54 protein-coding genes (2 of these 54 running past the window's edge) are annotated in these 56,683 nt (G+C 74.6%); 34 read left to right on the top strand and 20 right to left on the bottom strand.

Annotated features, from left to right (window positions below; translation table 11 throughout):
• A protein-coding gene (locus tag QWY28_RS13670) for a hypothetical protein (RefSeq protein ID WP_300953106.1) crosses the window boundary here: on the bottom strand, positions 1–79 show its start. The gene continues 500 nt to the left of window position 1, outside the view; 79 of the gene's 579 nt are visible here — the first part of the coding sequence; the start codon lies at positions 77–79; its stop codon lies off the left edge, out of view.
• Positions 80–272: 193 nt separating this feature from the next.
• Here QWY28_RS13670 and QWY28_RS13675 point away from each other — a divergent pair, with 193 nt between their 5' ends.
• From QWY28_RS13675 to QWY28_RS13685, 3 genes are read left to right on the top strand one after another with little or no spacing between them, the layout of a single operon-like run.
• Positions 273–1,133 (top strand): ABC transporter permease, encoded by an 861-nt coding sequence (locus QWY28_RS13675; RefSeq protein WP_300953107.1) that lies wholly within the window; start codon positions 273–275, stop codon positions 1,131–1,133.
• A gap of 32 nt (positions 1,134–1,165) precedes the next feature.
• Complete coding sequence (locus tag QWY28_RS13680; RefSeq protein ID WP_300953108.1) at positions 1,166–2,248, top strand: taurine ABC transporter substrate-binding protein; 1,083 nt, start codon at positions 1,166–1,168, stop codon at positions 2,246–2,248.
• Positions 2,241–3,029, top strand: coding sequence for an ABC transporter ATP-binding protein (locus QWY28_RS13685; protein ID WP_300953109.1), 789 nt, complete (start codon positions 2,241–2,243; stop codon positions 3,027–3,029). The genes QWY28_RS13680 and QWY28_RS13685 overlap by 8 nt, the downstream gene beginning before the upstream one ends.
• Positions 3,030–3,059: 30 nt before the next feature.
• Here QWY28_RS13685 and QWY28_RS13690 read toward each other — a convergent pair whose 3' ends face one another.
• The 3 genes from QWY28_RS13690 to QWY28_RS13700 form a co-directional block, all read right to left on the bottom strand.
• Positions 3,060–4,217, bottom strand: coding sequence for a PQQ-dependent sugar dehydrogenase (locus QWY28_RS13690; RefSeq protein ID WP_300953110.1), 1,158 nt, complete (start codon positions 4,215–4,217; stop codon positions 3,060–3,062).
• A 49-nt stretch (positions 4,218–4,266) separates the two neighbouring features.
• Complete coding sequence (gene panB, locus QWY28_RS13695; RefSeq protein WP_300953111.1) at positions 4,267–5,121, bottom strand: 3-methyl-2-oxobutanoate hydroxymethyltransferase; 855 nt, start codon at positions 5,119–5,121, stop codon at positions 4,267–4,269.
• Positions 5,122–5,245: 124 nt separating this feature from the next.
• Positions 5,246–5,746, bottom strand: coding sequence for a VOC family protein (locus tag QWY28_RS13700; RefSeq protein ID WP_300953112.1), 501 nt, complete (start codon positions 5,744–5,746; stop codon positions 5,246–5,248).
• A 95-nt stretch (positions 5,747–5,841) separates the two neighbouring features.
• Here QWY28_RS13700 and QWY28_RS13705 point away from each other — a divergent pair, with 95 nt between their 5' ends.
• The 13 genes from QWY28_RS13705 (at position 5,842) to QWY28_RS13765 (ending at position 20,232) form a co-directional block, all read left to right on the top strand.
• Positions 5,842–7,911 (top strand): NAD(+) synthase, encoded by a 2,070-nt coding sequence (locus tag QWY28_RS13705; protein ID WP_300953113.1) that lies wholly within the window; start codon positions 5,842–5,844, stop codon positions 7,909–7,911.
• Positions 7,912–8,153: 242 nt separating this feature from the next.
• Positions 8,154–8,822 carry a TasA family protein gene (locus tag QWY28_RS13710; RefSeq protein WP_300952132.1) on the top strand — a complete coding sequence of 223 codons (669 nt, stop codon included), beginning with the start codon at positions 8,154–8,156 and terminating at the stop codon, positions 8,820–8,822.
• Positions 8,823–9,006: 184 nt separating this feature from the next.
• Complete coding sequence (locus QWY28_RS13715; RefSeq protein ID WP_300953114.1) at positions 9,007–9,648, top strand: hypothetical protein; 642 nt, start codon at positions 9,007–9,009, stop codon at positions 9,646–9,648.
• A gap of 69 nt (positions 9,649–9,717) precedes the next feature.
• Complete coding sequence (gene glnA, locus QWY28_RS13720) at positions 9,718–11,055, top strand: type I glutamate--ammonia ligase (protein WP_300953115.1); 1,338 nt, start codon at positions 9,718–9,720, stop codon at positions 11,053–11,055.
• 4 nt (positions 11,056–11,059) lie between these two features.
• Entirely contained in the window at positions 11,060–11,461 is a 402-nt protein-coding gene (locus tag QWY28_RS13725; protein WP_300953116.1) for a hypothetical protein, read from the top strand.
• Positions 11,458–12,192 (top strand): type 1 glutamine amidotransferase, encoded by a 735-nt coding sequence (locus QWY28_RS13730; RefSeq protein WP_300953117.1) that lies wholly within the window; start codon positions 11,458–11,460, stop codon positions 12,190–12,192. Before QWY28_RS13725 ends, QWY28_RS13730 begins: the two co-directional genes overlap by 4 nt.
• Entirely contained in the window at positions 12,189–15,164 is a 2,976-nt protein-coding gene (locus QWY28_RS13735; protein WP_300953118.1) for a bifunctional [glutamine synthetase] adenylyltransferase/[glutamine synthetase]-adenylyl-L-tyrosine phosphorylase, read from the top strand. Before QWY28_RS13730 ends, QWY28_RS13735 begins: the two co-directional genes overlap by 4 nt.
• A gap of 8 nt (positions 15,165–15,172) precedes the next feature.
• A complete protein-coding gene (locus tag QWY28_RS13740; protein ID WP_300953119.1) occupies positions 15,173–15,958 on the top strand; it encodes an isocitrate lyase/PEP mutase family protein in 786 nt (261 codons plus the stop codon).
• Between the two features lie 31 nt (positions 15,959–15,989).
• Entirely contained in the window at positions 15,990–16,685 is a 696-nt protein-coding gene (locus QWY28_RS13745; RefSeq protein ID WP_300953120.1) for a hypothetical protein, read from the top strand.
• Positions 16,686–16,783: 98 nt separating this feature from the next.
• A complete protein-coding gene (locus QWY28_RS13750; protein WP_300953121.1) occupies positions 16,784–18,283 on the top strand; it encodes a PepSY-associated TM helix domain-containing protein in 1,500 nt (499 codons plus the stop codon).
• Between the two features lie 138 nt (positions 18,284–18,421).
• A complete protein-coding gene (locus QWY28_RS13755; RefSeq protein WP_300953122.1) occupies positions 18,422–19,045 on the top strand; it encodes a TasA family protein in 624 nt (207 codons plus the stop codon).
• Between the two features lie 90 nt (positions 19,046–19,135).
• The gene (locus QWY28_RS13760) at positions 19,136–19,861 is read left to right on the top strand and encodes a signal peptidase I (protein ID WP_300953123.1); all 726 of its coding nucleotides are present in this window, start codon (positions 19,136–19,138) and stop codon (positions 19,859–19,861) included.
• On the top strand, positions 19,858–20,232 hold the full coding sequence (locus QWY28_RS13765; RefSeq protein WP_300953124.1) for an Hpt domain-containing protein: 375 nt from the start codon (positions 19,858–19,860) through the stop codon (positions 20,230–20,232). The genes QWY28_RS13760 and QWY28_RS13765 overlap by 4 nt, the downstream gene beginning before the upstream one ends.
• 3 nt (positions 20,233–20,235) lie before the next feature.
• Here QWY28_RS13765 and QWY28_RS13770 read toward each other — a convergent pair whose 3' ends face one another.
• Positions 20,236–20,970, bottom strand: coding sequence for a response regulator (locus tag QWY28_RS13770; RefSeq protein ID WP_300953125.1), 735 nt, complete (start codon positions 20,968–20,970; stop codon positions 20,236–20,238).
• Between the two features lie 136 nt (positions 20,971–21,106).
• On the opposite strand from QWY28_RS13770, the gene QWY28_RS13775 reads away from it, so the two are divergent.
• Both QWY28_RS13775 and QWY28_RS13780 read left to right on the top strand, forming a co-directional pair.
• Positions 21,107–21,571 (top strand): hypothetical protein, encoded by a 465-nt coding sequence (locus QWY28_RS13775; RefSeq protein WP_300953126.1) that lies wholly within the window; start codon positions 21,107–21,109, stop codon positions 21,569–21,571.
• Positions 21,572–21,943: 372 nt separating this feature from the next.
• On the top strand, positions 21,944–22,246 hold the full coding sequence (locus tag QWY28_RS13780) for an STAS domain-containing protein (protein WP_300953127.1): 303 nt from the start codon (positions 21,944–21,946) through the stop codon (positions 22,244–22,246).
• A gap of 133 nt (positions 22,247–22,379) precedes the next feature.
• Here QWY28_RS13780 and QWY28_RS13785 read toward each other — a convergent pair whose 3' ends face one another.
• Positions 22,380–23,189 (bottom strand): sigma-70 family RNA polymerase sigma factor, encoded by an 810-nt coding sequence (locus tag QWY28_RS13785; RefSeq protein ID WP_300953128.1) that lies wholly within the window; start codon positions 23,187–23,189, stop codon positions 22,380–22,382.
• A gap of 264 nt (positions 23,190–23,453) precedes the next feature.
• Between QWY28_RS13785 and QWY28_RS13790 the strand changes: the two genes are divergently transcribed.
• From QWY28_RS13790 to QWY28_RS13800, 3 genes are read left to right on the top strand one after another with little or no spacing between them, the layout of a single operon-like run.
• Complete coding sequence (locus QWY28_RS13790) at positions 23,454–24,230, top strand: SDR family oxidoreductase (protein WP_300953129.1); 777 nt, start codon at positions 23,454–23,456, stop codon at positions 24,228–24,230.
• 11 nt (positions 24,231–24,241) lie between these two features.
• Complete coding sequence (locus QWY28_RS13795) at positions 24,242–24,754, top strand: MarR family winged helix-turn-helix transcriptional regulator (RefSeq protein WP_300953130.1); 513 nt, start codon at positions 24,242–24,244, stop codon at positions 24,752–24,754.
• A gap of 16 nt (positions 24,755–24,770) precedes the next feature.
• On the top strand, positions 24,771–25,448 hold the full coding sequence (locus tag QWY28_RS13800; protein ID WP_300953131.1) for an alpha/beta fold hydrolase: 678 nt from the start codon (positions 24,771–24,773) through the stop codon (positions 25,446–25,448).
• Here the strand turns inward: QWY28_RS13800 and QWY28_RS13805 are convergent.
• From QWY28_RS13805 to QWY28_RS13820, 4 genes are read right to left on the bottom strand one after another with little or no spacing between them, the layout of a single operon-like run.
• Positions 25,435–26,211: an enoyl-CoA hydratase gene (locus QWY28_RS13805; protein ID WP_300953132.1), complete on the bottom strand. Its 777-nt coding sequence runs from the start codon at positions 26,209–26,211 to the stop codon at positions 25,435–25,437. The two genes, QWY28_RS13800 and QWY28_RS13805, sit on opposite strands and share 14 nt — an antisense overlap.
• Before the next feature lie 26 nt (positions 26,212–26,237).
• Positions 26,238–27,152 carry a 3-hydroxyisobutyrate dehydrogenase gene (gene mmsB / locus QWY28_RS13810; RefSeq protein ID WP_300953133.1) on the bottom strand — a complete coding sequence of 305 codons (915 nt, stop codon included), beginning with the start codon at positions 27,150–27,152 and terminating at the stop codon, positions 26,238–26,240.
• On the bottom strand, positions 27,149–28,219 hold the full coding sequence (locus tag QWY28_RS13815) for an enoyl-CoA hydratase/isomerase family protein (RefSeq protein ID WP_300953134.1): 1,071 nt from the start codon (positions 28,217–28,219) through the stop codon (positions 27,149–27,151). The genes mmsB and QWY28_RS13815 overlap by 4 nt, the downstream gene beginning before the upstream one ends.
• Positions 28,216–29,379, bottom strand: coding sequence for an acyl-CoA dehydrogenase family protein (locus QWY28_RS13820; protein WP_300953135.1), 1,164 nt, complete (start codon positions 29,377–29,379; stop codon positions 28,216–28,218). Before QWY28_RS13820 ends, QWY28_RS13815 begins: the two co-directional genes overlap by 4 nt.
• A 77-nt stretch (positions 29,380–29,456) precedes the next feature.
• On the opposite strand from QWY28_RS13820, the gene QWY28_RS13825 reads away from it, so the two are divergent.
• On the top strand, positions 29,457–30,008 hold the full coding sequence (locus QWY28_RS13825) for a bifunctional adenosylcobinamide kinase/adenosylcobinamide-phosphate guanylyltransferase (protein ID WP_300953136.1): 552 nt from the start codon (positions 29,457–29,459) through the stop codon (positions 30,006–30,008).
• A gap of 198 nt (positions 30,009–30,206) precedes the next feature.
• On the opposite strand, the gene cobS is transcribed toward QWY28_RS13825, so the two are convergent.
• Both cobS and cobT read right to left on the bottom strand, forming a co-directional pair.
• Positions 30,207–30,959 carry an adenosylcobinamide-GDP ribazoletransferase gene (gene cobS, locus QWY28_RS13830; protein WP_300953137.1) on the bottom strand — a complete coding sequence of 251 codons (753 nt, stop codon included), beginning with the start codon at positions 30,957–30,959 and terminating at the stop codon, positions 30,207–30,209.
• A gap of 2 nt (positions 30,960–30,961) precedes the next feature.
• Positions 30,962–31,990, bottom strand: coding sequence for a nicotinate-nucleotide--dimethylbenzimidazole phosphoribosyltransferase (gene cobT, locus QWY28_RS13835; protein WP_300953138.1), 1,029 nt, complete (start codon positions 31,988–31,990; stop codon positions 30,962–30,964).
• A 72-nt stretch (positions 31,991–32,062) separates the two neighbouring features.
• Here cobT and QWY28_RS13840 point away from each other — a divergent pair, with 72 nt between their 5' ends.
• A complete protein-coding gene (locus tag QWY28_RS13840; protein WP_300953139.1) occupies positions 32,063–32,761 on the top strand; it encodes a SprT-like domain-containing protein in 699 nt (232 codons plus the stop codon).
• A 129-nt stretch (positions 32,762–32,890) separates the two neighbouring features.
• Here the strand turns inward: QWY28_RS13840 and QWY28_RS13845 are convergent, their stop codons facing one another.
• From QWY28_RS13845 to QWY28_RS13870, 6 genes are all read right to left on the bottom strand, one after another.
• Positions 32,891–34,318 carry an LVIVD repeat-containing protein gene (locus QWY28_RS13845; RefSeq protein ID WP_300953140.1) on the bottom strand — a complete coding sequence of 476 codons (1,428 nt, stop codon included), beginning with the start codon at positions 34,316–34,318 and terminating at the stop codon, positions 32,891–32,893.
• Positions 34,315–36,318: a CocE/NonD family hydrolase gene (locus tag QWY28_RS13850; protein WP_300953141.1), complete on the bottom strand. Its 2,004-nt coding sequence runs from the start codon at positions 36,316–36,318 to the stop codon at positions 34,315–34,317. Before QWY28_RS13850 ends, QWY28_RS13845 begins: the two co-directional genes overlap by 4 nt.
• 96 nt (positions 36,319–36,414) lie before the next feature.
• On the bottom strand, positions 36,415–37,545 hold the full coding sequence (locus QWY28_RS13855) for a GNAT family N-acetyltransferase (RefSeq protein WP_300953142.1): 1,131 nt from the start codon (positions 37,543–37,545) through the stop codon (positions 36,415–36,417).
• Positions 37,546–37,635: 90 nt separating this feature from the next.
• Entirely contained in the window at positions 37,636–38,982 is a 1,347-nt protein-coding gene (locus QWY28_RS13860) for a hypothetical protein (RefSeq protein WP_300953143.1), read from the bottom strand.
• Entirely contained in the window at positions 38,976–39,509 is a 534-nt protein-coding gene (locus tag QWY28_RS13865; protein ID WP_300953144.1) for a SigE family RNA polymerase sigma factor, read from the bottom strand. Before QWY28_RS13865 ends, QWY28_RS13860 begins: the two co-directional genes overlap by 7 nt.
• Positions 39,510–39,573: 64 nt before the next feature.
• The gene (locus QWY28_RS13870; protein WP_300953145.1) at positions 39,574–40,329 is read right to left on the bottom strand and encodes a DinB family protein; all 756 of its coding nucleotides are present in this window, start codon (positions 40,327–40,329) and stop codon (positions 39,574–39,576) included.
• 32 nt (positions 40,330–40,361) lie between these two features.
• Between QWY28_RS13870 and QWY28_RS13875 the strand changes: the two genes are divergently transcribed.
• From QWY28_RS13875 to QWY28_RS13895, 5 genes are all read left to right on the top strand, one after another.
• Positions 40,362–42,038, top strand: a complete 1,677-nt coding sequence (locus tag QWY28_RS13875) for an ABC-F family ATP-binding cassette domain-containing protein (protein WP_300953146.1) — start codon at positions 40,362–40,364, stop codon at positions 42,036–42,038.
• A gap of 7 nt (positions 42,039–42,045) precedes the next feature.
• Positions 42,046–43,014, top strand: a complete 969-nt coding sequence (locus QWY28_RS13880; RefSeq protein WP_300953147.1) for an MsnO8 family LLM class oxidoreductase — start codon at positions 42,046–42,048, stop codon at positions 43,012–43,014.
• Between the two features lie 81 nt (positions 43,015–43,095).
• Positions 43,096–44,598: a DUF3375 domain-containing protein gene (locus tag QWY28_RS13885; RefSeq protein ID WP_300953149.1), complete on the top strand. Its 1,503-nt coding sequence runs from the start codon at positions 43,096–43,098 to the stop codon at positions 44,596–44,598.
• Complete coding sequence (locus QWY28_RS13890; RefSeq protein ID WP_300953150.1) at positions 44,595–45,326, top strand: DUF4194 domain-containing protein; 732 nt, start codon at positions 44,595–44,597, stop codon at positions 45,324–45,326. Before QWY28_RS13885 ends, QWY28_RS13890 begins: the two co-directional genes overlap by 4 nt.
• Positions 45,327–45,328: 2 nt before the next feature.
• Positions 45,329–48,832 carry an ATP-binding protein gene (locus QWY28_RS13895; protein ID WP_300953151.1) on the top strand — a complete coding sequence of 1,168 codons (3,504 nt, stop codon included), beginning with the start codon at positions 45,329–45,331 and terminating at the stop codon, positions 48,830–48,832.
• A 216-nt stretch (positions 48,833–49,048) separates the two neighbouring features.
• Here QWY28_RS13895 and QWY28_RS13900 read toward each other — a convergent pair whose 3' ends face one another.
• Together QWY28_RS13900 and QWY28_RS13905 are read right to left on the bottom strand one after the other, a co-directional pair.
• Entirely contained in the window at positions 49,049–49,876 is an 828-nt protein-coding gene (locus QWY28_RS13900; protein WP_300953152.1) for a 2-keto-4-pentenoate hydratase, read from the bottom strand.
• A gap of 66 nt (positions 49,877–49,942) precedes the next feature.
• Positions 49,943–50,908 (bottom strand): helix-turn-helix transcriptional regulator, encoded by a 966-nt coding sequence (locus QWY28_RS13905; protein WP_300953153.1) that lies wholly within the window; start codon positions 50,906–50,908, stop codon positions 49,943–49,945.
• A 107-nt stretch (positions 50,909–51,015) separates the two neighbouring features.
• Here QWY28_RS13905 and QWY28_RS13910 point away from each other — a divergent pair, with 107 nt between their 5' ends.
• From QWY28_RS13910 to QWY28_RS13935, 6 genes are all read left to right on the top strand, one after another.
• Positions 51,016–51,429 carry a VOC family protein gene (locus QWY28_RS13910; protein WP_300953154.1) on the top strand — a complete coding sequence of 138 codons (414 nt, stop codon included), beginning with the start codon at positions 51,016–51,018 and terminating at the stop codon, positions 51,427–51,429.
• 91 nt (positions 51,430–51,520) lie between these two features.
• The gene (locus QWY28_RS13915; protein WP_300953155.1) at positions 51,521–52,600 is read left to right on the top strand and encodes a hypothetical protein; all 1,080 of its coding nucleotides are present in this window, start codon (positions 51,521–51,523) and stop codon (positions 52,598–52,600) included.
• 34 nt (positions 52,601–52,634) lie between these two features.
• Complete coding sequence (locus tag QWY28_RS13920) at positions 52,635–53,552, top strand: AEC family transporter (protein WP_300953156.1); 918 nt, start codon at positions 52,635–52,637, stop codon at positions 53,550–53,552.
• Positions 53,553–53,692: 140 nt separating this feature from the next.
• Positions 53,693–54,547, top strand: a complete 855-nt coding sequence (locus tag QWY28_RS13925) for an alpha/beta fold hydrolase (RefSeq protein WP_300953157.1) — start codon at positions 53,693–53,695, stop codon at positions 54,545–54,547.
• 14 nt (positions 54,548–54,561) lie between these two features.
• On the top strand, positions 54,562–55,728 hold the full coding sequence (locus QWY28_RS13930) for an acyl-CoA dehydrogenase family protein (protein WP_300953158.1): 1,167 nt from the start codon (positions 54,562–54,564) through the stop codon (positions 55,726–55,728).
• A gap of 47 nt (positions 55,729–55,775) precedes the next feature.
• On the top strand, positions 55,776–56,683 hold the 5' portion of the coding sequence (locus QWY28_RS13935) for an MFS transporter (protein ID WP_300953159.1). The gene runs 565 nt beyond the window's last position; 908 of the gene's 1,473 nt are visible here — the first part of the coding sequence; its start codon is at positions 55,776–55,778; its stop codon lies beyond the right edge, outside the window.

A 56,683-nucleotide genomic window follows, 5' to 3' on the forward strand; every position in this document is an offset into this window, starting at 1 on the left:
ACGGCGTCCGCGCGGCCAGCTGGCGGCCGACGCTCATCTTCCCCACGGCCTGCGGCCCGAACAGCATCACCAGGTGCACGCGCCCAGCCGACCACGAGCGACCGGTTCGCGCGAGCGGATTCGTCTCTGCGACACCCGTGTCCCACGCAGGCGTAATTGCGTAAGTAGACCGAAAAAGTGTGGTTAGATCCTCCCGCGCCGCTCGGGGCGTCGTCCACGTCCGTCCAGCAGCAGGAGAGCCGCGCATTATGGTCCAGCTCGAGGGTCGCCCCGTGCCCCCGACCACCGCGACTCCCGAATCGCGGCGCACCGAGCGCGCCACCCGGCGGCGTACCCGCCTCCAGCGCCTGGCGGTGCACGGCGCGTCGCTCGCGGCGCTCCTGCTCGGGTGGTGGCTGGTCACGCGCACCGGCCTGGTCCGGCCGCTGTACCTGCCGCCGCCCGCCGACGTGTGGGACGCGTTCGTCCGCGCGAACACCGACCACCCGATCAGCCCGGGCTCGGACCGCATCGTCCGCGGGGAGCAGAACTACTACCTGTGGGAGCACCTGCTCGCCAGCCTGCAGCGGATCGCGATCGGCGTCGGCGGGGGAGTGCTGCTGGGCATCCCGCTCGGGCTGCTCATGGGCACCACCTGGCTCGGCGTCGTCCTGGAGCCGTACCTCAACTTCCTCCGCTCGCTGCCGCCGCTGGCCTACATCGGCCTGCTGATCGTGTGGTTCGGCATCGGCGACACCTCGAAGATCTGGCTGCTGTTCCTCGCCGTCTTCCCGCCGGTCGCGATGGCGACGATCAGCGGTGTGCGGGGCGTCCGAGAGGACCAGCTCAACGCGGTGCGGTCGCTCGGCGCCTCGCGGCGGCAGGCCCTGACCTCGGTGGTGCTGCCGGCGACGTTGCCGGAGGTGCTGACCGGCATCCGGGTGGCGACCGGCTTCGCCTGGACCACCGTGGTGGCGGCGGAGATCGCCAACGGCATCCCCGGCATCGGCGGGTTGGCCTACCTGGCGGGCGAGCAGCTGCGGACGCCGCTCGTCATCGCCTCCATCCTCGTGATCGGCCTCGCGGCGATCGCTCTCGACCTCGGTCTGAAGCACCTGGAGAAGTCCCTCGTCCCCTGGCGGGGCAAGGCGTGAACCGGCCGCAACGGCCGCATGGAGGAGCACCTGTGAAGACACGACTGAAGCAGTCCGCCGCCGCCCTGGCGGTGACCACCCTGACGCTGGCCCTGACCGGCTGCGTGGAGTCCGGACGCAGCAGCGCCACGAACGAGACGGACGCCGCGCAGGCGTCGGACTGCCCGTGGGAGGCGGACGACTCGATCACCACCACCGCCCGGATCGCGTGGCAGGCGATCCCCAACGCCGACGTGGTCGTCAAGGACCTCGGCCTGCTCGAGGCGTGCATGCCCAACGCGGAGATCTCCTGGGTCCAGGCCGCGTCCGGCGGGGACGTGGTGAAGTACTACGGCTCCGGCGACGTCGACCTCGGCCTGATGGGCTCTTCTCCGGCCACCATCGCCTCCTCCGAGCCGGTCGTCCGCGACGTCGACCTGGCCGTCGTCTGGATCCACGACGTCATCGGCGAGGCCGAGTCGCTCGTGGTGCGCGACCCCGAGGTGATCGACCTCGCCGGGCTGGAGGGCGGGAGGATCGGCGTGCCGTTCAGCAGCACCGCCCACTACTCCCTGCTCCAGGCGCTCGCCGAGGAGGGCCTGGACCCGGCGACGGACGTCGAGGTCATCAACCTCGACCCCGAGAAGATGCCCGGCGCCTGGCAGGGCGACCAGATCGACGCCGCCTGGGTCTGGGACCCGGTGCAGAGCCAGCTGCTCGAGGACGGCGGCACCCGCATCCTCTCCAGCGCGGACACGGCCGAGGCGGGTCGCCCGACCTTCGACGTCGGCACCGCGGACCGCACCTTCGTCGCCGAGAACCCCGAGTTCATGGCCCAGTGGGCCAAGGCCCAGGACCACGCCGTCGGGCTCATCCAGGACGACCCGGCTACGGCCGCCGAGTCGGTCGCGGTCGTGCTCGGGATCGACCCGGCGGACGCCGAGAAGCAGTTCGCCGGGCTGTCCTACCTCCGCGCCCAGGAGCAGGTCGACTACCTCTCCAGGTCCTTCCCGAAGGACCTGCTGACCACGGCCGGCTTCCTGCTCGACCAGGGCGGCATCGAGGCCGTCGGCACGCCGGAGCAGTACGCCGAGCACGTCGACGCGGGCCCCGCCCGGAGCGCCGTCGGTGGCTGAGCAGGCACCGTCGGCCTCCCGGTCGATCGCGTTCGAGGGCGTGCGGCACCACTTCTCCGTGGGTGGTGCCGCCGTCCCGGCGCTCGGACCGGTCGACTTCGAGATCGAGCCCGGCGAGCTCGTGACGATCGCGGGCCCGTCCGGCTGCGGCAAGACCACGCTCCTCCGGCTGCTCGCGGGCTTCCTCGCCCCGAGCGAGGGCACGGTCTCCGTCGCCGGCCGGCGGGTGCAGGGCCCCGCCGCCGAGCGGGGCGTGGTCTTCCAGCAGCCCACGCTGTTCCCGTGGCTGTCGGTGCGGCGCAACGTCGAGCTCGGCCCACGCCTGCGCGGCGTCGGGTCGGCGGCCCGCCACGAGGTGGCCGATCAGTACCTCGAGCTCGTCGGGCTGGCCGACGTCGCCGACCACCGGCCCTACGAGCTCTCGGGTGGCATGCAGCAGCGCTGCCAGATCGCCCGGGTGCTCGCCAACGAGCCCGAGATCGTGCTGATGGACGAGCCGTTCGGGGCGCTCGACGCGCTCACCCGCGAGCGGCTGCAGGACGAGCTCCTCGCCATCTGGCGGGCGACCGGACGCACGATCCTGTTCATCACCCACAGCGTCGACGAGGCGGTCTTCCTCGGCTCGCGGGTGCTCGTGATGAGCCCGCGCCCCGGCCGGATCGTGCTCGACGAGCGCGCCGTGTTCGCCGACCGCGGCGAGCGGGTGCCCGACGAGGAGGTCCGGGCGCTGCCGGCGTACGTCGAGCTGCGCGAGGAGGTCCGCCGGGCCATCGCCGCCTAGGGCCGGCCCGCCGGGGTCAGCGGAGCCGGGTCAGCGGGGGCTCACGCGCAGCAGCCGGTCGGCGCCGGAGCCGTTGTCGGTGGTGACGAGCAGGTCGCCGTCGGGCGCGTTCACGACCGAGCGGATCCGGCCGTACTGGCGCAGCGCCGCGGGCGTCCGCGAACCCTTCAGCCGCCCCTTCGCGTCGAAGCGGAGGAACAGCACGCGCTCGCCCTTCTGCACGCCGACGGCGAGCATGCCGGCGTACGCACCCCAGCGCTTGCCCTGCACCCAACTGGCGCCGGAGGTGGCGATGGTGGGGTTGCCCGAGCGCCAGCGGGCGCCCTGCTGCTTGCCCGGCAGCGACTGGTCGGTCATGGGGACGTCCTCGTTGTAGCCCGGGACCGGGTTCCAGCCGTAGTCGCCGCCCGCGACGAGCCGGTTGACCTCGTCGTCGCGGTAGCTGCCGTGCTCGACCGACCACAGCGAGCCGTCGGGGCGCTGGGCGAGGCCCTGGACGTTGCGGTGGCCGTAGGTGAAGACGTAGCGCTTGTTCCGGTTGCCGGCCTTCGCGAACGGGTTGCCCAGCCACGGCTTGCCGGTGCGGCGGTCCAGCCGCAGCACCTTGCCGCCGAGCGACCTCAGGTTCCGCGGGTTCGTCCCCACCGCCGCGTCGCCGGTGCCGACGAGCAGCGCGCCGTTGCGGGCGATCAGCAGCCGGCAGCCGCCGTGGCGGCCGCTGGTGGTGGGGAAGCCACTGATGAGCGTGCGGACGCGTGTGGCGGCCCCGCCTCGGAGCTTCCACGCCACCACGCGCACGTCGTGCCCGCCGCCGGCGGTGAACCCGCCCTGGCAGGTGTAGAACCGCTGGTTGTCGGCGAAGTCGGGGTCGACCTCGAGCGACATCAGCCCGGTCTCGCCGGAGACCCACACCGTGTCGCTCGGGAAGTCGACCGGCGTCGCCCGGCCGCCCTCGACGACCAGCAGCCGGGCGCGGTCGCGCTCGGTGACCAGCATCCGGCCGCCGGGGATCGGCTTGACGTCCCAGGGCTTGTCCAGCCCGGAGACCACGGTCCTCACGCGCAGCTCGGGCACGTCCCGCCCGGCCGGCGCGACCACCGGCGGACCGTCCTCCACGAGCGCGCCGGCCGGGGCCGGGGCGAGGCTGAGCAGCAACGAGGACAGCAGGCCGACCGAGAGCGCGCGCATGCCGCGACGGTAGCCGGGTCGCGGGCGGCCGAGAAGGGCCGACCGGGTCTCAGAACGTGTGCTCGGGCCCCGGGAACGTGCCCGCCCTCACGTCGACGGCGTACTCCTGGGCGGCCGCGAGCAGGACGCCGTGCAGGTCGGCGTACTGCTTGACGAACCGCGGCATCCGCGCGGTCCGCAGGCCGAAGGCGTCCTGCCAGACAAGCACCTGGCCGTCGCACCCGGCGCCGGCGCCGATGCCGATCGTCGGGATCGCGAGCGACGCCGTCACCTCTGCGGCGACCTCGCCCGGGACCATCTCCATGACGACCGCGAACGCGCCGGCGTCCTCCATCGCGCGGGCCTCCTCGAGCACCCGCTTGGCGGCCTCGCCGCGGCCCTGGACCCGGTAGCCGCCGAGCGTGTGCTCGCTCTGCGGCGTGAAGCCGATGTGGGCCATGACCGGCACGCCGCCCTCCACGAGCTTGCGCACCTGCGGCGCCATCTCGACGCCGCCCTCGAGCTTGACGGCGTGGGCGCCGGCCTCCTTCATGAAGCGCACGGCGGTGAGGTACGCCTGCTCGGGCGAGGCCTGGTAGGAGCCGAACGGCAGGTCCGCGACCACCAGCGCCCGGCGGGCCGAGCGGGTCACGGCGCGGGCCAGCGGGATCAGCTCGTCGACGGTGACCGGCAGGGAGGTCTCGTTGCCGAAGACGTTGTTCGAGGCGCTGTCGCCGACCAGGAGGACGTCGATGCCGGCCTCGTCGAAGGTCTGCGCGGCGTACTGCTCGTAGGCGGTGAGCATCGTGAACCGCTCGCCGCGCTCCTTCATCTCGCGCAGGTGATGGGTGCGGACGCGCTTGACCGGGGTGGTGCCGGACGGCTTCGCCGGTCCGGTGCCGTACGGCGCGGTCTCCTCGCTCATGGCGGGCTCCTCGGGTGTCATCTCGCAGCCTCCTGGTGAGGTCCACGGACCGCGTCCAGGCTAGTGCCGCGGCGCCCGGCGAGCGCCTGTGCCGCTCGTCACGCGGCGCGCACCCGCGCGGTCCTCAGGCGGGCGCCGCGGCTGCGTCGACGGCCGCCTCGAGGTCGGCCACGACGATCCGCCGCATGCCGAGCATCGCCTGCACGGCGGCCTGCGCGCGGGCCGGGTCGGGGTCGGAGACCAGCTCGTAGAGCCGGGTCGGCACGACCTGCCAGGACAGCCCGAACCGGTCCTTGAGCCAGCCGCACATCGACTCCTCGCCGCCGTCGGCGAGCAGCGCCTCCCAGTAGCGGTCGACCTCGGCCTGGTCGCGGCAGGAGATCTCGAAGGAGACCGCCTCGGTGAAGGGGAACTGCGGGCCGCCGTTGATGCCGCGGAAGGCGATCCCGTCGAGCACGAACTCGCCGGCCATCACCGACCCCGGCTCGCCGGGGCCGGCGTCGGTGTAGCGGCTGAGGTGGCCGACCGAGGAGTTCGGGAAGATCGAGACGTAGAACTCCGCCGCCTCCTCGAGCTGGTCGTCGAACCACAGGCAGGGGGTGATGCTGGTCGGGTGGACGGTCACGGCGTGCTCCTCGGGTCGGGTGCCTGCTCCGACCGGCGCCGCCGTCCGGACTCATCGCGGGCCATCGCACAGGCGTCGCGGAGCCGTCCCCACGCATGCCGGGCCGCGGACCTGGGAAACTCCCCGACGTGGACTTCTACTCCGCCTACGCCCACGGGTTCGCGCGCGTCGCGGCCTGCACGATGCCGATCGCGCTGGGGGACCCGGCGGCCAACGCCCGGGCCGTGCTCGAGCAGGCACGGGAGTGCTCGGAGGAGGGCGTCGCGGTCGCGGTGTTCCCCGAGCTGTGCCTGAGCGGCTACTCGGCCGAGGACCTGTTCCTCCAGGACGTGCTGCTCGACGGCGTCGAGGACGCGCTCGCGGAGGTCGTCGCGGCCTCCGAGGAGCTGCTGCCGGTCATCGTGGTCGGTGCGCCCCTGGCGCACGGCAACCGCGTCCTCAACACCGCGGTCGTCATCCACCGCGGCCGGGTGCTCGGCGTCGCGCCGAAGTCCTACCTGCCGAACTACCGCGAGTTCTACGAGCGCCGCTGGTTCGCGCCCGGCGACGACCTCGGCGGCACGACCGTGGTCGCCGGCCAGGAGGTGCCCCTGGGGGCCGACCTGCTCTTCGCCGCGACCGACGTGCGCGGGCTCGTCCTGCACGTCGAGGTGTGCGAGGACATGTGGGTGCCGATCCCCCCGAGCGCCGAGGCCGCGCTCGCCGGCGCGACGGTCCTGGCCAACCTCTCGGGCAGCCCGATCACGGTCGGCCGCGCCGAGGACCGCAAGCTGCTGGCCCGGTCGGCCTCGTCGCGCTGCCTGGCGACGTACGTCTATGCGGCGGCGGGCCAGGGCGAGTCGACGACCGACCTGTCGTGGGACGGCCAGACGATGGTCTACGAGCACGGCGAGCTGCTGGGGGAGACCGACCGGTTCCCCGACGGCCCGCGCCGCACCGTCGTCGACACCGACCTGGACCGCAGCCGCCTCGAGCGGCTGCGCACCGGCACCTTCGACGACAACCGCCGCTCCCACGCGTCGTACGCCGACTTCCGCACCGTCGAGTTCGAGCTCGACCCGCCGGCCGGCGACATCGGGCTGCGCCGCAAGGTCGACCGCTACCCGTTCGTGCCCGACGACGCCGAGCGGCTCGCGCAGGACTGCTACGAGGCGTACAACATCCAGGTCTCCGGCCTCGAGCGCCGGCTGGACTCCATCGGCCAGCCCAAGGTCGTCATCGGCGTCTCCGGCGGCCTGGACTCCACCCACGCGCTGATCGTCGCGGCCCGCGCGATGGACCGGCTCGGCCGGCCGCGCAGCGACATCCACGCCTTCACGCTGCCGGGCTTCGCGACGGGCGACACCACGAAGTCGTACGCCACGCGCCTCTCGCGCTCGCTCGGTGTGACCTTCGAGGAGATCGACATCACCGCGGCGGCCTCGCAGATGCTCGAGGACCTCGACCACCCCTACGCGAAGGGGGAGGAGGTCTTCGACATCACCTTCGAGAACGTCCAGGCCGGGCTGCGCACCGACTACCTCTTCCGGCTCGCCAACCACCGCGGCGGGATCGTCCTCGGCACCGGCGACCTCTCCGAGCTGGCCCTGGGCTGGTGCACGTACGGCGTCGGGGACCAGATGTCGCACTACACCGTGAACTCCGGCGTGCCGAAGACGCTCGTGCAGCACCTGATCCGCTGGGTGATCGGGAGCGGGCAGTTCGAGGACGAGACCAACGAGGTGCTCCACGAGATCCTCGAGCAGGAGATCACCCCCGAGCTGATCCCCACGCGCGAGGACAAGCTGCCCCAGCGCACCGAGGACAGCGTCGGCCCCTACGCCCTGCAGGACTTCACCCTCTTCCACGTCCTGCGCTACGGCATGCCGCCCTCGAAGATCGCCTTCATGGCCTGGCACGCCTGGCACGACAAGGAGGCCGGCGACTGGCCGCCCAACTTCCCCGAGCACCGGCGCGCGGAGTACGACCTGGCCGAGGTGCGCCGCTGGCTGGTGCTCTTCGTGCAGCGGTTCTTCTCCAGCCAGTTCAAGCGCTCGGCGCTGCCGAACGGACCGAAGGTCTCCGCCGGCGGCACCATGTCGCCCCGCGGTGACTGGCGGATGCCCTCGGACGCCACCCCCGCCGCGTGGCTCGCCGAGATCGAGGCGCACGTCCCGGAGGGCTGAGGCCGGGGTGGCGGGGTAGTCACGGACGTTTTCGTCCTCCGGTGTGGTCGTGGGGGACGTTTTCGTCCGTGACTATCCCCGGAACGGTGGGGGGTGGGTTGTCTCAGGGGTCTTGCGGGGGTCTTGAGGGAATGTCGGGGGTGAGGGCGGGGGTGGCTTGATGTGGGGTCGGCAGAGTTCGGGTCATCAAGGAACTGCCCCGCCGGAGAGACCGGCGGATCCCTCCCGAAAGGCTCTCTCCGATGACCTCGACCGCTGCTTCCGCTGGTTCCCGCAAGGCTGTTCGTTCCTCCCGCAAGAACCGCAAGACGCTGGCGAAGGTCGCGGCGTCGGTGGCGCTGGTGGCGGGTGCTGCGTCGGTGGCGGGTCTGGGCACGTTCGGTGCGTTCACCTCGACCACGTCGGCGTCCGAGCAGGTCGCGGCGGGTCGGATCACGCTGGGTCAGGGTGCGAGCACGCAGGGTCCGAGCATCGCGGCGGTCGGCCTGGTGCCCGGTGACACCGTGGAGCGGGACGTGGTGCTGACGCGGGGTGCGACGGATGAGAAGTTCGGGTCGGTGAAGCTGACCACGACCGGTGCGTCGAGCAACCTGCTGACCACCGACACCGTCAACGGCCTGCAGCTGGCGATCGACCAGTGCTCGGTGGCGTGGACGAAGGTGGATGCGACCAAGTCCAACGGTGCGCTGAAGTGCGCCGGCACCACGACTGCGGTGCTGGCCTCGCGTCCGGTGGTGGGTGCGAACCTGGACCTGGCGGCCGCGACGACGGCGCTGAACACCGACGCGAAGGTCGCCAACCTGCGGGTGACGTTGAAGTTCCCCGAGGCCGCGGGCAACGACTTCCAGGGCATGGGCAACACCATCAACATGGTCTTCGACGCCACCCAGCGCGCCGCCGAGAACCGCTGACCCACCTGCACGTCACCACTGCACAGCACGACCCGACCCCGAGCGGTCGCCGGCACACCGGCGGCCGCTCGCGGCATACCCGAGGAATGTCACCGCGGCGTGCAACCGCGGACCGTGCCCAGGCGTCTCCACGTCGAGCCCGGGGCACGAGGCCCCGGAGCGACGAGCAGAGAGCAGGGAGACCATGTCGTTCCGCACCGCGGCGGCGATCGCCGCCGCGTCCGTGGCGTTCACCGGGACGGTCGCGACCGGGGTGTCCGCCGCCGCGCCCGCGACGAGCGCCACCAGCACGACCACCACGAGCACGACCACCAGCAGCAGCACCGAGCCGGCGATGACCCGGCTGACCTACGACGTCGCCGGCTGCGAGGGCTGCGAGGTGCAGCTGGTCAACGGCCGGATGCCCGAGGGCGCCGACCAGCCGGTCGTGTGGTCCTCGAAGGTCAAGCGGGTCGAGGACGGCCGGGTCCGGTTCACGGTCGCCACGCGACGTACCTGGGGGATGTCGACGACCCTCCGCGCGCCCTGGGAGGGCCACACCGGCTACGTCACGACCGTCGTGCAGCGCTACCGCGGGATGGCCGTGGGCGACCGGGTCAGCTTCAGGCAGGCGCGCCACCGCGGCGTCGCCAGCTCCTGCTGGGCCGGCACGCGCGGGACTGAGGTCCGCACCGCCGTCGTCGTGCGCAAGGTGCAGGTCGACGGCGTGCGCGAGCGGGTCCCCGGCACGCTCGCCTTCACGCGCACCACGCAGGACTGGCACGACCCGATGCGCCGGGCGCCGGGCGGCGTCCTCGGCAGCCAGGACGTCGACGTCTGCCGCTGACCGACGAGCGGCTGACCACGGGCCGGGTCCGGCGGAGACCTCCGCCGGGCCCGGCCCTAGGCTGGCGCCATGGGCAAGCAGGAAGACTTCGTTCTCCGCAGTCTCGAGGAGCGTGACGTCCGGTTCGTCCGGCTGTGGTTCACCGACGTCCTGGGCTTCCTCAAGTCCGTGGCGGTGGCCCCGGCCGAGCTCGAGGGGGCGTTCGCCGAGGGCATCGGCTTCGACGGATCGGCCATCGAGGGCTTCGCCCGGGTCTACGAGTCCGACATGCTCGCCAAGCCCGACCCCTCGACGTTCCAGATCCTGCCCTGGCGCGGGGAGGGCCCCTCGACGGCCCGCATGTTCTGCGACATCGAGATGCCCGACGGCTCCCCGTCGTACGCCGACCCCCGCCACGTCCTCAAGCGGACGCTGGGCAAGGCGGCCGACCGCGGGTTCACCTTCTACACCCACCCCGAGATCGAGTTCTACCTGTTCAAGGACGCCCCGGAGGCGGGCGGCGAGCCGGTGCCGGTCGACCGCAGCGGCTACTTCGACCACACCGCGCAGTCCAAGGGCGCCGACTTCCGCCGCGAGGCGATCACGATGCTGGAGTCGATGGGCATCTCGGTGGAGTTCAGCCACCACGAGGCCGGTCCGGGCCAGCAGGAGATCGACCTGCGGTACGCCGACGCGCTGACCACCGCGGACAACATCATGACCTTCCGCACGGTCATCCGCGAGGTCGCACTCGGCCAGGGCATCTGGGCCACCTTCATGCCCAAGCCGTTCACTACCCACCCCGGCTCCGGCATGCACACCCACGTCTCGCTGTTCGAGGGCGACCAGAACGCCTTCTACGAGCCCGGCGCGCAGTACCAGCTCTCGCGCACCGGCCGGCAGTTCATCGCCGGCGTCCTGAGCCACGCCCGCGAGATCAGCGTGGTGACCAACCAGTGGGTCAACAGCTACAAGCGGATGATGTTCGGCGGCGAGGCGCCGTCCTACATCTGCTGGGGCCACAACAACCGCTCGGCGATGGTCCGCGTGCCCATGTACAAGCCGAACAAGGGCCAGTCGACGCGGGTCGAGCTGCGCACCATCGACGCCGCCTGCAACCCCTACCTCGCCTTCGCCGCGGTCCTCGCCGCCGGAATGAAGGGCATCGAGGAGGGCTACGAGCTGCCCCGCGAGGCCGAGGACGACGTCTGGTCGCTGACCGAGCGCGAGCGCACGTCGCTCGGCATCGAGCCGCTGCCGAAGAACCTCAACGAGGCGATCGCCATCGCGGAGAGCTCCGAGCTGCTGGCCGAGACGCTGGGCGAGCAGGTCTTCGACTTCTTCCTCCGCAACAAGCGCGCGGAGTGGGACGAGTACCGCGGCCAGGTCTCCGCCTTCGAGCGCGACCGGATGCTGCCGGTCATCTGAGCCCGTGACCACCACCGGCCCCGTCGTCTACAGCGAGGACCGCGCGCGCCGCCTCCGGCTCGCGCTCTACGTCGCGCTCGGCGTCGGGGTGCTGGTCGCCGCGTTCGCGGTGTGGGTGCTGGTCGGGGTGCTGCCCGACGACGGCGGGGCGGCGACGTACGCCGTCTCGCTGGTGGTCAGCGCGCTGCTCGTCCTGGGCTCGACCGGCCTCGCGCTGCGCCTGCTGCCGGCCCGCACGGCGCCGGCCAAGCGCGCGTGCGTGGCCGTCGGCGTGTTGCTCCTGCCGGCGTCGGTGCTCGTCGGCCAGCTCGGCTTCGTGGCGATCGTGGTCGGCCTGAGCGTGCTGTTCCTGGCCCTCATCGCCGACGACCCGGCGCTCGACACCGGGCGGGGGAGCCGACGGTGAGCGGCCCGCGCGTGCTCGTCGTCGAGCACGACCGCGACTGCCCGCCGGCGCTCGTCGGGGAGTGGCTGGCCGCGGCCGGCTGCGAGCTCGAGGTCGTCCGGCCGTACGCCGTCGCGCAGCTGCCCGAGCGGCTCGCGCACGACGCGCTGGTCGTCCTCGGCGGGCCGATGGGCGCGATGGACGAGGACCGCCACCCCTGGCTCGGGCCCACGAAGGAGATCGTCCGGGAGGCAGCGGCGGCCGGCGTGCCGACGCTCGGCATCTGCCTGGGCCACCAGCTCGTGGCGACCGCGCTCGGCGGCAGCGTGGCGCCCAACCCGCGGGGCCAGCAGCTGGGGCTGCTCGAGGTCGGGTGGACCGACGCCGCGGCCGACGACCCGCTGGTCGGCGGGCTCGCGGCCGGCGCCCGCCGCGGCGTGCACTGGAACGACGACGTCGTCACCGCCCTGCCCGAGGGGGCCGTCGTGCTGGCCCGCACCGCCGACGGCGACGTGCAGGCCGCCCGGTTCGCCCCGAGCGTCTGGGGCGTCCAGCTCCACCCGGAGGTCACCGCCGAGGTGCTGCGGCCCTGGGCCGAGGACGACCGCGGGTCGCACGAGGCCCGCGGGATCGACCAGGACCGGCTGCTGGCCGACATCGAGGTCGCCCGCCCCGAGCTCGACGCCGCGTGGGAGCCCGTGGCCCGCCGGTTCGCGGAGCTGGCCGCCCGGGGAGCCGGGGAGGCCGGGTGAACCGCGCGGCGACCTCCAAGGGTGCCCTGGTCCGGCTGGGGTTCCTCGACACCGAGGCCGCCGTCGCCCACCTGCATGCCCTCGGGCCGACCGCCGACGAGCTGCTCCACCTCCTCTCACGGACCGCCGACCCCGACCTCGCGCTCGGCACGCTCGTCCGGCTGGCCGAGGCGCTCGACGACCCGGCCGCGATGGTCGAGGCGCTGGTCGACGACGAGGGCACCGCGATGCGGCTGCTGTGCGTGCTGGGCGCCTCCGAGGCGCTGGGCGAGCACCTGTGCCGGCACCCGCACCAGTGGCGCGAGCTCACCGACCCGACGCTCGGATCGACCCGGCCGGCGGCGTACGCCCTGCGCGCGACGCTGCTGGCCAGCGTCGGCGCGGACCCGGACGCGGCCGACCCGGTGGCCACGCTGCCCGACGCCGAGGCGCTCGACGCGCTGCGGGTGGAGTACCGCCGGCTGCTGCTCCGCCTGGCCGCCCGCGACCTGGCGCACGACCTCGGCGTCGACGACACGGCCGCCGAGCTCAGCGACCTCGCCGCCGGCACCCTCGAGGCCGCCCTGGCCGTGGCCCGACAGCGGGTGGGGGAACAGGCGGCGCTCGCGCGGCTCGCGGTCATCGCGATGGGCAAGTGCGGCGGGCACGAGCTCAACTACGTCTCCGACGTCGACGTGGTCTTCGTCCACGAGCCGGCCGAGGGCGCCGACGACCACGCCGCGCTGCGGGCCGCGACGCAGCTGGCCAGCAACCTGATGCAGGTGTGCTCCGACCAGACCGCCGAGGGCACCATCTGGCCCGTCGACGCCGCCCTGCGGCCGGAGGGCAAGGCCGGGCCGCTGACGCGGACCCTCGCCAGCCACCAGGGCTACTACGAGCGCTGGGCGAAGACCTGGGAGTTCCAGGCGCTGCTCAAGGCGCGCCCCGTCGCCGGCGACCGCGCGCTCGGTACGGCGTACGTCGAGATGGTCTCGCCGCTGGTGTGGAGCGCCGCGGAGCGCGAGGGCTTCGTCGCCGACACCCAGGCCATGCGCCGCCGGGTCGTCGAGCACATCCCGGCGCGCGAGGCCGACCGGCAGCTCAAGCTCGGCTCCGGCGGGCTGCGCGACGTGGAGTTCGCCGTCCAGCTGCTGCAGCTCGTCCACGGCCGCGGCGACGAGGCGATCCGCGCCACGGCCACGCTGAGCGCGCTGGCCGAGCTGACCCGCGGCGGGTACGTCGGCCGCGAGGACGGCGAGGCGCTGCACGAGGCCTACGCGTTCCTGCGCACCCTCGAGCACCGGATCCAGCTGTTCCGGCTGCGGCGCACCCACGTCGTCCCCGAGGACGAGGAGGCGATGCGCCGGCTGGGCCGCAGCGTCGGCTACCTCCGCGACAGCGCGGCCGCGCTGGACAAGGAGTGGCAGCACCACCGGCGCGAGGTCCGCCGCCTCCACGAGAAGATCTTCTACCGGCCCCTGCTCGAGGCCGTCGCCTCCATCCCCGGCCCCGGCGTCCGGCTGTCGACCGCGGCGGCGGGGGAGCGGCTCGCCGCGCTGGGCTTCTTCGACGCGCAGGCCGCGCTGCGCAACCTCGAGGCGCTGACCTCCGGCGTCTCGCGCAGCGCGAACATCCAGCGGGCGCTGCTGCCGGTGATGCTCCAGTGGTTCGCCGAGGGGCCGGACCCGGACGCGGGGTTGTTCGGCTTCCGGCGGATCAGCGAGGCCCTCGGCGACAGCCCGTGGTACCTCAAGACGCTGCGCGACGAGGGCCAGGTCGCCGAGCGGCTGGCGCTGGTGCTCTCGCGGTCCCGCTACGCCACCAGCCTGCTGGAGCGCGAGCCGCAGGGCGTGCGGATCCTCGGCGGGGACCTCGCCCCGCTCGGCGCGGAGGCGCTCGTCGAGGAGATGCAGGCCTCCGCAGGACGGCAGCAGGACCCCGAGAAGGCGGTGCGCGCGGTGCGGGCCGTCCGTCGCCGCGAGCTGTTCCGGATCGCTGCCGGCGACCTGGTCGGCCTCATCCCGGTCGACACGGTCGGCGCCGCGCTGAGCCGGCTCACCGACGCGACGCTCGAGGCGACCCTCCAGGTGGTCGGGCGGGCCGTGTGCGAGCAGCGAGGCCTCGACGAGCCGCCGACCCGGATGGCCGTCGTCGCGATGGGGCGGTACGGCGGCTTCGAGCTGTCCTACGGCTCCGACGCGGACGTCCTGTTCGTGCACGAGCCGGTCCCCGGCGCTGACCCGCAGCGCGCGTCGTCGTACGCGCAGGCGGTGGCCAACGAGCTGCGCCGGCTGCTCGCCCTGCCCGGGGGCGACCCGGCGCTGGTGGTCGACGCCGACCTGCGCCCCGAGGGCAAGCAGGGCGCGTTGGTCCGCACGCTCGACTCCTACGCGGCGTACTACGCCAAGTGGTCGATGGTCTGGGAGGCCCAGGCCCTGCTCCGCGCCGACGCCGTGGTCGGCGACCTCGACCTGCGCCGCCGCTTCGAGGAGCTGGTCGACCCGCTGCGCTTCCCCGAGGGCGGCATCTCCGAGGACGACGTGCGGGAGGTGCGCCGGATCAAGGCGCGCGTGGACCGCGAACGGTTGCCGCGCGGCGCCGACCCGCAGATGCACCTCAAGCTCGGCCGGGGCGGGCTGGCCGACATCGAGTGGACCGCGCAGCTGCTGCAGATGCGGCACGCCGGCCGCGTCGAGGGCTTGCGCACGACGCGGACGATGGCGGCGCTCGACGCGGCCCGCGACGCCGACCTGCTCGACGCCGCCGACGCCGACGTGCTCCAGGAGACCTGGCGCCACGTCAGCCGCACCCGCAACGCCGTGACGCTGGTGCGCGGCACGCCGTCGGACCAGCTGCCGCGCGACGCGCGCGAGCGCGCGGCGGTCGCGAGCATCCTCGGCTACCCGTCCGGCGAGACCGACGGGATGGTCAACGACCACCTGCGCCACATCCGCCGGGCGACGGCCGTCGTCGACCGGGTCTTCTGGGAGTGAGGAACCACATGAGCGACACCATGGACACCGCTGCCCGCGCGGGCGAGCTGCTGCGCCTCCACCGCGAGCCCGAGCTGCTCACCGTCGTCAACGTCTGGGACGCGATCAGCGCGAAGGTGGTCGCCGACGTGCCCGGCACCCGCGCGCTCGCGACCGCCAGCCACTCGATCGCCGCCACCCTCGGCTACGAGGACGGCGAGAACATCCCGCTCGACGAGATGCTCGACATGGTCGCCCGCATCGTGCGCGCGACCGACCTCCCGGTCACCGCCGACCTCGAGGGCGGGTACGGCGACGCCGCCGGCACGATCCGGCGCGCCATCGACGTGGGCGTGGTCGGCGCGAACCTCGAGGACCAGCTCAAGCCGCTCGCCGAGGCCGCCCGGCAGGTCGAGGACGTCGTCCGCGTGGCCGAGCAGGCCGGCATCGACTTCGTGCTCAACGCCCGCACCGACGTGTTCCTCCGGGCCGGCGACCGCGACCGCGGCGAGGTGCTGGCCGACGCTGTCGAGCGGGGACGTGCCTTCCTCGACGCCGGCGCACCCGTCGTCTTCGTCCCGGGGTTCCTCTCCGAGGAGGAGGTCGCCGCGCTCGTCGACGCCTTCGGGCCGCAGCGGCTGACCCTGATCGGCCTGCCCGGCCACCCGCCGCTCGCGCGGCTCGAGGAGCTCGGCGTCGCGCGGGTCAGCTTCGGCCCCGTGCCGCAGAACGTCGCCCTCACCGCCCTGCAGCGGATGGTGGAGGAGGTCCACCGCGGCGGCACCGCCCCGGAGGACACCCGCCGCCTGAACTGACCCGCTGGCCGGGCATGGGATGATCGCTGGCGTGGAGCGCCGCATGGATCCCGTCGTGCTGTGGGCACGCGCGCTCCTGGTGGCCCTCCTCGCGGTCTTCCTGGGCGCGGCCGGCCACGTCACCGCGGACGGCCTGCTGCCCGGCGCGGGCGTGATGGTGCTGGTCGTGGTGGTCGGCTCGGTGGTCTCCGCCGCCGTGCTGTCGCGGCCGGCCTCGACGTTCCGGGTGGTGGCGCTGCTCGTGGCGGGCCAGGCCGGGGTGCACGCCGTGCTCACCGCGACCGGCGGCCACGTCGGGGACGCGCCGCGCGCCGGCGTACCGCTCCCACGACCGGGGGAGGCCGTCCTCCCGCTCGTCGACGGCCGCCGCGTGGGCTCGCTGCAGGAGGCCTACGAGACCGGCGGCCACGCCGTCGCGCCCGTCCTGCCGGTGGGCCACCTCGTCGACGACCTCACCGCTCACGCGCCGATGATGCTGGTCCACCTCGTCGCGGCCGTGCTGGTCGGCCTGTGGCTCGCGGCCGGCGAGCGCGCGCTCTGGACGCTCGTGGCGCTCGCCTCCACCGCCTTCCTCCGCCCCGTGCTGCGCGCCCTGGCGGTGCTTCGCACGGCCCGCGTGCCGTTCCCCGGCCCCCTCCCCGTGCCGGCCGCCGTGCCGGCGCCCCGCGTCCCCGTCCTCCTCGCGCGCTGCGTCGTACGCCGCGGCCCGCCTCTCCTCGCGGCCTGACCCCAGCCCGCCCGCGGACCACCCTCCGGTGGTCCGTCGTCCCCTGCGCGCCCGCCGGCCCCGCGGCCGACCGCCCGCGCCGTCTCGAGGAGAGACCCATGACCGACCTCCGCGCGCCCGAGCGCGCCCCCGACCCGACCCCTCGTCCGTCCCGCCCGTCCCGCCCGTCCCGCCCCGACGGGGCCGGCCGGCGCCGACCCTCGGGCGGAGGCCTGTTCCGCGCCGTGTGGCGCTGGCACTTCTTCGCCTCGTTCGTCGTCGTGCCGGTCCTGCTGGTCCTGGCGGTCACCGGACTGATCTACCTGTTCCGCTTCGAGCTCGAGCCACTGCTCCACCCCGACCTGATGAAGGCGGAGCCGACCGCCACCCAGCAGATCGCCCAGCCGTACTCCGCCCAGCTCGCCGCGGTCCAGTCGGCCTACCCCGACGCCACCGTCGTCTCCCTGGCCGAGCCGCGCGAGGACGGCCGCAGCACGGTCTTCTCCGTCGAGCTGCCCGACGGCGAGGGCCGCGACGTGTTCGTCGACCCGTTCGCCGTCGAGGTGCTCGGCTCGATGGACCCCGACACGACGCTGTCGGGCACGGCCGTGCGGCTGCACGCCGACCTGATGGCCGGCCGGGTGGGCGACGCCGTCATGGAGCTCGGCGCGTGCTGGGCGATCGTCATGGCCGTCACCGGCTACTACCTCTTCCTGCGCGGTCGCCGTGCCCGTCGCCGCCGTGCCCGTCGCCGCCTGGCCCGCTCCGGCCGGCCGGGAGCACGGCTGCGCGCCCGGCACGGCGTCGTCGGCGCGGTCGTCGGCGTCGGCCTGCTGACCCTGCTCGTCTCCGGCCTGCCGTGGACGGGCTTCTGGGGCGCGAAGGTGCAGCAGATCGCCACCAGCCAGGGCTCCTCGCTGTGGAGCACCGACCACGGTGCGGTCTCCGACCCGGTGTCGACCCTCGACGAGTCGCTGCCGCACAGCCACGTCCAGGAGGCCCCCTGGGCGCAGCACAAGTCGGAGGTCCCGCGCTCGGAGGTTCCCGAGGACGGGGCGAAGGGCGTCAGCGTCGCGAACGTCGACACCGCCGTCGCCGTCGCCGAGCGCGAGGGCCTGCGGCGGCCGTTCACCGTCGCGCTGCCCAGCACCGACGACGGCGTCTTCTCGGTCATCGGCTACGCGTTCGACGCCCCGTCGGACGAGCAGACGGTGCACGTCGACCGGTACGGCGGGGGCGTGGTCGACACCTACGGGTACGACGAGTACCCGGCGCTGGCGAAGGTGGTCGCACAGGGGATCGGCCTGCACGAGGGACGGAGCCTGGGGCTGTGGTCGTTCTGGGGGGCCGCGCTCATGTGCCTGGGGATCATCGCCTCGTGCGTCACCGGACCGCTGATGTGGTGGCGCCGGCGACCCCGCGGCCGGTCCTCGATCGGGGCGCCCCGCGGCCGGATGCCGCTGCGGTCCACACCGGCGCTGCTCGTGGGCATCGTCGCCCTCGGTGTGCTGCTGCCGTTCTTCGGGCTCTCGCTGCTCGTGGCGCTGCTGCTGGACCAGCTCGTGCTGCGCCGGGTGCCGGCCCTGGCGGGGTGGTTCGACCGGCCCGACCGGGGTTGAGGAGGCCTTGAGGAAACCTCGCGGTTTCACCGCAGAGACCCTTGATCTGCGCTCGGCAGAGTTCTCGTCATCAAGGACTTCCGGTCCGGGGGACACCCGGCCGGCCCCCACCGAGAACTCCCCGAGAGGCTCCCTCCGATGCGCACCATCACCCGCAAGAACCGCACCACCGCCGCCAAGATCGCCGCGTCCGTCGTCCTGGTCGCCGGCGGCGCGTCCGTCGCCGGCCTCGGCACCTTCGGTGCCTTCACCTCGACGACCTCCGCGTCGGAGTCGGTCACCAACGGCCGCGTCGAGATCGGCCTGGCCGAGGGTGTCCAGGGCGCGTCGGTCGCCGCCACCGGGATCGTCCCCGGCGACACCATCCAGCGCACCTTCACCCTCACCCGCGGCTCGGACATCGAGAAGTTCGGCAAGGTCACCATGACCACCGCCGGCACCAAGGGCTCCAAGCTCGTCACCGACACCCAGCTCGGCCTGCAGCTCTCCGTCGACCAGTGCGCCACCCCGTGGACCACGGTCGGGACCACCAAGGAGCTGACCTGCGCGACCACCCCGGTCAGCGTCGTCGCCTCCCGCCCGGTCGTCGGCAGCCTGGTCGACCTCGGCACCGCCAACCTCGACGCGCTCAACGCCGCCGGCACCTCGAACCTGCGGGTCACCCTCACCCTGCCGGCCGCCGCCGACAACTCCTTCCAGGCGGCCTCGGACGTCATCGCCTTCACCTTCGACGCCACGCAGCGCAACGGCGAGTTCCGCTGATCCAGCTCCTGTGCGGCCGACGGCGATCCCGACGGCCGCACAGGGACCCACCCACCCACCCGCACCACCCCATCCCGAGGAGTCCCGGTCGTGAGCACCGTCGCACCGCACGCCGCCACCGTCGTCGGCCGCCACCGCGCCGCCGCGCCGCAGCGTCTGGTCGTGCAGCGGTCGACCCGCTCCTCCGCGCCGTCGGGGCAGGCCGGCCAGCCGGAGCCGGCTGCCGGCGGCCGTCGCGACGACCGCCCGCGCGGCGCGCGGGTACGTCGCGTGCTCCGCGGCCTGGTCAGCCTGGTCACCAGCCTGGTGCTCCTGGTCTGCGCCCTGGCGTTCTGCTTCCTCGGGGTCGGCCCGCACCTCCTGGGCTACCGCACCTCCACGATGCTCACCGGCAGCATGGAGCCCGGCATCGCGCCCGGCGACGTCGTCGTCACCACCCCCGAGCCGGTCTCCGAGGTCGCGGTCGGTGACGTGATCAGCTACCACATCCCCGTCGAGAACCACCGCGTCGAGACCCACCGGGTCGTCGAGGTGATCACCAACGACGACGGCTCGACCGCGATCCGCACCCAGGGCGACAACAACGAGAACGCCGACCCGTGGGTCGCCACGCTCGAGGGCGACACCGTGTGGGAGATGCAGGCGGTCGTCCCCAAGCTCGGCAGCGTCATCCGCGTGCTGCGCTCGCCGGCCGTCCAGGACGGGGTGTTGTGGGTCGCCCTCGGCGGTGCCATCCTGCTCGGCATGTCCCTCATCTGGTCCGACGACGAGGACGACGAGGAGCTCGACGACGACGCCACGGGGGAGCAGGCATGACCGCGACCGCCGTCCTCGACCCCGAGGTGCTCCAGCGGCTGGGCACCGACGTGCAGAACGGCGACTTCGCCGTGTCCTTCGCCCGCCGCTACTGCTCGATGCTGGAGGCGCGCGTCCAGCGGATCGTCGGGGCGCTGCTCGAGGGTGACCTCGACGCCGCCATGGACGCGGTGCTCAGCCTCAAGGTGTCCTCGACGACCGTGGGCACCTGCGAGCTCGCCCAGCTGGCCCGTGCGGTCGAGCAGCAGGTCCGCTGCTGCGACATCGCCGCGGCCCGGCAGCACGCGGCAGACCTCGCGTCCGCCGCCGGTCGCGCCGAGCTGGCGCTCAGCGACTACCTGGTGACCTACGCGGCCTCCCGGTCGAACTGACCGCTACAGCGACTCCATGCGGTAGCCGACGCCCCGCACCGTCCGCACGAACTTGGGGCCCTCGCGGCTCTCGCCGAGCTTGCGCCGCAGGTTCCCGACGTGCACCTCGACCAGGTGGGTGTCGGTGGCCCAGTCGGTGCCCCACACCGAGCGGAGCAGCGCCTCCCGGGTCCAGACCCGAGCCGGCGTGCGCATCAGCTCGGTGAGCAGGTCGAACTCGGTGCGGGTGAGCGCGAGCTCCTCACCGTCGCGGAACGCCCGGCGGCCGTCGACGTCGACGCGCAGCGGGCCGTGCTCGAGCACCTCGTGGTCGGGCTCGCCCTGGGTCGTGGCCGCGGTGAGGGCCGGGCCCCGGCGCGGCCGGCGGAAGAGCGCGTTGACGCGCGCCTTGAGCTCGCGGACGCTGAAGGGCTTGGACAGGAAGTCGTCGGCGCCGGTCTCGAGGCCGATCAGCCGGTCGATCTCGTCGTCGCGGGCGGTGATCATGACGACGTACGCGTCGCTGGTCTCGCGGATCCGGCGGCACGTCTCGATGCCGTCGATCCCCGGCAGGCCGAGGTCGAGGGTGATCAGGTCGGGGTCGAGGGTGCGCACGGCGTCGACGCCGGCGAGACCGGAGTCGACCGCGGTGACGTCGAAGCCCTGGGTCTCGAGGGTGAACTCGATGAGCGAACGGATGTCCTCGTCGTCCTCGATGACGAGCGCCCTGCGCTCCTGACCCGAACCCGAACCGTCCACACCCGGAGTCTGCCAGACCTTGCGCATTCCTTGAGGTCCCGGTCCGGGCCGCTTGAGCCCGTGTCGGCAGACTGATGCACATCCCCCCGCGAACCGCCCGATCCGCCCGGATCGTCGAGCCCCAGGAGCACCTCCGATGAAGCGCAGCACCGACACCTGGCGTCGCGCCGTGTCGCTCGCGCTGGCGGTGCTGTGCCTCGTCCTGGCCCCGCAGGTGGCGCACGCGGTCTTCGCCGCCCGCCAGGCACCGGCCGGCACCCCCGTGTCCGTCGCCAGGATGGCGCCGGTGACCGCGTTCACGGGCTCGCTCACGTGCGACTCGCGGTTCCTCCAGCGCAACACCGCCGAGGTGACCATCAACGCGATCACCGACACCGGCCAGCTCCGGCTCCCCATCGTCTACTCCGTCGAGGCCAGCCGCAACGGCAGCGCCTCGGCGACGCTCACGGGCAAGACCGGGTCGGTCGTCCTCGAGCAGGCCTACACGCCGACCCGGATGGCCATCGACATCACGGTGACGGCCAGCTACCGGTCGTGGTCGACCTCGATGACCCGCTCGGTGAGCTGCCCGTTCCTGAACCTCGGCACCACGAACTTCTGACCGACACGCCGGCTCTCGCGGGGCGCCGTCGGCCGGGCGCTGTGCCACGATGCGGGGGCCAGGTCGCGGCTGATGCCCCCCAGAGGCCGCGTCCTGGCATTCCAGCGTCGAAGGGCGGGGCCCGAGCGGCAACCCGCCCCGGGACGCGGGCTGCCACGGCAGGTCTGCCCGTCCCTCGCGGCTCCGAAACCCCGGCTGACCGGCCCGGACGGTGCCTCACCCGCAGGGGTGGCGTGCGTTTTGTTCACCCCCGCGATGGTGACGTGGGCCGCTGCAGGGCGTAGCGTCGAGGACGTGCCGGGGACTCCGGTGCACCTCCACCAGGACCTCACGGCCCGGATTGTCGGTTCCTTGTACTTCTCAGTGAACGCCGTGGCCGATCCCCCTCAGCTGCGCGTCGTCGTCACCGGCGAGCTCGACGTCCTCTCGGCGTCGGGCCTGCGAGGTGCGGTCGCGCGCCGCTCGGCGGACGGTTGCCGCTCTGTCGTCGTCGACCTCGACGGAGTGACCTTCATCGACTGCACGGGTCTCTCCGCGCTGCTCGCCTGCCAGCAGGAGGTGGCCGCCAGTGGCGGCAGCTTCAGCGTGGCCGCGTTGAGCGCTGCGGTGACCCGGGTCACCGAGCTGACCGGCACCACCGGTCGGTTCGACACCATGACGCTCGAGTCGGCCTAGCCAGGCCCCTCGTCGCCCGGACGGGTCCCACCGGGACCCTCACGCACGACGTCTCCAGCACCACGAAGCACCACGGCCCGCCGCTCCTGTCGAGGAGCGGCGGGCCGTGGTGTTCGTCGTGGTGGGGCTGACCTCAGACGGCGGTCGGGTCGAGCTCGCCGATGCCCTCGCGCAGGGTGCCGAGGATCCGGCTGAGCAGGCGCGAGACCTGCATCTGCGTCACGCCGAGCTGGTCGGCGATCTCCTGCTGGGTGCAGTCCTCGGCGAACCGGAGGTGCAGGATGCGGCGGTCGCGCTCGCTGAGCTCGCGCATGAGCGGGGTCAGCATCGCGCGGGCCTCCGCGGCGCGCTCACCGCTCGGGTCGTCGTCGCTGAGGGTGTCGCCGAGCGACCCGCGGCCGTGGTCGGGCGAGACCGGCACGTCGAGGGACAGCGGCTGGAAGCAGCCGTCGGCCATGAGCGCGGCCTGGACCTCGGACGGCTTGAGGTCGAGCTGCTCGGCGATCTTCTCCGGGGAGGCCGGCTCGCCGGACTCGCGGGCGCGCTGGTGCGCGGCGACGACCTCGGACTGGATCTCCTGGACCCGGCGCGGCGGGCGCACCATCCAGCCGAAGTCGCGGAAGTAGCGCTTGAGGTCACCGCGGATCGACGGCACGGCGTACGCGAGGAAGTCGCGGTCCTTGCTGGCGTCGAACTTCGGCACGATGCGCACGAGGGTGAGGAGGGCGACCTGCTCGAGGTCCTCGAGCGGGACGCCGCGGTTGCGGAAACGGGAGGCGAGGGTCCGAGCGACCTCGATGTTGAGGAGGACGATCTCCTCGTGGATGCGCTCGCGCTCGGTCTCGCTGGTGGTGGCGGCCGCCTCTTCGAAGAGGCGTGCGGTCTCGGCCTTGCGACGAAGGTCCTTCGGTCGGCGGCCCAGCGGTACAGCACTCGTCGTCATGGCACCTCCCTACCCGGGGGTCGGCACCCGAAACCAGACCACCCGCAAATGACCCGAAAGGGTGAGGCGAACCATCTGCGTCGGCCCGGTGCCGCCGAGGGCCGAAACATCCCCGACATCCACCGCCCGTAGCGTTCCGCAGCGGCGTGCCCGGCAAACCCGGTCGTGCGCGCGGGCGGAAGATCACGAACGGTCACGAGACGGTCACGGAACGGTCACGACGCTGCTAACGTCCGACCTCGTTCCCCAGCCCCAGGAGGCGCCGTGCCCCGTCTTACCGTCATCACCGGCAGCGCCTCCGGGATCGGCCGCGCACTCGCCGATCAGCTGCGTGCCCGTGGCGAGGAGGTCGTGGGCGTCGACCTGCGCGACGCCGACGTCCTGGCGGATCTGGCCACGGCCGAGGGGCGGGCCGCCGCGGTCGACGCCGTCCGCGCGCTGGGCGGAGGAGGCGTCGACGCGCTCGTCACGTGCGCCGGCGTGGCCGAGCCGAGCCCGCTGATGGTGCGGATCAACTACTTCGGGACCGTCGAGTTCGTCGAGGCGCTCCGGCCCGTGCTCGCCGCGTCGCCGTCGCCGCGCGTCGCCGTCATCGGCTCGATCTCCGGGACGATGGGCAATGACGAGCGGACGCGGGTCGCCTGCCTCGCGGGGGACGAGGAGGCCGGGGTCGCCCGCGCGGCGGAGCTGACCGAGGCCGGTCGCCCGCACTCGATCTACCCCTCGACCAAGGCGGCGCTGGCGGAGTGGGCGCGGCGTACGGCGGTCGCGCCCGGCTGGGCGGACGCCGGCATCGCGCTCAACGTCGTCGCGCCGGGCGTCGTGCTCACGCCGATGACCACCGGCCTGTTCGAGGACCCGGTCATGCGCGAGCTGATGGACGCGGCGGTGCCGATGCCGCTGAACGGCTACGCGCCGCCCGAGGCGGTGGCCGCGGTGCTGGCCTTCCTCGTCTCCGAGGCCAACACGCACGTGACCGGGCAGGTGGTCTACGTCGACGGCGGGGCCGAGGTCACCCAGCGGCCGGCCGACCTGTTCTAGGCTCGGCCGCGATGAGCAGCCCACCCGCGCCCGGCCGCGACCCGATCGCCGAGGCTCGGCGCCAGTGGGTCGCGCACGGGTGGGACGACGCCGCGCCGGGCATGGCTGCGGTCACCTCGATCATGCGGGCCCAGCAGCTGCTGCTCACCCAGATCGACGGGCTGCTGCGGCCCTTCGGGCTGACCTTCGCGCGCTTCGAGCTGCTGCGGCTGCTGTCCTTCGCCTCCGAGCGCCGGATGACGATGCGCCGCGCCGGACAGCGCCTGCAGGTCCACCCCACGTCGCTGACGAGCCTCGCGGCGCGGCTGGCCGAGGACGGCCACGTGCAGCGGGTCGCCAACCCCGACGACGGCCGGTCGGCGGTGCTGGTGCTGACCGGCTCGGGGGAGCGGCTCGTGGAGGAGGCGACGGCCGTGCTCAACGGCGAGGTCTTCGAGGCGATCGGCCTCGCCGACGACGACGTCGCCGCGCTCGTCGACGTGCTGGGACGCTTCCGCGCGGGGCGCGGTGACTTCGCTCCCTGAGCCCACGCTGGTGGCCGTGCCCGGGCTGGGCCTCCGCGCCACCGCCTGGGAGACCACGCTGGCCGCGCTGCCGGGCCACCGGTCGCGCACGGTCCTGCTGCCGGGGTTCGGCGAGCGGCCGGGCCGGGGCGACCGGGTCGACCCGGCGTCCCTCGGCCGGGCGCTCGTCGACCGGCTCGAGCCGGCGGACGGTCGGGTCGTGCTGCTCGGCCACTCGGCGGGGGCGCAGGTCGTGGCGCACGCGGCCGCGGTGGCCGGCGACCGGGTGGCGGGGCTGGTGCTGGTCGGCCCGAGCACGGACCCGCGGGCGCGGAGCTGGCGCGCGCTGGTCGGCCGGTGGCTGCGCACCGCGCGGTTCGAGCGGCCGGGGCAGCTCCCGGTGCTCGCGTGGAGCTACGCGCGGACCGGCCCGCTCCACGGCGTACGCACCATGGAGGCGGCGCGGCACGACGACATCGCGGCCACGGTGGCCGGTGTCCGCTGCCCGGTGCTCGTGCTGCGCGGGCGGCACGACCGGATCTGCCCGGAGGACTGGGCCGAGCGGCTCGTCGCGGCCGCGCCGGCCGGCTCCCGGGCCGAGACGCTGCCGGTGGGTGCGCACATGGGGCCGCTGACGCACGGGCCGCAGGTCGCCGCCGTGGTGGCGGCGTACCTGCGGCCCGGCGCGAGCGGTGCCGACGTCAGCGGTGCTTGAACTCCGCCTTGCGCTTCTCCACGAACGCACCCATGCCCTCGCTGCGGTCCTCCAGCGCGAACGTCGCGTGGAAGGTGCGGCGCTCGAACTTCACGCCCTCGGCGAGGGTGGTCTCGAAGGCGCGGTTGACGGCCTCCTTGGTGGCGTAGAGGACCGGGAGGGACTTCTCCGCGATGGTGGCCGCGACCTCGGCGACCTGCTGCGGGAGCTCCTCGGTGGGGACGATGCGGGAGACCAGGCCGACGGCCAGCGCCTCCGGGGCGGTCATGGTGCGGCCGGTGAGGATGAGGTCCATCGCGACCGCCTTGCCGACCGCCCGGGTCAGCCGCTGGGTGCCGCCGATGCCGGGGAAGACGCCGAGGTTGATCTCCGGCTGCCCGAAGCGGGCGGACTCCGCGGCGATGACGACGTCGCACATCATCGCCAGCTCGCAGCCGCCGCCCAGCGCGTGGCCCGAGACGCCGGCGACGACGGGCGTGCGCAGCGTGGCGAACCGGTCCCAGGCGGAGAACCAGTCGCCGAGCGCCATGTCGGCGTACGACTGCTCGGCCATCTCCTTGATGTCCGCGCCGGCCGCGAAGGCCCGCTCGGAGCCGGTCACGACGATCGCCCCGATCCCGCGGTCGGCGTCGAGCTCCTCGGCCGCGGCGACGACCTCGGTCATCAGCTGGGCGTTGAGGGCGTTGAGCGCCTTCGGGCGGTCGAGGGTGATCGTCCCGACGCGGCCCTCGCGGGTCACCTGGATGGTCTCGTACGACGACATGGGGCTCCTCAGCGGTGCTGGTGTGGTCACTCGGCCGCGGCGGCCGAGCGCTCCCGGATGGTGTTGACGATGGCGGAGAAGTCGAGGCCGGCGCCGCCCTCGTCGGCGAAGCGACGATAGAGCTCCTCGGCGAGGGTGCCGACGGCGGCGTCGGTGCCGGACTCCTCGACGGCGCGTCGGGCCAGGCCGAGGTCCTTGGCCATGAGCGCGCCGGCGAAGCCGGGCCTCCAGTCGCGGTTGGCGGGGCTCGTGGGCACCGGGCCCGGCACCGGGCAGTTGGTGGTCAGCGCCCAGCACTGGCCCGAGGCGGTGGAGGCGACGTCGAAGAACGCCTGGTGGGTCAGGCCGAGCTTCTCGCCGAGGACGAAGGCCTCGGAGATCGCGATCATCGAGGCGCCGAGGACCATGTTGTTGCAGATCTTCGCGGCCTGGCCGGCGCCCGAGGCGCCGCAGTGGACGACCCGGCCCGCCATGGGGTCGAGCAGCGCGGTCGCCTCCTCGACCAGCGCGTCGTCGCAGCCGAGCATGAAGGTCAGCGTGCCGGCCTCGGCACCGCCGACGCCGCCGGAGACGGGTGCGTCCGCGGCGCGGTGGCCGGCGGCGACGGCCAGGTCGGCCGCGGTGCGGGCGTCGGAGACCGCGACCGTCGAGCAGTCGACGAAGAGCGTGCCGGGCGCGGCGGCGGGGAGCACCTCGTCGTACACGCCCAGGAGGAGCGCGCCGTTGGGCAGCATCGTGACGACGGCCGCGGCGCCCTGGACCGCCTCGGCGGCCGAGCCCTTGACGTCGACCCCGGCCGCGCGGGCCTTGTCGCAGGCCTCCTGGCCGACGTCGAAGCCGGTGACCTGACGGCCGGCCGCCACGAGGTTCGCGGCCATCGGGCCGCCCATGTTGCCCAGGCCGATGAAGGCGACCGGGCCCTGGTTCGAGGTGGTGCTCATGCGGGTCCTCCGGAGGTGGTGGGGAGCTCGAGCTCGCCGGTGGGCAGCGGCTCGAAGAGGGCGGCGACGGCGGCGGGGTCGACGTCGTCGAGCGAGGCCGGCTGCCACTGCGGGGCGCGGTCCTTGTCGATGACCTGGGCGCGCACGCCCTCGACGAAGTCGGGGACGTCGAGGAAGCGCACGGTCAGCCGCAGCTCCATCGCGAGCGCCTCGCCCAGGTCGGCGAGGTCGGCCGCCTCGCGCAGGGCGCGCAGCGTGGTGGTCACGGCGAACGGCGAGCGCTTCGCGAGCGTGTCGGCGGCCTGCTGTGCCTCGGGGGAGCGGTGCTCGCGCAGCCGGGTGAGGACCGCGGCCGCGTCGTCACCGGCGTAGCACTCGTCGATCCAGTCGCGCTGGGCCAGCAGGGGCGCCTCGGGGGCGTCCTCGGCGAGGTCGGCCAGCACCGCGTCGGGGTCCTCGTCGGCGAGCCGGCGGACCAGCTCGTCGAGGCGCTCGGAGGGCACGAAGTGGTCGGCCAGGCCGAGGGCGATCGCGTCGCCGGCGCCGACCGAGCCCGCGGTCAGGCCCAGGTGGGTGCCGAGCTCGCCGGGCGCGTGGGAGAGCAGCCAGGTGCCGCCGACGTCCGGCACGAAGCCGATGCCGGTCTCGGGCATGCCCAGGGAGGAGCGTTCGGTGACGACGCGGTGGCTGGCGTGGGCCGAGACCCCGATGCCGCCGCCCAGCACGATGCCGTCCATCACGGCGACGTACGGCTTCGGGTAGGTGGAGATCGCGTGGTTGAGGACGTACTCGTCGGACCAGAACCGCGCGGACTCGTGGGTGCCGGCCTTGGCGTCCTTCCAGATCGACACGATGTCGCCGCCGGCGCACAGGCCGCGCTCGCCGCGACCGGTGAGCAGCACCGTGCGCACCGCGTCGTCGTCGCGCCAGGCGTCGAGCGCGTCCTGGAGCAGGCCGACCATCGGGTGGTTCAGCGCGTTGATCGCGCGCGGGCGGTTGAGCTCGAGCCGGCCGAGGCGGCTCGTGGTCGAGACGACGACCGGGGTCTCGTCATGCTGGTCGCTCATGCCGTTCCCTGGGTGAGCGCTCGGCCCACGATGACTCGCATGATCTCGTTGGTCCCTTCGAGGATCTGGTGGACACGGAGGTCCCGGACGACCTTCTCGACGCCGTACTCGGCAAGGTAGCCGTAGCCGCCGTGCAGCTGCAGGGCGGTGTTGGCGGCCTTCCAGCCGGCGTCGGTGACGAAGCGCTTGGCGCCGGCGACGACGACCGCGGCGTCCGGGTCGCCGGCGTCGAGACGGGCGGCGGCGTCGTGGAGCATCGTGCGCGCGGCCTGCAGCTCGATGTGGGCGTCGGCCAGCGCGAAGACGAGGCCCTGCTGGTCGGTCAGCGGGCCGCCGAAGGCCTGGCGGGTCCGCAGGTGCTCGGCTGCCCGGTCGACGGCCCACTGGGCGCCGCCGAGGGAGCAGGCGGCGATGTTGAGCCGGCCGCCGTTGAGGCCGCGCATGGCGATCGAGAAACCCTGGCCCTCCTCGCCGAGCAGGTTCTCCGCCGGGACGCGGACGCCGTCCATGACGACCTGGCGGGTGGGCTGGGCGTGCCAGCCCATCTTCTGCTCCTCGGCGCCGAAGGAGAGCCCGTCGGACTCCGCGGGCACGATGAAGGCGCTGATGCCCTTGGGGCCGGGGCCGCCGGTGCGCGCCATGACGACGTACACGCTCGACGCGCCGGCGCCGGAGATGAACTGCTTGGTGCCCGACAGCACCCACTCGTCGCCCTCGCGACGGGCGGTCGTGCGCAGGTTGCCGGCGTCCGAGCCGGCGTCGGGCTCGGTGAGGCAGTAGCTCGCGAGGTTCTCCATGCCGGCCAGGTGCGGCACCCAGCGGCTGCGCTGCTCGTCGGTGCCGAAGGTGTCGATCATCCAGACGGCCATGTTGTGGATGGAGATGTACGCCGCCACGGCGACGTCCCCGCGGGAGAGCTCCTCGAAGATGAGGACCGCCTCGCTGCGGCCGAGGCCGGAGCCGCCGACGTCCTCCTTTGCGTAGATCGCGCCGAGACCGAGCCCGCCGGCCTCGGCGAGCACGTCGATGGGGAAGTGGTGGGCCTGGTCCCAGGCCACGGCGTTCGGCGCGATCCGTGCCTCGGTGAAGTCGCGGACCGCCTCGACGATCGCCCGGCGCTCCTCGGGGTCCAGCGCTGAGGTGCTCGGCGTGCTGCTCATGCCCCGCACTCTGCCATTTGGTTGGATGCCCTAGCAAGAGGTCGGGCGTCCGATCATCGGCTCGCTAGGCTGCTGCCGTGCTCGGGTCCGCGAAGGTGCTGGTGACCGGCGGCGTCCGCTCCGGGAAGTCGACGCACGCCGAGCGTCTGCTCGCCGGCGAGTCCTCCGTCGCGTACGTCGCCCCCGGGCCCGTCCCGTCCGCCGACGACGCCGACTGGGCCGCCCGCGTCGCGGCGCACCGGGCCCGCCGGCCCGCGTCGTGGACCACGCACGAGACGCGTGACCTGGCCGCCGTCCTGTCCTCGGCCGACGGCGCGGTGCTGGTGGACTGCCTCGGGACCTGGCTGACGGCCGTCGTCGACGCGGGCGCCCTGTGGGAGGCCCCGGCCGACGAGGTCCACGGGGCCGTGCTGGCCGAGCTGGAGCCGGTCGTCCTTGCGCTCGGCGTGGCCCGCAGGCCGGTGGTGCTGGTGACCAACGAGGTCGGCCTCGGCGTCGTGCCGGCCCACCGCTCGGGCCGGCTCTTCCGCGACCTGCTCGGCACGACCAATCAGCGGCTCGGCGCCGCCTGTGACGAGGTGCACCTCGTCGTCGCCGGGCGCGTGCTGCGTCTGCCCGACCCGCTGTGAGGGGTGCGCGCGACCCCACTTCAGCGACCCCGCTGCCGCTGCACACGTGTCCGGACGTGTGTGGAGTGACCACAAGGTCGCTGGAGATCGGGGGTCGGCGGGGCGGCTCCTGCAGCGGCGACGTGGTCGCTCCACAGGGCGCAGGACGCGGGTGGAGCGACCACAAGGTCGCTGAAGACGCGTGGCGGCCGCCCGGGATCAGGAGGCGGAGACGACGACGAGCAGGGTGGCGAGGGCGAGCTCGACGGAGGCTCCGAAGACGTCGCCGGTGACGCCGCCGAACCGGGTGACGGTCCGGCGCAGGAGCAGCACCACCACGGCTGCCGCGGCGAGGGCGGCGAGCAGGCCCGGGACGCCGGCGAGGAGCGCCGCCACCACGGCAGCCGTGAGCCAGAGGGCCGCGGTGGCGAGCGGCCCGACGGAGCCGACGTACGTCGCGCCGAGGCCGTCGGGGCGGGCGCCGGGCACGCCGCGGGTGCAGGCGAGGGCGAGCGCGCAGCGGGACAGGCAGACGAGCACACCGGCGACCAGCCAGCCGCGGTCCTCGCGGAGCACGGAGGTGAGCGCGGCGACCTGGAGGAGCAGCACGAGGACGACGGCGGTGACGCCGGCCGGGCCGGCGGTGCCGGACTTCATGACCTCCAGCGAGCGGCGGCGGTCGTAGGACGCGGTGAGCCCGTCGGCGGTGTCGGAGAGCCCGTCGAGGTGCAGGGCGCGGCTGCCCGCGGCCAGGCCGGCGACGGCCAGCACGGCGGTGACCAGGGCGGTGAGACCGAGCTCGCGACCGAGCACCGCCACCGCGGCGACCAGCAGCCCGAGGGGCGCGGCCGCGAGCGGCGCGAGGAGCATGGCCCGGCCGGCGGTGCGGGCGTCGACCGTGCGCGGCGGGGAGACCGGCACGGCGGTCAGCGTGCCGACCGCCAGCCGCCACGCGTCGAGGAGCGCGCCCACGCTCAGCAGGGGAGCAGGTCGCTGAGGAGCGCGACGTCCCGCATCAGCGCGACCGCGCTGCGCAGCACCGGCACGGCGGCGACCGCGCCGCTGCCCTCGCCGAGGCGCAGCCCGAGGTCGAGGAGCGGTTCGAGGCCGAGCTTCTCCAGGGCGAGCGACTGGGCGGGCTCGGTGGAGCGGTGGCCGGCGACGAACCACGCCGCGGCGCCCGGCGCGATCCGCTCGGCGGTCAGCGCGCACGCCACCGACATGAGGCCGTCGAGGACGACCGGGACGCCGGCCTCGGCGGCCGCGAGCACGAACCCGGTCGTCGCGGCGAGATCGGCGCTGGACAGCGCGGCCAGCGTCGCGACCGGGTCCGCGGTCCGGTCGCCGGCGCGGCGCAGCGCCTGGCCGACGACCTCGGTCTTGCGCGCCAGCCCGGCGTCGTCGACGCCGGTGCCGCGCCCCACGACGTCCTCGGCCGGCAGGCCGAGCGCGGCGGCGACCAGGGCAGCCGCCGGGGTGGTGTTGCCGATGCCGAGGTCGCCGCTGATCAGCACCTGGCCGCCGCCGGCGATCTCCTCGGCGGCGACCGCGCGACCGACCTCGAGCGCGCGGCGTACCTCCTCGGCGGTGAGGGCGTCCTCGAGGTGGATGGCGCCGCTCCCTCGGCGGACCTTGTGCGCCGAGACCTCGACCGGCACGCCGTCGAGGTCGTCGTCGACGGCGATGTCGAGCACGCGCACGCGGACGCCGTGGGCACGCGCGAGCGCGGACGCCCCCGCCGTCCCGGCGAGGAGCGAGCGGACCATTGCGGGGGTCACGGCGGCGGGGTAGGCCGAGACGCCGTGCGCGGCGACGCCGTGGTCGCCGGCGAGCACGACGAGGCGCACGTCGGTCAGCTCCGGCGGCGGCACCGCGCCGAGCATCGCGCTCAGCCGTACGCCGAGCTCGCCCACGCGGCCGAGCGCCCCGGCAGGGGTCGCGAGGCCGGCGAGGCGCTCGCGGGCGGTGGCCTCGAGGGCCTGGTCCGGAGGAGTGATCGGCACGGCCGGAGCGTACGACGCGCCGCTGCCCCCGGCTGCCGGTGGCTGTCGGTGGCGCGGCCTAGGGTCCTCGCCGTGGACCTGGACGAGGCGGCGCGGATGGCGCGGGGGCTGCTGGACGAGCACGGCCTCCGGGACTGGACCGTGGTCTTCGACCGGGCCAAGCGGCGCGCGGGAATCTGCCGTCCGCAGCAGCGCCAGATCGGGCTGAGCGGGCCGCTCACGGCGCTGCACGACGAGGCCGAGGTCCGCGACACCGTGCTGCACGAGGTCGCCCACGCGCTCGTCGGTCCGCGGCACGGGCACGACGCGGTGTGGCGGGCGACGGCGCTGCGGATCGGGTGCTCGGGCCGCCGCTGCTCCGACCCCGACGCCCCGAGCATCGAGGGGGACTGGGTCGGCACCTGCCCGGCCGGCCACCGCCTCACCCGGCACCGCCGACCGACCCGGCCGGGGTCGTGCACGCGCTGCTCACGGACCTTCAGCCGCGATCACCTCATCGACTGGACCCACCGGGGCGCCACGGTGCCCATGGGCGAGGCGTACGACGCCGCGCTGCGCCGGGTCCTCGCCGGACCCGACCCGGTGGCGTCCGCCGGCGCGGCCGCTCCCGCGCCGCGGGTCGGGCAGTTGGCGCGGATCGTCGCGGCGGGCCGCTACGAGGGCGTCGTCGGCACGGTGCTCAAGCGCGGGCGGACCCGGTTCCACCTGCGGGTGCGCGACCAGGTGCTGACCGTGCCGTTCGGGCTGCTGGAGCCGCTCGACCGGCGCTGACCCCGGGGCGGGCCGACGACCGGCACGCCACGGTCACGGCCGGCGCCGGCGCCGGCGCCGGAGGCCGGTGCAGGGGAGAGGGCCATGCCCGCCACGGGGAGCACGACGGCGGACGGCGTGGTCCGGGGTTCAGAGGCCCTGCGGCCAGGCGCCGTTGGTCAGCCGGACGGCGAAGAAGCCGGCGTCGAAGTCGCTGAACCAGACCTGCTCGCGCTCACGGTCGAAGGCCGGCTTGGCCATCGCGTACCCGCCGGTCGGGGCCGGCTTGTTGTAGTAGGCGACCTGCCTGGGTCGGTAGGGGTCGGAGATGTCGAAGACGCGGAGCCCGGAGCCGATGTAGGAGCAGGCGGCGAGCTTCGGGTCCCGGAAGCGCGGGATGGCGCAGTAGTGCGCGGCGTACCCGCCGATGGGGCTCTTGGCCCCCGGGTCGTCCTGCTGCTCGCCGGCGCGGTTCTCGGTCAGGTGGACCGCCAGGCGCAGGGCCGAGACCTGGAACGGCTTCGTCGGGTCGTCGACGTTGAGGATCCGGGCGATGCCGGCGCTGTTCTCCGGCCGGTAGCTGAACGTGGGGTCGAGGGCGAGCTCGCTGAACTCGTCGACCATGAGCAGGTAGTCGTGCCCGTTGATGCGCATCGGCTCGGGCACCTGCGGGATGGCCACGTCGGGCCAGGTGTAGGTGGTGAGCAGCCGGGCCCGGGGGAACGGCTCGCGGGCCTGGATCGCGCTGACGTCGTAGACGCGCAGGCCGCCCTCGGTGAGCCGCTTGCTGTTCGGCATGCCGAGGTCGGCGACGTAGAGGGTGTGCCCGTCGGGCGAGGTGCGCACGCCGTGGGAGAGCACGCCGTTGATGGTGCTCAGCGGCCGCGGCGCGCGCGGGTCGGTGAGGTCGATCGCGGTGATGGTGAGGCCGACGAGCGCGCTGGCCCAGAAGGTCCGGCCGTCGGGGGAGAAGCCGGACTCGTGGCCGAGGAAGCCCGCCGGGGTGGAGGAGAGCAGCCGCGGCTTGCGGCAGTCCTGCTTGACGTCGTACACGTCGAGGATGCCGGGGGCGGTGGTCAGCGTGCCCATCACCGCGACGAGCAGCCCCCGCTTCTCGTGGAGGTACAGCGACTCGTGCGGGGAGGCCATCGCCGGGCTGACCAGGGTGGTCGTGCGTCGGGGCCGGCGGGCGTCGGTCATGTCGACCACGGCGGTCCCGAGGCCCTCGAGGCCGGCCTCGAGCACGCCGAGGGGGAAGGACTTCGCGACGTCGTAGTAGGCGCAGACGTGCCCCGAGCGGTCCTCGTAGCGCTGGACCTTGAGCCCGCCGGTGCGGCCGAGGTGGCTCACCAGCCGGGTGTTGCAGGTGTAGCCGCGTGCGGCGCGGCCGGAGGCGACGTCCGCGGCCGGCACGCGTCCGTCGATGTCGGTCTCGGGGCGCGAGCCGGGGCCGCACTCGGGCGGCGCGAGCGCGGTCGCTGTGGACGCCGGTGCCTGGGCGTCGGCGCCGTTGAGGGCGGCGGTGCCGCCCACGGCCAGCACCGCGGCGAGCGCCGCCGCGGCGAGCCGGACGTTCATCCCCGGCCGCCGGCGAGGAAGGGGATGGTGAGCCGGGAGGGGTGGTCCGCCGAGGCGTGCAGCGTGATCGGCGTCAGCGAGCCCGGGAGGTCGGGCAGCGTCGGCAGCAGGTGGGGCACGTCGAAGGCCTGGACGGCGATCCGGAGCCGGTGGCCCGGGCGGATCCTCGCCGCGGTCGGGAACACCTCGACGTCGACGGGGACGACCTTGCCGGGAGCGGGCGCGCGGGAGGCGCGGGTGAAGGGGTGGTACGGCTGGAGCACCTCGCCGTCGAGGAAGCGGGTGCGCCGGCGGTCGAGCGCCCGCTGCGCGAGCAGCTGCCAGCCGCCGCTGAGCCGGGTCACCCGCCCGGACGGTGAGACGTCGGAGATCGAGACCGACAGCATGCCGCCGCCGGTCGGGCTCGAGGCGTACAGCCGGGCGTTGACCGGGCCGGAGAACCGGACGGCGCGCGCCAGGGGTGCGGTCTCGTAGACGATGCCGGTGCGGTCGTTGAGGGCGTTGTCCTGGAAGCAGGGCAGCTGGCCGGCGAGCGTGGCCGGGATGCCGGCCGTCCACTGGCTGGCCGAGCGGGTGCACAGCCCCGAGACCGGCAGCGGCAGCACGGTGGCGGTGCCCGGGGCCGGCGTACCGGTGGTCAGCACGCCGTGGCGCGCGCCGGTCGTCGCGGCGCCGGAGAGCCGGTAGCTGCGGGCGGAGGCGTCGCGGCTGATCCACTCGCGCTGGGTGCGCCAGGTGCCGGAGCCGTTCTCGTAGACGTTGACCGGCGCGATCCGCCCGAGCTTCGAGTCCTGTGCGTCGCGCAGCCACCGGTCGAACCACCGCAGCTGGAGCTCGGAGAGGTCGCCGTGGCCGACCTGGTCGATGTCGGTGCCCATGGAGCCCTCGAGGTGGTTCCACGGCCCGACGACCAGCCGGGTCGGCACACCGCGCTCCTGGAGCGCCTCGAAGAGCAGCGGCGTGCCGCGCTGGAAGAGGTCCTGCTGGCCACCGACGAGGAAGGTCGGCACGTCGACCTCGTCGATCACCTCCAGCGGCGACCGGGTCCGGTAGAAGGGGCCGTCGTGCGCGGCGTCGCCGCCCAGGACGGCGTCGAGCAGCAGCGGCGCGGTGAAGGTCGCGGCGCCGAAGACGTGGGAGAGCAGCGCCTCGATCCCGGACGCCGGGTCGGTGGCGGTCACCGCCGGCGGGATGACGCCGGTCGTGGTGACCAGGCCCATCCACAGCGGGATGAAGCCCACGTCGACCTGGCCGCCGGACGCCACGACGTCGCGGTAGACGTCGCCGGCGGGCACCTGCGGGAAGATCGCCTGCAGGCCCTTCGGGTGGAGGGCGGCGGTGAAGAGCTGGTTGATGCCCATGTACGACGGGCCGCGCATGCCGACCCGGCCGTTGCTCCACGACCGGGCCCGCGAGGCCGCCCACTCGACGACCTCCTTGCCGTCGAGCTGCTCGCGCTCCCCGAAGGCGTCCCAGGTGCCCTCGGAGCTGCCGGTGCCTCGGGCGTCGACGTTGAGCGAGGCGTACCCGCGGCGCACGAGGTAGTCCCCACCGCCCAGCGCCGCGCCGACGGCCGACTTGTTGTACGCCGTGATCGTGACCAGCACCGGGAACCGGCCCGCCGCGGGCTCGCCGTCGGCGCCGGCCGGCAGCTCGAGGTCGCCGCGGAGCACGGTGCCGTCGGACATCGGGATCGCGAGGTCGGTCTGCTTCACCGAGCCGGGGTACGTCGCCGGGCGGGCCGTCCACCCGTCCCGCACCGGAGCGCGGCCGGCCGGGTCGGTGGCGACCGACGCCTGCCCCGGGCCGGGCGCGGCTGTCGAGGTCGCCGTCGCGGTCGCCGGCGCCGCGGTCGCCGTGGTGATCGCGGTCGAGGCGGCCAGGGCCACGCCGGCGACCAGGCTGACGAGGCGGCCGTTCGGGCCGGTCAGGCGGCGGGTCAGGCGGCCGCGGGTCAGGCGGCGAGAGGTGCTGGACGGGCGGCGGGCCGGGTGCTGCACGGGAGGTCCTCGCGGTCGGTGACGACGGTCACCGGCTCAACGGGCGAGCCGCGGAGGCGTTACCCCGTCGTCCACGGGGTGGGCAGGCGGCGTCCCTCAGCGCCGGACGCCGAGCGGTCCCCGCGGCACGACCACGCCGAGCACGCCGTCGACCACGTCGGTGACGCCGTCGACGACGTCCTCGACGGCACCCGTCACGGGGGCGAGCGCGTCGCCGGTGGTGGTGTCGAGGACCTCGACCGCCTCCTCGACGACCGGGTCCAGGAGGGCGGAGGTCGGCCCGGGGGACTCGCGGGGCGGGGTCGCGGGGCCAGGACCCGGGCCGGGCGCGGGGCCGGCCCCGGGTTCGCTCGGCGGGGTGCCCGGACCCCCACCGGGGTCACCGGCCGGGTCCGCGGCGCCCGCGGGCGGATCGGCGGGGGACGGGGCCGCGGACGGGGTGAGGACCACGCCGGCGACCGGGGCGGTCGGGGAGGGGCCGTCGTCCGGTACGGGAGCGGGCTCGGCCTCCGCTGCCGGGGACTCCCGGTCGCGGTCCGGGCCGAGGAACGGCACGACGTCCGAGAGCGGTCCGGTGCCGACCTGGACGGCCAGCAGCGCGACGACGCCCGCCGCCACGATGGCGAGGGCGCCGGCCGGCTCGAGGAGGCGGTCCCGCCAGGTGGTGCGTGACGGCGCTGCGGCGACGTGGGCCGCGACGGGGGCGACGACGGGCGGCGCGACCCGGGTGGCCGGGGGCACGACCGGGGGCACGACCGGGGGCACGACCGGGGGCACGACCGGGGGCACGACCGGGGACACGACCGGGGGCACGACGGCGGGGGTCGCGGCGGGGGCCACGGCGGGGGTCGCGGTGGGCGCGGGGACGGCGGCGAGCGCGTCGTCCACCGCGGCGAGCAGCGCCGCCTCGAGGGCGGGGTCCCGGTGGTCGGGGTGGAGGAGGACCCGTCGTGCTCCGCGCGGACCGGCCGACGCGGCGACGTACCCCACGACGCGGCGGACGCCGTCCTCCTCGAGCACGGCGACGCCCGCCCACGCGGGCCGCTCGCGCTGCAGCCACTGGGCGGCACGCACCGACCCGGCGGCCACGTCGGGGGCGACCGAGGGATCCTCGGCGACGACCGCCTCGACCAGCCGGGCGACCAGCCCGCGGTCGGCCGGGCGCGCCGCCTCGACCCGCGGGAGGGGTCCCGGGCGTGCGGCGCTGGGGTCGGGAGTAGCTGCCATGACGAGACCATGATGGCCGCGCCGGGCGGGCCGCGGGGCCGGAACACGGTGCGCGGACGGCGCGCACTGGTCCGGCCCCCGCCGGTGGCGTCAGTCGAGGACCTCCACGAGGTGCTCGGTCATCCCCTTGCCGCCGTTGACGGGCGTGTTGAACAGCACCTGCCCGTCGGTCGTCGAGCCGTCGGTGCCCCAGGAGGACACCCGGTCGCTGAGCCGCAGGAACCGGCCCGAGCCGAGGTCGTAGACGTAGGTGCCGCTGGCCGAGCGGTCGTAGGAGGTCACCGCGACGAGGCCGTCGCCGTGGCGCGTGGCCAGGCGACCGTCCAGGGAGTCGCCCTGGATGGTGACGACCTGCTCGCCGTCGGTGCCGACCACCTGCACGCGGTCGTCGCGGACGTCGTCGTAGTCACCGCAGTACTGACCGAGCACGACGTGCTCGGCGGTCGCGCCGAAGGAGAGCAGGTTGCACCGCTCGCCGGAAGCCGGGTCGAAGGACCGCTCCTGCCCGCTCCCGAGGTCGCGGACGTGCACCCGTCCCGCGTCGCCGTTCGTCCGGTCGGTCCACACCAAGGTGTCCTCGGTGAAGGCGATCGAGCCGACGCTCAACTGCTCGTCGCGCACGTCGAAGGGGTTGGCCAGGGACGCCGACCACAACCGGTAGGTGTCGCCCTCGGCGTCGGAGTCGTCGGCCTCGCCGCCCTCCATCGGCCAGCCGCCCTCCGGGACCTCGCCCACCGTCGCGGGGACGGGCACGTAGAGCCGGCCGTCGGGGCCGAGGGCCGTGGCGAAGGGGCTGTTGGCAGCCGGCAGGTCGGGCCAGGAGACCGTGCTCCAATCCCGGGTCAGCCGGTCGAAGACGTGCGCCTCCAGCGTCACCTCCAGTCCGGACCCGGGGGCCGGCGCGACCAGCACCAACCGGTCCTCGCCCAGCCCGACGACGTCGGCCTGCTCGCGGAGCCCGAGGTCGGGGAGCCAGTCCTCCTCGCCGGTCGCGGGGTCGACCAGCGCGTACCGCGCCTCCGGCCGGTCGAGCCGGGGCCCGTCGCGCAGCAGGAGCAGCCCGTCGTCGGTGACGCCCTCCCAGGAGCGCCCGTTGTCGGCGTCGAGGTCGTCGTTGGTGTGCTCGGCGAGCTGCCGCACGTCGCGGCCCTCGACGGCCGCCTCGGCCGCGCCGAGCCCGAGGGTGGGTGCGTCGGGCTCGGGCACTCCGGCGGTGGCCAGGTCGGCCGGGGCCGCGTCGTCAGAGACCAGGCCGAGGGGCGCGCCGACCGAGAGCGCGACGGCTGCCGCGGTGCCCGCGGCCGCGGCGGCCAGGGCGCCCGCCCGCCGGCGACGTACCCGGCGGCGGCCGGCCGCGACCAGCGTCGCGAGGTCGAGGCTGTCGTGCGGTGGGTGGGCGGCGCGCTCGTGGAGGGCGTCGCGGAGGTCGTTCACCATGGCTGTGCTCCTTCGGGGACGAGGTCGCCGATCGGCGAGCCCTGCAGTGCGGACCGGAGCGAGGCGAGCGCGCGGGACGTCTGGCTCTTGACGGTGCCCTCGGTGCAGCCGAGGACGGCGGCGGTGTCCTCGACGCTCAGGTCCTCGACGAACCGCAGCACGACGCAGGCGCGCTGCCGCGGCGCGAGGGCCAACAGCGAGGTCATCAGCGCGTCCCGGACGACGACGCCCTCGGCGAGGTCCCCGGTCGGCCCGGTGACGGGCCGGTCGGGGTGGTGCTCGGTGGGGACCTCCCTGCTCGACCGGCGCCGCGCGTGGTCGAGCGCCGCGCTGACGACGGCGCGCCGGGCGTAGGCGTGCTCCCGGCCGGCCCGGGTCAGGCTGGGCCAGGCGACGTACACCCGGATCAGCCCCTCCTGCACGTGGTCGGACGCGAGCTCCCAGTCGCCGCAGATGAGGTACGCCGTGCGGCGCAGCCGCGCGCGTGCCCCCTCCGCGAACTCCACGAAGGACGCCTCGTCACGCATCGGTCTGGTGCTCCATGTCCTAGGAACGTGGTGGACCGCCGCCGGGGTTGCACCGGCGCCGGGATCACCTGCCGGGCGGGCCTGTCGCGAGCACGTCGAGGTCGCGCACGGCGTACCGGTGGTGCTCCCACTCCTCGTTCAGCACCACGTGCAGGCAGCGGAGCGTGGAGACCTCCGTGCCGGGACCCCACGGGTGCCGGCGGGGCACGCGCAGGTCGTCGGCGGTGACGGTCGCGAGCAGGTCGCGCACCATCGCCACCCGGCCGGCGCGCGCCTCGAGCACCTCCGCCCAGGAGGGGGTGCGGGTGGTGAAGAGGGACGTGTCGTGACCGTCGTCGGCGTACTCCGCGTTCGGCACGCCCAGCGGGTGCTGGGCCTCGGCGAACCCGAGACCCAGGATGCCGCGGCGCAGCCAGGTGTCGGTGGCCATCACCAGGTGGCGCAGCGTCTGCGCGAAGGACCACTCGCCGTCGACCGACTCCTCGACGCTGCCCGGCGGCAGCGACTCGGCCCGCGCGACCGTGCGGGCCCAGGTCTCCTCGACCGCCGCCCAGGCGGCGCGGAGCCCGTCGGGGTCGGTCGCCCGGCGCAGCGAGCGGCCGGGGAAGCGGCGGTCGAGCTCGGCCTCGACGAGTGGCGCCACGTCGACGCCGTTGACGAGCAGCGACCCGCCGTCCTCGCCGAGCCAGGGCGCGTCGACGTCGGCGCCCTGGACGTCGACCCCGCGCATCACCGCGCCCGAGAGGTCGGTGCGGACGAATCGCGCGCCCCGCAGGTCGGCGTCCACGAACGATGCGGGCGGCTGCTCCTGGCCGGTCACGGGTCGACCCTGCCACGGACTACGCTCGCGCGGTGAGCGCCACCCTCGTCGCCAAGGACCTCGCCGGCGGGCACGGCCACCGCGTGCTGTTCGAGGGGCTCGACCTCACGGTCGCCCCGGGCGACGTCGTCGGCGTCGTCGGCGCGAACGGCGCCGGCAAGTCCACGCTGCTGCGGGTGCTCGCGGGCGCCGACGCCCCGATGGGCGGGACGGTGCGCACCGCGCCCGGCGACGCGTTCGTCGGCTGGTTGCCCCAGGAGCACGAGCGGGTGCCGGGGGAGACCGTCGGGCAGTACGTCGCCCGGCGCACCGGCGCCGCCGAGGCCACCACCGCCATGGAGGAGACCGCCGCGGCGCTCGGCTCGGGGGAGCCCGGCGCCGACGACGCGTACGCCGCGGCGTTCGACCGTTGGATGGCCAGCGGCGCCGCCGACCTCGACGACCGCGTCGGCCCGGTCCTCGCCGACCTCGCGGCCGACGTCGGGGCCGACGCACTGATGACGTCGCTCTCCGGCGGCCAGGCGGCCCGGGTCGCCCTCGCGGCGCTCCTGCTCAGCCGCTTCGACGTGGTGCTGCTCGACGAGCCGACCAACGACCTCGACCTCGACGGGCTGGCCCGGCTGGAGGAGTTCGTGCAGGGCCTGCGCGCGGGGGTGGTGCTGGTCTCGCACGACCGCGAGTTCCTGGCGCGCTGCGTGACCCGGATCGTCGAGCTCGACCTCGCCCAGCACCAGGTGACGGTCTACGACGGCGGCTACGACGCCTTCCTGGAGGAGCGGGCGGTGCGCCGGCGCCACGCCCGCGAGGCCTACGAGCAGTACGCCGACACCCGAGCCGACCTCGTCGCCCGCGCCCGCACGCAGCGGGAGTGGAGCTCCCAGGGCGTCCGCAACGCCATGAAGAAGAGCCCGGACAACGACAAGATCCGGCGCCGCGCGCAGTCGGAGTCCTCGGAGAAGCAGGCCCAGAAGGTCCGGCAGATGGAGTCGCGTATCGCGCGCCTGGAGGAGGTCGAGGAGCCGCGCAAGGAGTGGGTGCTGCAGTTCGACATCGCCGCGGCGCCTCGGTCGAGCTCGGTCGTCGCCGTGCTCAACGGCGCCACCCGCCGGCTCGGCCACTTCGAGCTCGGGCCGGTCACCGTGCAGGTCGATGCCGGCGACCGGATCGGGATCACCGGGCCCAACGGCGCGGGCAAGACCACGCTGCTGCACCTGCTGCTCGGCCGCACCACCCCCGACACCGGCTCGGCGTCGCTCGGCGCGTCGGTCGCGGTCGGCACCATCGACCAGGCCCGCACCGGCCTGCCGGAGGACCTGCCGCTGGGCGACGCCTTCGAGGCGGTCGTCCCGGAGCTCAACCAGGCCGAGGTGCGCACGCTGCTGGCGAAGTTCGGCCTCAAGGCCGACCAGGTCGCCAGCCTGGTCTCGCGGCTCTCGCCGGGGGAGCGCACCCGCGCCGCGATGGCGCTCCTGCAGGCGCGCGGGGTCAACCTGCTCGTCCTCGACGAGCCGACCAACCACCTCGACCTGCCGGCGATCGAGCAGCTGGAGCAGGCGCTGGACTCCTACGACGGTGCGCTGCTGCTCGTCTCCCACGACCGCCGGCTGCTCGCCGGCGTCCGGCTCGACCAGCGCTGGCACGTCGAGGCCGGACGCGTGGAGACGACGCACGTCCCGGCCGGGGAAGGCACGCGCGGCGCGGACCGTTGAGCCAGGCATGAGGCTGTCCCTGCTCGACCGCTCGCGCACCCGCACCGGCCACGCCGAGGGCGCGGCGCTGGCGCACACCGTCGAGCGGGCGGTGCGCGCGGAGGAGCTCGGCTACGGGCGGCTCTGGGTCGCCGAGCACCACGGGGTGCCCGGCGTGGCGTCCGGCGCGCCGGCCGTGCTGCTCGCAGCGGTGGGCGCGGCCACCTCCCGGATCCGGATCGGCTCCGGCGGCGTGATGCTGCCCAACCACCAGCCGTTCGTCGTGGCCGAGCAGTTCCGGATGCTCGCCGCGCTGCACCCGGGTCGCGTCGACCTCGGCGTCGGGCGCTCCGTCGGGTTCACCGCGCCCGTGCGGCAGGCGCTGCGTCGCGGCGCCGAGGAGCCGGACACGTTCGCCGAGGACGTGGCCGAGCTGCGCGCCTACCTCGAGGGCGACGGGGCCGTCACCGCGCGGCCCGCCGGCGTCGGGCCGGTCCCGGTCTCGGTGCTCGCGACCGGCCGCGGGGTCGAGGTCGCCGCGCGGCTCGGCCTGTCCGCGGTCGTCGGCGGGCCGGTGCTCGCCGAGCCCGACGTGGGCGAGCGGCTGGCGGCGTACCACCGTGCCTTCCGCCCGCACCGCGGCAGCGAGCCGCACCTGACGGTCTCCCTCGACGTGCTCGTCGCCGACACCGACGCGGAGGCGCGCGAGCTCGCGCTGCCCGAGGTCTGGGCGATGGTCCGCTCGCGCCGCACCGGCGTCTTCGGCGCGCTCGAGCCGGTCGCCGACATCCGCGCCGGGCGCTGGGACGCCCAGGACGCCGCGCGCGTCGAGCGCGGGCTGGACGCGGTGGTCGCCGGCAGCGCGGGGACGGTACGCCGCCGGCTCGACGAGCTCCTCGAGCGCACCGGAGCCGACGAGCTGCTGGTCAGCGGCTCGACCCACGACCGCGACGCCCTCGCCGCCTCCGACGCCGAGGTGGCTGCGCTCCTGCGCTGACCTGCGCCCGCCCGGCCCGCATTTCGGCCACGGCACCGCGTCCTGGGATGATCGGCGGCTGCTGACGTCGAGGGGGATCGGATGAGCGGGATCGCGGGGGAGCTCGCGGGGGTCCGGCGCGCCTTCGCCCAGCCGACGCTCACGCTGCTGCACCAGCGGCAGGCGCCGGTCGTCATCACGATCTTCCGCGAGGCGTTCGGCCGCAACAACCTGCCGATCCCGACCGCGCGGCTGCACACCCAGGTCGAGGAGCACCTCGCCGAGGTCCGCGCGGCCGGCGAGACCGACCTGCCCACCGGCACCGGCCGGGAGATCTGCCAGCGCTGGATGCGCGGGCAGTGGCTGGTCCGCTCCCTCGACGACGGCGGCCGCGAGGTCTACACCCTCACCTCGCACGCCCAGCAGGCGCTGGAGCTGGTCAAGAACCTCGCGCGCGACCGGGCGACGCTCAGCGAGCACCGGATCGCGACGATCCTCGGGACCGTGCGGCGGTTCAACTCCGAGGCCAACCCCGACCGCTCCGCCCGCGTGGGCATCCTCAACGCCGAGATCGCCCGGCTGCAGGCCGAGCGCGACCGGCTCGTCGACGGCGGCGAGATCGAGGGCGCCACCGGCGACTACATGCTCGAGGGGTTCACCGAGCTGCTCTCGCTGGTCTCCGCGCTGCCCAGTGACTTCGCGCGGGTCGAGGAGCGCTTCGCGACCATCCGCGGCGAGATCCTCGCGGCGTTCCGCGCCGAGGACCGCCCGCCCGGCCAGGTCATCGACGACTACCTCGCGCGTGCCGATGCGCTGATGACCGCCACCCAGGAGGGCCGCGCCTTCGAGGGGGCCTTCGCGCTGCTGCGCGACGACGCGCTGGTCGGCCAGCTGCGCGAGGACCTCACGGCGCTGCTGGAGCACCCGCTCGCCGACGGGATCATCAGCGACGCCGAGCGGGCCGAGCTGCGCGGCACGGTGCGGCTGGTCCGCGACGGCCTGGACCGGGTGCTCGTGCAGCGCTCCCGGGTCACCGCGACGCTCAAGGACTACATCGTCTCCCGCGACGCGGCCCGGGACCGGGAGCTGGAGCAGACGCTGCGGCAGGTGGAGTCGGAGCTGATGACCTGGATGGCGACCACCGGACCGCGGGCGACGCACGACGTACCCCTGCTGCCCGCGCGCGCCGACGTCGGGCACCTCCGCGAGCGGTTCCACGACCCCGCCGACGACGTGCTGCCCGAGCGGATCGAGGTCGCCGACCCCGACGACGCCCCGCCGCTCTCGCTGGCCGAGCTCGTCGCCCAGGGCGGGCCGCGCCTCGCGGACCTGCGCGAGCGGCTCGAGGCGTCGCTCGCCTCGCTGCTGCCGGCCACGTCGCTCGGCGAGCTGTTCGCGGCGCTCGACCCCGCGCTGCGCCGGCCGGTCGAGCTCTTCGGGCTGCTCCACCTCGCCGCCGACCGCGGCTGGACGTCGGAGGAGGACGTCCACGAGACCCTCACCGCCGTCCGCCCCGACGGCTCCGAGCGCACCTTCGCCGTGCCGCGGACGCCGCTGCCCGACCCCGACCGTCCCCGCACCCCCGAGAGCGAGACCTCCACATGAGCACCACCGGCACCGGACCCGACCTCGACGAGGTGGTCCTCGACGCGGCGTCGGTGTCGCTGTGGGAGGGCGACGAGGGCGGCCTGGAGCAGGCGCAGCGCCAGGCCCTGGTCACCCTGCTCAAGCAGCGCTTCGTCAGTGCGCGCACCCACCCGCGGGACTGGCAGGTGCTCGTCGAGCACGAGCGGGTCCTGCGCTCGCGGCTCAACGACCTCTTCCTCGACCTCGCGCTGGACCGTGAGCGGGAGGTGGCGTGGAAGCGGCAGGCCGTCTCCGAGACCGGCGCGCGCTTCCCGACCCTGCTGTACGACGCCGCGTGGTCGCGCGAGGAGACGATCGTGCTGGTGCACCTCCGCGACCGCCTGCGCGCCGGCGCGGCCGCGGGCGACCGGCGGGTCTACGTCGACCGCGAGGACCTCCTCGAGCACGTCGCCGGCTTCCGGCCGCCGCACGCCACCGACGAGGCGGGCGACGAGAAGCGGGCGCGCAACGCGGTCGCCGGCCTGGTCAAGGCCGGCCTGCTGATCACCGGCGACCACGAGGACCGCTTCGAGATCAGCGAGGCCGTCGAGCCGCTGCTGCCGCTCGAGCTGCTCCAGGAGCTGCTCGAGGCGCTGCGGCGCGCCAACGAGGACCCGGCCCCGGTCGACGAGGACGAGGGCGACGGGCTGTTCGAGCAGGCCGGCCACGCAGGCCAGGCGGGCCCCGCAGGTCAGGGAGGGGAGTGACGGTGTCCATCGACGAGATCGAGCAGCTCGAGGACGAGCGCTCCGAGGGCCTCTTCGACCGCAAGGTCGTGGCGACGCCGTCCGACGACGGCATGCAGTGGCGCGCGGCGCTCATGCAGCTGGTCAACTGGGGCGGGTTCAGCGGCCTGACCACCATCCCGCTGCGCGGCGACGCGACGATGATCTCCGGCGCCTCGGGCGCGGGGAAGAGCACCGTCCTGGACGCCTACACCGCGCTGATGATGCCCTCGGACACCAAGTTCAACGGGGCCTCCAACGACGCGGTCGCCGGCCGGGCGCGCGGCGTCGGGCAGCGCAACCTGCTGTCGTACCTCCGCGGCGCCGTCGACGTCGTCGACGACCCCCGCACCGGCCGGCCGGTCGAGCGGCTGCTGCGCGGGCAGGGCGGCGACACCTGGGGCGCGGTGGCGATGACGTTCGTCAACGACCAGGGCGGCCGGTTCACCGTGCTGCGGACCTACTACGTCCCGCGTCGCGCCACCCGCTCCGCCGACGTGCAGATGCAGCTGGCCACCCACGACGGTGCGCTCCCGCTCGGCACGCTCGAGGTCGCCGTGGGGGAGCGGTTCCACGCCACCACCCTCAAGAAGCTCTTCCCCGGCATCCGCGTGCACCGCACGTACGCCGAGTTCGCCGCGGTCCTGCACGCGCGGCTCGGCATCGGCGCCGGCGGCGACGGGTCGAAGGCGCTGCGGCTGCTGGCCCGCATCCAGGCCGGCAACCAGGTCCGCAGCGTCGACGAGCTCTACAAGGAGATGGTGCTCGAGCGGCCCAGCACGTACGCCGCCGCCGACCGCGCCGTCGAGCACTTCGACGACCTCGAGCGGGCCTACGCCGCGATGCGCACCGAGGAGCAGAAGCTCGAGCTGCTCGAGCCGATCACCGGGCTGCACGAGCGCGGGACCGCCGCGGCCGCGCGGCTCGCCGAGCTGGACTCCTACGGCGTCACGCTGCCCGGTGACACCCCGCTGCGGCTGTGGCTGCTGCGCACCCACCTGCGGCTCATCGAGTCGGCGGTCGCGGTCAACCGCGAGGCCCGGGCGACCACGTCCGACGCGCTCGCCACCGCGCTGTCGACCGAGCAGACGCTGCTCGGCGACCTCGAGGCGGCCAAGGAGGAGCACCGGGCGGCCGGCGGCTCGACGCTCCAGTCGCTCGCGCTGGCCCTCGAGCAGGAGCGGGTCGTGCGCGACGACCGGCTCGCGCGGCGTACCGCCCTCTCCGACCGCCTCCTCCCGCTCCTCGACGTCGCCGACTCCTCCGACGACGGCACGGCGCTCGACCTCGACGGCGCGCTGATGTCGGCCGAGGCGTTCGCGGTGCTGCAGCAGCACGCACGGCAGTGGCTCGCGGGCTGCCGCTCGGCGCTGGAGACGATCAGGCGGGACCGCGACGGCACCCGCGACCGGCGCTACCCGCTGCAGCAGCGGCAGGCCGAGCTGCGGCGCGAGCGCGCCTCGCTGGAGAGCCGCGCCGGCCGCGTGCCGGCCGGCATGCACGAGATGCGGGCCGAGGTCGCGCGCGCCAGCGGGCTGTCGGTCGAGGAGCTGCCGTACGTCGCCGAGCTGGTCGACGTCGCGCCGGAGGAGTCCCGCTGGCGGACCGCGGTGGAGACCGTGCTCGGTGGCAGCGCGCGGGTGATGCTCGTGCCGCTGGACCGGCTCGAGCACTTCTCGGCCGCGATCGACGGGCTGCGCCTGCGCGGCCGGCTGACCTTCGAGGGGGTCGAGCTCGACCTGCCCGGCCCGGGGCCGGCCGACGCCGACCGCGTCGCCGGCAAGCTGGTCCACCAGGACTCGCCGTTCTCCGGCTGGGTCCGCGCCCACGTGGCGCACCCGTCGCGCAACGCGCTGTGCGTCGAGGACGCCTCGGGGCTCGCCGGCGACGGGCTGCGGGTCACCGCGACCGGCCAGACCCGCAGCGGACGCCGCGGCACCCACGGCCGCTCCGACGTCCGCAGCATCATCGGCTTCTCCAACGCCGACGCGATCGCCGAGCTCGACGCCGAGCTGGGCACGCTCGAGGAGCAGCTGCGCGAGCTCGATGCCGAGGTCGCCGCGCTCGACCACCGCGCGGCCGTCCTCGAGCAGCGCCGCACCGCGTACGACGCCGTCGCGACCGCGCGCTTCGACGACCTCGACGTCTCCGCGAGCGAGCGGCGCACCGCCGAGCTCGAGCGCCGGCGCGAGGACATCCTCGGCTCCGACGACAAGCTCCAGGTGCTCCAGTCGCACGTCGAGGAGCTGTCGGTCCGGCTGGAGGAGACCCGGCGCGAGCGGTTCGCGCTCGAGCAGCGGGCGCGGTCGCTGACCGAGGCGCACGGCGTGCTCGTCGACGACGAGGACGCGGTCAAGGACCGGCTCGAGGCGGTCGAGCGGGCCGACGAGGTGACGCTGACCGAGGAGCAGGACGCCGCGCTGGCCGCGGAGTTCGCCTCCGCCGCGGAGCCGGCCGACCCCGACGACCTCGACCGGTTCCACGAGACCTCGCACCGGCTCGCCGAGGGGCTGCGCGCCGCCGTCGCCGACGCCGAGGCCGAGACCCGGCGGGTGGCCGAGGAGCTGGCCGGCATCTTCCGGCTCTACAAGGCGCGCTGGGACTCCCCGAACCTCGGCTCGACCGCCGAGTCGTACGCCGACTACGCCCGGATCCTCGAGGAGGTCCGCGGCACCGGGCTCGCCGAGCGGCGTTCGGAGTGGCGGCGCCGGCTCACCGAGTGGAGCGGCCAGGACCTGGTGCCGCTCGTCGGGGCGATGGCCGCCTCGATCGAGGACATCGAGGACCGGCTCGAGCCGATCAACGGGATCCTGCGGCGCCTGGAGTTCGGCGCGACCCGCGACCGGCTGCGGATCCGGCTGCGCCGGCTCAGCCCCGCCCACGTCACGGTCTTCCTGCGCGACCTGCGTGCACTCTCGTCCGGCTCGACCGGCGAGCTGGACGAGGCCGCGCTCGAGGAGCGGTTCCTCCAGCTGAGCCGGTTCATGCAGCAGCTGCGGCCGGCGGCTGGTGGTGTGGGTGGTGATGTCGAGGGTGGCCCCGCGGTCACCTCCGACCGCGACCGGCTGCTCGACGTGCGCCGCCACGTGGAGGTCAGCGCCGAGCGGTACGACCCGCTCACCGGCGAGCTCAAGGCGACGTACCGCACGCTGGGGGAGAAGAGCGGCGGCGAGACCCAGGAGCTGGTGGCCTTCATCGTCGGCTCCGCGCTGCGCTTCCGCCTCGGCGACGAGCTGCGCTCGCGGCCGCGCTTCGCGCCGGTCTTCCTCGACGAGGGCTTCGTCAAGGCCGACGCCGAGTTCGCCGGTCGCGCCGTGCAGGCCTGGAAGGGGCTCGGCTTCCAGCTGGTCGTCGGCGTGCCGCTCGACAAGGTGACCGGCCTCGAGCCGCACATGGACGAGCTGCTCGCCATCACCAAGAACAGCGCCACCCACCAGTCCTGGATCACGCCGATCCGGGACGCCTCCGCGGTGGGGTCCGCCGGGTAGGGCCGATCGAGATCGGCCGGCCGGTCCGTGAGCTTCGTGGGACCCTGCTGAAGCTGACGGTCCCCCCGCGACGGTTCATCCGGGAGCCGCAAGGTTCATCGGCCGGCCGCTGAAACTCACGGTTGGCCGATGAAACTTCAGCGTCCCACCGACAGTTTCATCGGCCGGCCGATGATTCTTCCGGCCAGCGCGAGGACCCAGCGCGACGACGCCAGCTCAGGCCGAGAACCGCGCGGTGACCGAGCCGAGCCCGGAGATCTCGGCGACGACGGTGGCGCCGGGGTGGACGTTGCGCATCGGGCCGAGCGCGCCGGAGAGGACGACCTGGCCGGCGCGGAGCGGTTCGCCGTACGCCCGGGCGGCGCGGGCCAGCCACGACAGCGCGGTGAGCGGGTCGCCGAGGCAGGCGGCGCCGTTGCCGGTGGAGACCTCCTCGCCGTCGATGGTCATCCGCATCCTCACGTCGACCGGCTCGACCTCGTCGAGGGTGCGGCGCTCGGTGCCGAGCACGTAGAGCCCGCTGGAGGCGTTGTCCGCGACGGTGTCGCCGAAGGAGATGTCCCAGCCGGCGATCCGGCTGTCGACGATCTCGAGGGCGGCGACGGCGACGTCGACCGCGCCGCGCACCTGCGCCTCGTCGAGCGGGCCCTCCGCGAGGTCGGCGCCGAGCACGAACGCCACCTCCGCCTCGGCCTTGGGCTGCAGCAGCCGTGCCATCGGCACCTCGTCGGCGCCGGAGAGGTCCATGTCGTCGAAGAGCCAGCCGAAGTCGGGCTGGTCCACGCCGAGCTGCTGCTGGACGGCCACCGAGGTCGCGCCGATCTTGCGCCCGACGACGACGGCCCCGTCGGCGCGGCGGGCGTCGATGAGCCGCGACTGCACGGCGTACGCCGCAGCGAGGTCCTCGGCGCCGATGAGGTCGCGGACGGGGGCGCAGGGGGAGACCGTGCGGGCGGCGTGGATCAGCCGGTCGGCCGCCTCGCGGATCGACGCCTCGGGGACGTCGGTGCTGCCGGCCGTGGTCAGGGAGTAGGGATCGCTCACGTGGGACAGCGTGGCCGTCGTCACGCACCGGCGGCCAGGGGGTCTCGCTGATCGGTACGCCGCCGGCTACCCGTCCACCGGCCCGCCCGGTCGCCCGGCCCTCGCGAGCCGGCGACCGACCCGGCCCAGCGCGTCACGGAGCTCGGCCGGCCCGACGACCTCCAGGTCGGCGTCGAACCGGGCCAGGAGCGCGACCAGCCCGGCCCAGGACCACGAGCCGACGACCAGCCGGGTGCGGTCGGGGCCGAGCTCCTCGACCACGCCGTCCAGCGCGTACGGCGCCACGTCGGCCACCGGCAGGTGCAGCACCACCTCGCCGCGGCACGGCCAGTCCGACCCGGCCACGGCGCCGCGGAAGCGTCCGGTGAGCAGCGTCTCGACCCGGCCGTCGCCCGGCAGCGGCCGTGGGACGAACCGCGGCCCGTGCGGCACGCGGGGGCGGACTCGGTCGATGCGGAAGACCCGCCAGTCGTCGCGGTCGAGGTCCCAGCCGACGAGGTACCACCGACCCGACCGGGTCACCACGTGGTGCGGCTCGACCCGCCGCAGGGCGTCGCGGTGGTCGAACCGCACGACCTCCCGCGCCCGGACCGCGCCGGCGAGGGTGGCGAGCACCTCGGGATCGGCGGCCGACCCGCCCGGGACGGAGCCCGCCGCGGACAGCTCGACCGCGTCGACCCGGTGGCGCAGCCGCGAGGGCATCACTTGTCGCAGGGTGGCCAGGGCGCGGCCGGCGGCCTCGCCGACGTCGGCGCCCGACGCGGTCGCGCTCCGCAGCGAGACCGCCAGCGCGACGGCCTGCTCGTCGTCGAGGAGCAGCGGCGGCAGGTCCGCCCCGGCGCCGAGCCGGTAGCCGCCGTCGGGTCCCTTGGTCGCGCGGATCGGGTAGCCGAGGTCCCGCAGCCGCTCCACGTCGCGCCGGACCGTGCGCTCGCTGACCTCCAGCCGCGCGGCCAGGGCCGCCCCCGGCCAGTCGCGGCGCGCCTGGAGCAGCGAGAGCAGGGCGAGGAGTCGTCCCGACGTACCGGCCATGGATCCCAGACTGCCAGGAGAAGAGGACAGATCCTGACCGCATCGCCCGGCAGCCTCGTCCTCGTCGGCCGACCGGTCGACCCGTCCTCACCCATCAGGAGACACCCATGACGATCGACGTCACCCCCCACCTCAACTTCCGGGGCACGGCCCGCGCCGCGCTGGAGCACTACCGCTCGGTCTTCGGCGGCGAGCTGACCGTCGCGACGTACGGCGACCTCGGCAGCCAGGACCCCGCCGAGGCCGACCAGGTCGTCTTCGGCCAGGTCGTCGGTCCCGACGGCTTCCGGGTCATGGCGTACGACGTGCCGGCCGCGCGACCGTGGAGCGCCGGGGAGGACCCGTTCTTCGTCTCCGTGCGCGGCGCGGACCCGGCCGAGGTCACGCGGTACTGGGAGCGGCTCGCCGACGGCGCGACCGTCCTCCAGCCGCTCGGCCCGTCCGCCTGGGCGCCGCTCTACGGCATGCTCACCGACCCGTTCGGGGTGACCTGGGTGCTCGACGTCGCGCCGGGCGCCTGACAACCTCGTCGGCCCCGCGCGCGTCGAAGGGGTGTGGCCGTCGCCCGGCGGCCGCACCCCCGCACCCACCCGCGCACCGCAGGAGCCGTCCGTGTCCCCCCTCCGCACCCCCCGCCGGTCGGCGGTGCTCGCCACCACCGCCGCCACCGCCGCCACCGCGCTGACCGCGCTCGCCGCCCTTGCCGCACTGCTCGTGCCGGCATCAGCGACCCCCGCGTCATCGAGCGCGCCGGCACCCGCGCCGGTCCAGATCCGTCCGGCCGCGCTCGACCGGGGCGCCGACCCGGCCTTCCCGGTCCTGGTCGGCAGGACGATCGTCGACGGCGAGCGGAAGCTCCGCGTCGACCTGCCCGGCGTGTGGCTGCTCGGCCGCTCCGGTGGCGCGTACGTCGTCGGATTCACCTCCGGCGGCCCGCAGCAGCAGCGGATCGCGCGCCTGCGGCCGGACGGGTCGCGGCGCACGCTCGTGGGCGACCTCGGCTGGGACGAGGCGCGGCTGTCCGTGGACGGCGACCACGTCGTGCTCGAGCGGGTCACGGTGAGCGCCGACCGGCGGCGCACCACCCTCCGGGTCGTGGACGCGCGCTCCGGCGAGCTGCTGGCGCAGCGGATCCTCCCCGGCGTCCGGGACGTGCTCACCGCCGACGGTGGCGTCGCCGTGGTCGCCGGCGACGGCCCGCGCCCGACGGTCCGGTGGGACTTCACCGCGGGCTCGGCGTCCAGCGACGTCACCGCCGGCAGCGTGCGCACCGTGACCGCGCGCGACGCCTACGTCGCCGACCTCGCCGCGGACCGGATGGCGGTGTTCACCCGCGACCCCTACGAGGGCGGCTGCAGCGTGGTCACCTCGATCTCCGAGCCCGGGCGCACGCTGTGGCGCTCGTGCGACTGGCGGGTCGAGGCGGTCGCCCCGGGCGGCGGCCGCGTGGCCGTCGTGCCCCTGCTGAGCGACGGCCTGGGCGCCAGCGCCGTGCAGGTCCGCGCCGTGCGGGGGCGGTTGCTGGCGGCGTACGACGTCAGCGGCTGGTTCGGGCCGAGCCGGTTCGAGTCGGCGACCTCGGTGGTGCTCGACGCCCACGGCACGAGGCGCTCGGCGCTGGTGCGCTGCGGGGGGACCGACGGCACCGACTGCGAGCGCGCGAGCCGGACGACGCGGACCCGCCACCACTGACCGACCCACGCCGGCGCCCGACTAGGGTGCCGGCGTGGGTGGCGTCTTCGCGGGGTACGCCACGATCGCCGCCCTCATCGCCCTCGGCGTCCTGCTCGCGCACCTGCGGGTGATCGACGCCGCGGGCCAGCGGACGCTCTCGACGCTCGCGTTCTACGTCGCCAGCCCCGCGCTGCTCCTCACCGTGCTGCAGGACAGCGACCTCGGCGCGGTCTTCTCCGGCGCGCTGCTCGCCACCACGGCGGCGGTGCTCCTCACCGGTGCGGTGTACGTCGTCGTGGCGGTGCTGCGCCGCCAGCGGCTCGGCGACGCGGTCATCGGCGCGCTGTGCTCGGCGTACGTCAACGCCGGCAACCTGGGCCTCCCGATCGCCGCCTACGTCCTGGGCGACCCGGCGCTCGTCGCTCCCACCCTCCTGCTGCAGCTGCTCGTCCTGCAGCCGCTGGCGCTGACCCTGCTCGACGTCGACGGCACCGCCACCTTGTCGGTACGTCGCGTGCTGTCCCGGCCCGCGAGGAACCCCATCACCGTCGCCTCCGCGCTCGGGCTGGGGTTCGCGCTGACGGGGCTGGAGCTGCCGGCAGCCGTGGCGGACCCGCTGACCCTCGTGGGCGGGATGGCGGTGCCCTCGATGCTCCTCGCCTACGGCGTCAGCCTGCGGCTCGGCCCGCTGCCGGGCCGCGGCGTGCCGCCGCGGGAGCTGGCCGGCGTGGTGGGCCTGAAGCTGGTGGTCCAGCCGCTGCTGGCCTACGCGGTGGGCCGCTTCGCGCTCGACCTGGGGACGGCCGAGCTGCTCGCGGTGACGGTGCTGGCGGCCCTGCCCACGGCGCAGAACGTCTTCGTCATCGCCTCGCGCTACGAGCGCCGGGCGGTCCTGGCGCGCGACGCGATCTTCGTCAGCACGGTGCTGAGCGTGCCGGCCGTCGTGGTCGTCACCGCCCTCGTCGTCTGAGATCAGCGGAGCAGCGAGGGCCGAAGAGGGCCGGGAGGGACGGTCCGTCAGGCGGCACGGGACAGGCGAGCCGGACGCCCTCACCGGGGTTTGATCGCGGGACACCCCGCACGTCACACCCCGAGCAGGAGGCACCACTGATGAGCGTCGAGCTGACCGAAGAGGGCACGAGCCGCTTCGTCCAGACGAAGTCCTGGAAGCTGCACCACAACGAGGCCGGCGAGGGCCACCCGGTGATCCTGCTGCACGGCAGCGGCGCGGGCGCGACGGGCTGGAGCAACTTCCGCCCGAACATCGGTCCGCTGTCGGAGAAGTTCCGCGCGATCGCCTGGGACGCGCCGGGCTGGGGCAAGTCCGACTCGGCCCCGAGCGACCAGTACGACCACCCGGCGGCCGTGATCGAGCTGATGGACGAGCTCGGCATCGAGAAGGCCGCGCTCGTCGGCAACTCCATGGGCGGGATGATCGCGCTCGCCGTCGCGGCGCGCTGGCCCGACCGGGTCTCCCACCTGATCACCATGGGTCCGGGCAGCTTCCTGGAGCTGCCGACCCTCTTCGGCGCCGGGGACGGCCCCTCCGAGGGCCTGAAGATCCTCTTCGAGGGCTACCGGAACCCCACGCCCGAGGTGATGAAGAAGCTCGTCGACATCATGGCGTTCTCCCCGGAGTTCGCCACCGACGAGCTCGCCAAGCTCCGCTCGGACTCCGCGCTCTCGCGCCCCGACCACCTGGAGAACTTCCTCCAGGGCATGGCCGCCGGCCGCGGCCCGGTCTCGAAGCCGGCCACGCCCGCCGAGGTCCGCTCGATCAAGGCCCCCGCGCTGCTCATCCACGGCCGTGACGACCGCGTCGTCCACTTCGAGCACTCCCTGCGCCTGGTCTCGATGATCGACGACTCCCGCCTGGTCCTGCTCAACCGCTGCGGCCACTGGGCCCAGATCGAGCACGCCGACGAGTTCAACCGGCTCGTCGCGGACTTCGTCGAGAACAACTGAGGGGGAGCGCGACGATGCACGAGGTGCTGAGCCGGGTCGAGGAGGCCGCCGAGGTCTTCCGCGCCACGGCCGCCGAGAGCGAGGAGCTGGGCCGGCTGAGCGACGTCTCCGCCAAGCAGCTGCGCGACGCCGGCGTCATCCGGATGCTCCAGCCGAAGGAGTACGGCGGCTACGAGGCGCACCCGGTCGACTTCTTCGAGACGGTGCTCGCCGTCGGGTCGCGGTGCGGCTCGGCGGGGTGGGTCGCCGGCGTCGTCGGCGTGCACCCCTGGCAGCTCGGCCAGTGGGACAAGCGGCTCCAGGAGGAGCTGTGGGGCGAGGACCCCGACACGTGGATCGCCTCGCCGTACGCCCCGATCGGTCGCGCCCGCAAGGTCGAGGGCGGCTACCGGTTCAGCGGCCGCTGGCCCTTCTCCTCGGGCACCGACCACTGCGACTGGATCATCCTCGGCGGCCTGGTGGTCGACGACGAGGGCACGGTCCTCGACCCGACCCCGTGGAACTTCGTGCTCCCGCGGGCGGACTACGAGATCCACCACGACTCGTGGGACGTCATGGGCCTGCGCGGCTCCGGCAGCAAGGACGTGTCGGTCCGCGACGCGTTCGTCCCCGACCACCGCGTCAACAAGCCGAGCAACTTCGAGGACGGCTACCAGGCCGGGCTCGTCGGCCGCGACGCCGTGACCTACCAGGTCCCCTTCGGCACGATCTTCCCCTCGGCCATCAACTGCTCGACCCTCGCGATGGCCGAGGGCGCCCTGGCGGCGTTCGTCGCCCACACCCGCGGACGGGTGACCGGGCGCGGACCGGCGGCCGTCTCCGACCCGGTGCAGCTCGTCGCGCTGGGGGAGGCCGCGGCCGACGTCCAGGCGAGCCGGGTGCAGTTCCTCGACGATTGGAAGCGGCTGGTCGACGTGGTCGAGGCCGGCGACCGGATCACGCGCGAGCAGCGCATCGCCGTGCGCCGCAACGGCGTGCGCGCCGTGCGCCGCTCGGTCGACGCCGTCGACCGGCTGTTCATGAACGCCGGCGGCGGGGCGCTGCAGCACAGCCATCCGCTCCAGCGGTTCTGGCGCGACCTGCACGCCGGCATGAACCACATGTGCAACGTCGCGCACCCGCTCTACCAGGCCTACGGCCACGACCTCTTCGGTCTCGAGGTCGAACCGTTCGGCTGGTGAGGACACCCGCGGGCACGTCGTCCGCGGCCGGGCGTCAGACTGCCCCCGTGCCGGAGGAGGACGTGCCCGCGGGGGCCTACCAGGTCCTCGCGGTCGTCTTCCTCGCGACCGTCGTCATCTCGTTGAGCTCCACCATGCTCACCATCGCGCTGCCGAGCATCGCCGCCGACCTCGACGCCACCGCGTCGGGCACCGGTTGGGCGCTCACGGCGTACCTGTTGACCAACACCGCCTCGACGATGTTGATGGGCCAGGTCGCCGACAGCGTGGACCGGCGGCGGATGTTCCTCGCCGGCCTCGCCGTCTTCACCGTCACCAGCGCCGCCCTCGCGCTCGCCGACAGCGTCGCCGTGCTCGTGGCCCTGCGCGCCGTCCAGGGCGTGGGCGCCGCGATGCTGCTGTGCAACGCCGTCGCCGTCCTCGTGGTGGTCTTCCCCGGGCGCCTGCTCGGGCGGGCGATGGGGGTCTACCTCGCCGGCTTCTCCATCGCCCAGGTCGCCGGTCCCGCCGCCGGCGGCCTCGTCACCGCGACCGTCGGCTGGCGCTACCTGTTCCTGTGCAGCGTGCCGGTCTGCGTGCTGGCGCTGGTGTGGGCGCACCGCGCGCTGCGCCGGCTGCCGGAGGTGCCGCTGGGGCGGCTGCGGGTCGACGTGCCGGGCAACGTGACCGCGGCCGCGCTGCTGGTCCTCCTGCTCGGCGCGGTCACCGTCGCGCCGGACCGCGGCTGGTCCGACCCGTGGGTGCTCGGCTCGCTGGCGCTCGGCGTCGCGCTGCTGCCGGTGCTCGCCGCGCTGCAGATGCGGGCGGCGTACCCCGTGCTCGACCCGACCCTCTTCCGCGACCCCGTCTTCGCCCGCGGCATGCTCGCCGGCTTCCTCGTCTCCTCGCCGCGACTGGGCATCGTGGTCGCCGCCGGCCTGTGGTTCCAGGGCCTGCGCGGCGCGTCGGCCATCGA

This window comes from Nocardioides oceani (assembly GCF_030412965.1).
In the GTDB taxonomy this organism is placed as follows: Bacteria; Actinomycetota; Actinomycetes; order Propionibacteriales; family Nocardioidaceae; genus Nocardioides; species Nocardioides oceani.

What these genes read in the sequence shown, in the direction of transcription:
- QWY28_RS13690 (WP_300953110.1), bottom strand. Translation starts at nt 4,217, where the DNA reads ATGCGCGCGCTCTCGGTCGGCCTGCTGTCCTCGTTGCTGCTCAGCCTC.
- panB (WP_300953111.1), bottom strand. Translation starts at nt 5,121, where the DNA reads ATGAGCGAGGAGACCGCGCCGTACGGCACCGGACCGGCGAAGCCGTCC.
- QWY28_RS13705 (WP_300953113.1), top strand. Translation starts at nt 5,842, where the DNA reads ATGCCGGGCCGCGGACCTGGGAAACTCCCCGACGTGGACTTCTACTCC.
- QWY28_RS13710 (WP_300952132.1), top strand. Translation starts at nt 8,154, where the DNA reads ATGACCTCGACCGCTGCTTCCGCTGGTTCCCGCAAGGCTGTTCGTTCC.
- QWY28_RS13715 (WP_300953114.1), top strand. Translation starts at nt 9,007, where the DNA reads ATGTCGTTCCGCACCGCGGCGGCGATCGCCGCCGCGTCCGTGGCGTTC.
- glnA (WP_300953115.1), top strand. Translation starts at nt 9,718, where the DNA reads ATGGGCAAGCAGGAAGACTTCGTTCTCCGCAGTCTCGAGGAGCGTGAC.
- QWY28_RS13740 (WP_300953119.1), top strand. Translation starts at nt 15,173, where the DNA reads ATGAGCGACACCATGGACACCGCTGCCCGCGCGGGCGAGCTGCTGCGC.
- QWY28_RS13750 (WP_300953121.1), top strand. Translation starts at nt 16,784, where the DNA reads ATGACCGACCTCCGCGCGCCCGAGCGCGCCCCCGACCCGACCCCTCGT.
- QWY28_RS13755 (WP_300953122.1), top strand. Translation starts at nt 18,422, where the DNA reads ATGCGCACCATCACCCGCAAGAACCGCACCACCGCCGCCAAGATCGCC.
- QWY28_RS13765 (WP_300953124.1), top strand. Translation starts at nt 19,858, where the DNA reads ATGACCGCGACCGCCGTCCTCGACCCCGAGGTGCTCCAGCGGCTGGGC.
- QWY28_RS13775 (WP_300953126.1), top strand. Translation starts at nt 21,107, where the DNA reads ATGAAGCGCAGCACCGACACCTGGCGTCGCGCCGTGTCGCTCGCGCTG.
- QWY28_RS13785 (WP_300953128.1), bottom strand. Translation starts at nt 23,189, where the DNA reads ATGACGACGAGTGCTGTACCGCTGGGCCGCCGACCGAAGGACCTTCGT.
- QWY28_RS13795 (WP_300953130.1), top strand. Translation starts at nt 24,242, where the DNA reads ATGAGCAGCCCACCCGCGCCCGGCCGCGACCCGATCGCCGAGGCTCGG.
- QWY28_RS13805 (WP_300953132.1), bottom strand. Translation starts at nt 26,211, where the DNA reads ATGTCGTCGTACGAGACCATCCAGGTGACCCGCGAGGGCCGCGTCGGG.
- mmsB (WP_300953133.1), bottom strand. Translation starts at nt 27,152, where the DNA reads ATGAGCACCACCTCGAACCAGGGCCCGGTCGCCTTCATCGGCCTGGGC.
- QWY28_RS13815 (WP_300953134.1), bottom strand. Translation starts at nt 28,219, where the DNA reads ATGAGCGACCAGCATGACGAGACCCCGGTCGTCGTCTCGACCACGAGC.
- QWY28_RS13820 (WP_300953135.1), bottom strand. Translation starts at nt 29,379, where the DNA reads ATGAGCAGCACGCCGAGCACCTCAGCGCTGGACCCCGAGGAGCGCCGG.
- QWY28_RS13845 (WP_300953140.1), bottom strand. Translation starts at nt 34,318, where the DNA reads ATGAACGTCCGGCTCGCCGCGGCGGCGCTCGCCGCGGTGCTGGCCGTG.
- QWY28_RS13855 (WP_300953142.1), bottom strand. Translation starts at nt 37,545, where the DNA reads ATGGCAGCTACTCCCGACCCCAGCGCCGCACGCCCGGGACCCCTCCCG.
- QWY28_RS13860 (WP_300953143.1), bottom strand. Translation starts at nt 38,982, where the DNA reads ATGGTGAACGACCTCCGCGACGCCCTCCACGAGCGCGCCGCCCACCCA.
- QWY28_RS13865 (WP_300953144.1), bottom strand. Translation starts at nt 39,509, where the DNA reads ATGCGTGACGAGGCGTCCTTCGTGGAGTTCGCGGAGGGGGCACGCGCG.
- QWY28_RS13880 (WP_300953147.1), top strand. Translation starts at nt 42,046, where the DNA reads ATGAGGCTGTCCCTGCTCGACCGCTCGCGCACCCGCACCGGCCACGCC.
- QWY28_RS13885 (WP_300953149.1), top strand. Translation starts at nt 43,096, where the DNA reads ATGAGCGGGATCGCGGGGGAGCTCGCGGGGGTCCGGCGCGCCTTCGCC.
- QWY28_RS13890 (WP_300953150.1), top strand. Translation starts at nt 44,595, where the DNA reads ATGAGCACCACCGGCACCGGACCCGACCTCGACGAGGTGGTCCTCGAC.
- QWY28_RS13905 (WP_300953153.1), bottom strand. Translation starts at nt 50,908, where the DNA reads ATGGCCGGTACGTCGGGACGACTCCTCGCCCTGCTCTCGCTGCTCCAG.
- QWY28_RS13910 (WP_300953154.1), top strand. Translation starts at nt 51,016, where the DNA reads ATGACGATCGACGTCACCCCCCACCTCAACTTCCGGGGCACGGCCCGC.
- QWY28_RS13925 (WP_300953157.1), top strand. Translation starts at nt 53,693, where the DNA reads ATGAGCGTCGAGCTGACCGAAGAGGGCACGAGCCGCTTCGTCCAGACG.
- QWY28_RS13930 (WP_300953158.1), top strand. Translation starts at nt 54,562, where the DNA reads ATGCACGAGGTGCTGAGCCGGGTCGAGGAGGCCGCCGAGGTCTTCCGC.